General features: G+C 31.3%; 43 protein-coding genes and 1 tRNA gene (2 of these 44 cut by a window edge). 27 read left to right on the forward strand and 17 right to left on the reverse strand.

Annotated elements, in window-relative coordinates:
* Positions 1–130 carry the final stretch of a DUF3857 domain-containing protein gene (locus tag K8354_RS00490; protein ID WP_223444541.1) on the forward strand. It extends 1,910 nt beyond the left edge of the window, so 130 of the gene's 2,040 nt are visible here — the last part of the coding sequence; the start codon falls outside the window, past its left edge; the stop codon is at positions 128–130.
* A 35-nt stretch (positions 131–165) separates the two neighbouring features.
* Here the strand turns inward: K8354_RS00490 and K8354_RS00495 are convergent, their stop codons facing one another.
* Complete coding sequence (locus K8354_RS00495; protein ID WP_223444543.1) at positions 166–624, reverse strand: Lrp/AsnC family transcriptional regulator; 459 nt, start codon at positions 622–624, stop codon at positions 166–168.
* A gap of 157 nt (positions 625–781) precedes the next feature.
* Between K8354_RS00495 and K8354_RS00500 the strand changes: the two genes are divergently transcribed.
* The 3 genes from K8354_RS00500 (at position 782) to K8354_RS00510 (ending at position 4,543) form a co-directional block, all read left to right on the forward strand.
* Positions 782–1,981, forward strand: coding sequence for an aminotransferase class I/II-fold pyridoxal phosphate-dependent enzyme (locus K8354_RS00500; RefSeq protein ID WP_223444547.1), 1,200 nt, complete (start codon positions 782–784; stop codon positions 1,979–1,981).
* Between the two features lie 496 nt (positions 1,982–2,477).
* Positions 2,478–3,947, forward strand: coding sequence for a Na+/H+ antiporter NhaC (nhaC, locus tag K8354_RS00505; protein WP_223444550.1), 1,470 nt, complete (start codon positions 2,478–2,480; stop codon positions 3,945–3,947).
* 143 nt (positions 3,948–4,090) lie between these two features.
* Positions 4,091–4,543: a GNAT family N-acetyltransferase gene (locus K8354_RS00510; RefSeq protein WP_223444553.1), complete on the forward strand. Its 453-nt coding sequence runs from the start codon at positions 4,091–4,093 to the stop codon at positions 4,541–4,543.
* Positions 4,544–4,703: 160 nt separating this feature from the next.
* On the opposite strand, the gene K8354_RS00515 is transcribed toward K8354_RS00510, so the two are convergent.
* The 3 genes from K8354_RS00515 to K8354_RS00525 form a co-directional block, all read right to left on the reverse strand.
* Complete coding sequence (locus K8354_RS00515; protein ID WP_223444555.1) at positions 4,704–6,038, reverse strand: cytochrome P450; 1,335 nt, start codon at positions 6,036–6,038, stop codon at positions 4,704–4,706.
* A gap of 707 nt (positions 6,039–6,745) precedes the next feature.
* Entirely contained in the window at positions 6,746–7,000 is a 255-nt protein-coding gene (locus K8354_RS00520) for a hypothetical protein (RefSeq protein WP_223444558.1), read from the reverse strand.
* Positions 7,001–7,323: 323 nt separating this feature from the next.
* A complete protein-coding gene (locus tag K8354_RS00525) occupies positions 7,324–9,294 on the reverse strand; it encodes a putative porin (protein WP_223444560.1) in 1,971 nt (656 codons plus the stop codon).
* A gap of 195 nt (positions 9,295–9,489) precedes the next feature.
* Between K8354_RS00525 and rnhB the strand changes: the two genes are divergently transcribed.
* Both rnhB and K8354_RS00535 read left to right on the forward strand, forming a co-directional pair.
* Positions 9,490–10,089, forward strand: coding sequence for a ribonuclease HII (gene rnhB, locus K8354_RS00530; RefSeq protein WP_223444562.1), 600 nt, complete (start codon positions 9,490–9,492; stop codon positions 10,087–10,089).
* A gap of 164 nt (positions 10,090–10,253) precedes the next feature.
* Entirely contained in the window at positions 10,254–11,306 is a 1,053-nt protein-coding gene (locus K8354_RS00535) for a nucleoid-associated protein (protein ID WP_223444564.1), read from the forward strand.
* Positions 11,307–11,381: 75 nt separating this feature from the next.
* Here K8354_RS00535 and lipB read toward each other — a convergent pair whose 3' ends face one another.
* The gene (lipB, locus tag K8354_RS00540; RefSeq protein WP_223444566.1) at positions 11,382–12,086 is read right to left on the reverse strand and encodes a lipoyl(octanoyl) transferase LipB; all 705 of its coding nucleotides are present in this window, start codon (positions 12,084–12,086) and stop codon (positions 11,382–11,384) included.
* A gap of 444 nt (positions 12,087–12,530) precedes the next feature.
* On the opposite strand from lipB, the gene K8354_RS00545 reads away from it, so the two are divergent.
* Positions 12,531–15,836, forward strand: coding sequence for a reprolysin-like metallopeptidase (locus K8354_RS00545; RefSeq protein ID WP_223444568.1), 3,306 nt, complete (start codon positions 12,531–12,533; stop codon positions 15,834–15,836).
* A gap of 82 nt (positions 15,837–15,918) precedes the next feature.
* Here the strand turns inward: K8354_RS00545 and pruA are convergent, their stop codons facing one another.
* The 5 genes from pruA to K8354_RS00570 form a co-directional block, all read right to left on the reverse strand.
* Positions 15,919–17,544, reverse strand: a complete 1,626-nt coding sequence (pruA, locus tag K8354_RS00550; protein ID WP_223444570.1) for an L-glutamate gamma-semialdehyde dehydrogenase — start codon at positions 17,542–17,544, stop codon at positions 15,919–15,921.
* A gap of 521 nt (positions 17,545–18,065) precedes the next feature.
* Entirely contained in the window at positions 18,066–18,746 is a 681-nt protein-coding gene (locus tag K8354_RS00555; protein ID WP_223444571.1) for a hypothetical protein, read from the reverse strand.
* Positions 18,747–18,862: 116 nt separating this feature from the next.
* Positions 18,863–20,023 carry a DUF3667 domain-containing protein gene (locus K8354_RS18765; protein WP_367890438.1) on the reverse strand — a complete coding sequence of 387 codons (1,161 nt, stop codon included), beginning with the start codon at positions 20,021–20,023 and terminating at the stop codon, positions 18,863–18,865.
* On the reverse strand, positions 20,011–20,397 hold the full coding sequence (apaG, locus tag K8354_RS00565) for a Co2+/Mg2+ efflux facilitator ApaG/CorD (protein ID WP_223444572.1): 387 nt from the start codon (positions 20,395–20,397) through the stop codon (positions 20,011–20,013). The genes K8354_RS18765 and apaG overlap by 13 nt, the downstream gene beginning before the upstream one ends.
* A 48-nt stretch (positions 20,398–20,445) precedes the next feature.
* Complete coding sequence (locus K8354_RS00570; protein WP_223444573.1) at positions 20,446–21,663, reverse strand: type IX secretion system plug protein; 1,218 nt, start codon at positions 21,661–21,663, stop codon at positions 20,446–20,448.
* 229 nt (positions 21,664–21,892) lie between these two features.
* On the opposite strand from K8354_RS00570, the gene K8354_RS00575 reads away from it, so the two are divergent.
* From K8354_RS00575 to nqrF, 11 genes are all read left to right on the forward strand, one after another.
* On the forward strand, positions 21,893–23,644 hold the full coding sequence (locus K8354_RS00575; RefSeq protein ID WP_223444574.1) for a tetratricopeptide repeat protein: 1,752 nt from the start codon (positions 21,893–21,895) through the stop codon (positions 23,642–23,644).
* 219 nt (positions 23,645–23,863) lie between these two features.
* Positions 23,864–24,757 carry a phage tail protein gene (locus tag K8354_RS00580; protein WP_223444575.1) on the forward strand — a complete coding sequence of 298 codons (894 nt, stop codon included), beginning with the start codon at positions 23,864–23,866 and terminating at the stop codon, positions 24,755–24,757.
* 10 nt (positions 24,758–24,767) lie between these two features.
* Entirely contained in the window at positions 24,768–33,239 is an 8,472-nt protein-coding gene (locus K8354_RS00585) for a LamG-like jellyroll fold domain-containing protein (protein WP_223444576.1), read from the forward strand.
* Between the two features lie 4 nt (positions 33,240–33,243).
* On the forward strand, positions 33,244–34,533 hold the full coding sequence (locus K8354_RS00590) for an SGBP N-terminal domain-containing protein (RefSeq protein WP_223444578.1): 1,290 nt from the start codon (positions 33,244–33,246) through the stop codon (positions 34,531–34,533).
* A 3-nt stretch (positions 34,534–34,536) separates the two neighbouring features.
* Positions 34,537–37,899 (forward strand): MBG domain-containing protein, encoded by a 3,363-nt coding sequence (locus tag K8354_RS00595; RefSeq protein WP_223444583.1) that lies wholly within the window; start codon positions 34,537–34,539, stop codon positions 37,897–37,899.
* Between the two features lie 701 nt (positions 37,900–38,600).
* Positions 38,601–39,950 (forward strand): Na(+)-translocating NADH-quinone reductase subunit A, encoded by a 1,350-nt coding sequence (locus K8354_RS00600; protein WP_223444584.1) that lies wholly within the window; start codon positions 38,601–38,603, stop codon positions 39,948–39,950.
* Positions 39,951–39,954: 4 nt separating this feature from the next.
* Positions 39,955–41,157: an NADH:ubiquinone reductase (Na(+)-transporting) subunit B gene (locus tag K8354_RS00605; protein WP_223444585.1), complete on the forward strand. Its 1,203-nt coding sequence runs from the start codon at positions 39,955–39,957 to the stop codon at positions 41,155–41,157.
* Positions 41,158–41,159: 2 nt separating this feature from the next.
* Positions 41,160–41,948, forward strand: a complete 789-nt coding sequence (locus K8354_RS00610) for a Na(+)-translocating NADH-quinone reductase subunit C (RefSeq protein ID WP_223444587.1) — start codon at positions 41,160–41,162, stop codon at positions 41,946–41,948.
* A 3-nt stretch (positions 41,949–41,951) separates the two neighbouring features.
* Entirely contained in the window at positions 41,952–42,599 is a 648-nt protein-coding gene (locus K8354_RS00615; protein WP_223444589.1) for an NADH:ubiquinone reductase (Na(+)-transporting) subunit D, read from the forward strand.
* Positions 42,600–42,675: 76 nt separating this feature from the next.
* Positions 42,676–43,398 carry an NADH:ubiquinone reductase (Na(+)-transporting) subunit E gene (gene nqrE / locus K8354_RS00620; protein ID WP_223444591.1) on the forward strand — a complete coding sequence of 241 codons (723 nt, stop codon included), beginning with the start codon at positions 42,676–42,678 and terminating at the stop codon, positions 43,396–43,398.
* Between the two features lies 1 nt (position 43,399).
* Positions 43,400–44,710 (forward strand): NADH:ubiquinone reductase (Na(+)-transporting) subunit F, encoded by a 1,311-nt coding sequence (nqrF, locus tag K8354_RS00625; RefSeq protein WP_223444593.1) that lies wholly within the window; start codon positions 43,400–43,402, stop codon positions 44,708–44,710.
* 301 nt (positions 44,711–45,011) lie between these two features.
* Here the strand turns inward: nqrF and K8354_RS00630 are convergent, their stop codons facing one another.
* Positions 45,012–45,473, reverse strand: a complete 462-nt coding sequence (locus K8354_RS00630) for a Na(+)-translocating NADH-quinone reductase subunit F (RefSeq protein ID WP_223444595.1) — start codon at positions 45,471–45,473, stop codon at positions 45,012–45,014.
* Between the two features lie 155 nt (positions 45,474–45,628).
* On the opposite strand from K8354_RS00630, the gene K8354_RS00635 reads away from it, so the two are divergent.
* From K8354_RS00635 to K8354_RS00645, 3 genes are all read left to right on the forward strand, one after another.
* Positions 45,629–46,078: a retropepsin-like aspartic protease gene (locus tag K8354_RS00635; RefSeq protein ID WP_223444597.1), complete on the forward strand. Its 450-nt coding sequence runs from the start codon at positions 45,629–45,631 to the stop codon at positions 46,076–46,078.
* Positions 46,079–46,097: 19 nt separating this feature from the next.
* Entirely contained in the window at positions 46,098–46,550 is a 453-nt protein-coding gene (locus K8354_RS00640) for a GatB/YqeY domain-containing protein (protein WP_223444599.1), read from the forward strand.
* A gap of 34 nt (positions 46,551–46,584) precedes the next feature.
* A tRNA-Arg gene (locus K8354_RS00645) sits at positions 46,585–46,658 on the forward strand.
* A 420-nt stretch (positions 46,659–47,078) separates the two neighbouring features.
* Here K8354_RS00645 and K8354_RS00650 read toward each other — a convergent pair.
* The 4 genes from K8354_RS00650 to K8354_RS00665 all read right to left on the reverse strand — a co-directional run bounded on the left by K8354_RS00650 (position 47,079) and on the right by K8354_RS00665 (position 50,492).
* Positions 47,079–47,867 (reverse strand): IS4 family transposase, encoded by a 789-nt coding sequence (locus K8354_RS00650; RefSeq protein WP_223444601.1) that lies wholly within the window; start codon positions 47,865–47,867, stop codon positions 47,079–47,081.
* 8 nt (positions 47,868–47,875) lie between these two features.
* The gene (locus K8354_RS00655; protein ID WP_223447747.1) at positions 47,876–48,307 is read right to left on the reverse strand and encodes a DUF4372 domain-containing protein; all 432 of its coding nucleotides are present in this window, start codon (positions 48,305–48,307) and stop codon (positions 47,876–47,878) included.
* Between the two features lie 516 nt (positions 48,308–48,823).
* Positions 48,824–49,669 (reverse strand): hypothetical protein, encoded by an 846-nt coding sequence (locus K8354_RS00660; RefSeq protein ID WP_223444603.1) that lies wholly within the window; start codon positions 49,667–49,669, stop codon positions 48,824–48,826.
* Position 49,670: 1 nt separating this feature from the next.
* On the reverse strand, positions 49,671–50,492 hold the full coding sequence (locus K8354_RS00665; protein ID WP_223444606.1) for a HipA family kinase: 822 nt from the start codon (positions 50,490–50,492) through the stop codon (positions 49,671–49,673).
* A 414-nt stretch (positions 50,493–50,906) separates the two neighbouring features.
* Between K8354_RS00665 and K8354_RS00670 the strand changes: the two genes are divergently transcribed.
* The 5 genes from K8354_RS00670 (at position 50,907) to K8354_RS00690 (ending at position 55,349) form a co-directional block, all read left to right on the forward strand.
* Entirely contained in the window at positions 50,907–51,200 is a 294-nt protein-coding gene (locus K8354_RS00670; RefSeq protein WP_223444608.1) for a type II toxin-antitoxin system HigB family toxin, read from the forward strand.
* Between the two features lie 2 nt (positions 51,201–51,202).
* Positions 51,203–51,559 (forward strand): helix-turn-helix domain-containing protein, encoded by a 357-nt coding sequence (locus tag K8354_RS00675; RefSeq protein ID WP_223444610.1) that lies wholly within the window; start codon positions 51,203–51,205, stop codon positions 51,557–51,559.
* A gap of 1,011 nt (positions 51,560–52,570) precedes the next feature.
* Positions 52,571–53,098: a DUF3124 domain-containing protein gene (locus K8354_RS00680; protein WP_223444612.1), complete on the forward strand. Its 528-nt coding sequence runs from the start codon at positions 52,571–52,573 to the stop codon at positions 53,096–53,098.
* 281 nt (positions 53,099–53,379) lie between these two features.
* Positions 53,380–54,165 carry a helix-turn-helix transcriptional regulator gene (locus tag K8354_RS00685; RefSeq protein WP_223444614.1) on the forward strand — a complete coding sequence of 262 codons (786 nt, stop codon included), beginning with the start codon at positions 53,380–53,382 and terminating at the stop codon, positions 54,163–54,165.
* A gap of 71 nt (positions 54,166–54,236) precedes the next feature.
* The gene (locus K8354_RS00690) at positions 54,237–55,349 is read left to right on the forward strand and encodes a hypothetical protein (RefSeq protein WP_223444616.1); all 1,113 of its coding nucleotides are present in this window, start codon (positions 54,237–54,239) and stop codon (positions 55,347–55,349) included.
* A 316-nt stretch (positions 55,350–55,665) separates the two neighbouring features.
* Here the strand turns inward: K8354_RS00690 and K8354_RS00695 are convergent, their stop codons facing one another.
* Both K8354_RS00695 and K8354_RS00700 read right to left on the reverse strand, forming a co-directional pair.
* A complete protein-coding gene (locus K8354_RS00695) occupies positions 55,666–55,956 on the reverse strand; it encodes an STAS-like domain-containing protein (protein ID WP_223444619.1) in 291 nt (96 codons plus the stop codon).
* Positions 55,957–56,024: 68 nt separating this feature from the next.
* Positions 56,025–56,834 (reverse strand): ATP-binding protein, encoded by an 810-nt coding sequence (locus K8354_RS00700; RefSeq protein WP_223444621.1) that lies wholly within the window; start codon positions 56,832–56,834, stop codon positions 56,025–56,027.
* Positions 56,835–57,341: 507 nt separating this feature from the next.
* Between K8354_RS00700 and K8354_RS00705 the strand changes: the two genes are divergently transcribed.
* A protein-coding gene (locus K8354_RS00705; RefSeq protein WP_223444623.1) for a hypothetical protein crosses the window boundary here: on the forward strand, positions 57,342–57,671 show its 5' portion. 648 nt of this gene lie beyond the right edge of the window; the window shows 330 of its 978 coding nt (coding positions 1–330); its start codon is at positions 57,342–57,344; its stop codon lies off the right edge, out of view.

Below are 57,671 nucleotides of genomic sequence, written 5' to 3' on the forward strand. Positions count from 1 at the left end.
AATAAAAACAATATCTAGTTTAGAGTTTAATGCATCTATAATTCCACCTCAATATTATTCTTTTCTAAAAGATTTTTACGGTAAAATAGTTGATAAAGAAAGTGAGAAAATAGTTTTAATAAAAAGCTAATTATAAAAAAACCTCAAATTAAAAATTTGAGGTTTTTATAAATTTATAACAGTCGTATTTTTTACCTCTTCAATGGCAAAAGTGCTTTGGGTACTGCCAATATATTTTATAGCCGTTAGCTTTGTAACCATAAATTGTCTGTATTCTTCCATGTTTTTTACATATATTTTTAATATATAATCGTAATCTCCACTCACATGAAAACATTCAGAAACTTCTTCTAATTTTAAAATTTCACGCTCAAAAACCGTTACATATTCTTTAGAATGTTGTACCAATTTTACATGGCAAAAAACTAAAAAAGATTTTTCAATTTTCTTTTTGTTAGCAATCACTACGTATTTTTCAATAATCTTATTGTTTTCTAACTTTTTTATGCGCTCATAAATGGCAGTTACAGATAAATTTAGCTGTAAAGATAGTTGCTTGGTAGTCTGCTTGCTATTGTTCTGTAAGAGATTAATGAGTTTTTTATCAATTTTATCTAATATCATACGCGAAAATTATCTGAAAAGTTGCTTTCAAAAACGAATTATTAGTTTTTAAAACTATATTTTTTATTAAATATAGAAAATAAATCTATATAAAATGATTTTGATTGATTAATATTCAAAATAGTTGTCAATTTGTGAAACTAAAACGCAATATATTATGAGTTTCAATCCAGCAGATAACATTCAAGATTTACAATACTTTGGGGAGTTTGGCGGCGTAAACCCATCGATATCAGATTCATCAACCTATACCTTTTTATCAGCAAAAACAATGTTTGATACTTTTGAAGGAAATGCAGATGGCTGTTATTTATATTCACGTCATTCAACTCCAAGTAATATGCATTTAGGAGAAGCTTTGGCGGCCATGGAGGGCACAGAAACCGCTAATGTTGCTGCTTCCGGAATGGGAGCAATAACACCAGTTTTACTTCAATTGTGCAATGCTGGTGACCATATCGTATCTAGCCGAACAATTTATGGAGGAACCTATGCATTTTTAAAGAATTTTATGCCAAAATTAGGCATCGAAACGAGTTTTGTAGACATCACAAAATTAGATATCGTGGAAGCTTTGATCACTAAAAACACAAAGATTTTATATTGTGAATCAGTAAGTAACCCGTTGTTAGAAGTTGCAGATATTAAAGGTTTATCCGCGTTAGCAAAAAAATATCATTTAAAATTAGTGGTCGATAATACCTTTTCTCCGTTATCGATTTCTCCTGCAAAATTAGGAGCAGATATTGTTTGTCATAGTTTAACAAAATTCATTAACGGCTCTTCAGATACTGTTGGTGGCGTTGTTTGTGGCTCCCAAGAATTTATAAACGATTTAAGAAGCGTAAACGATGGCGCATCGATGTTGTTGGGTGCTACGATGGATAGTTTAAGAGCCTCCTCTATTTTAAAAAATATGAGAACCTTGCATCTTAGAATGAAACAGCATAGTAAAAACGCTGCTTTTTTAGCAGATAAATTTGAAGCAGACGGATTAAAAACAGTGTATCCTGGTTTAGCTTCTCATCCTTCTCATCAACTTTTTAAAAGTATGATGAATGCAGAATACGGTTTTGGCGGAATGTTAACGATTGATGTGGGTTCTTTAGAAAAAGCCAATGAGTTAATGGAACTCATGCAGCGTAAAAATATAGGGAATTTAGCAGTGAGTTTGGGCTTTTATAAAACCTTATTTTCTGCGCCAGGAAGCTCTACGTCATCAGAAATACCTGCGGATGAGCAATTAGCAATGGGACTTTCAAATGGATTAATTCGTTTTTCTATTGGGTTAGATAATACGATTGAAAGAACGTATAAAATGATGCATGCTTGTATGCAAGAAGTTGGTGTTTTGTAAATCTACATCATTGCAAAAGTTTATCGTGAAATTGATTCCGTAAGAATAACTGCAGTAGTCTATTCTTTAATCGAAAAGAATTCCTCGATGCTGTGCGTCGGGGTTTCCGTTGAAATTGTCATTCCCGTGAAAACGGGAATCTAAATAATAGAATTTTGGTTTTTGACCTTTTTAGGTCAAAATGAAACGAGCGAAACACCTCTATGGGGCTGCCTAGAGGATAGTTCGTTTCAAGAAATTCTTTATTTCAGGTGATAATTTAGGAGTAAGATAAATCGATTAGTTCGAGTGTTTTTTAAGCAGGATTAAAATTCTAATGAGAATTGAGAAGTTTTCAAATTAAGAGGTTTTAGAAATCGTTTGTAAAAAAGCAAAATTTATCCAACAGCAGTTCTAAAAATAATTTAGGCCTTAGAATTCAAGTTTGCTTCAATAACTGACCCAATTTGATTTGCATAATGTTTTGTAAAATCGTAACATTACGGAAAAATATAGAATGCAAGACAATAAAAACCTATCAGAAATAGAAAATGAAAATCAGAAAATTATTGATAATAAAGAGTTAAATCTTTTAGAGTCTTTAATTCCGGTTGTTATTTTAATGTGTTTATTGGCTTATAACATCTTTTTAGTTGAAAGTCAAGAATGGTTGGGTGCTTATACCAATCAATATATTTTATTAATGGGTGGTGCTGTTGCAGCAATAGTTGGTGTTTTTAATAAAGTTGCTTTTAAAACAATGATTACCGAAGTTTGGGAAAATTGGAAAAGTGTTTTTGTACCTATTATGATTTTATTTTTAGTAGGTGCTTTAGCAGGTACTTGGTTAGTAAGTGGTATAATACCAGCAATGGTGTATTACGGATTACAAGTATTAAGTCCAGAAATATTTTTGCCTGCATCTGTAATTATAGCGGCAATTATTTCGATAGCAACTGGTAGTTCTTGGACAACCTCAGCAACCGTTGGTATTGCATTAATTGGTATTGGAAGTGCCTTAGGAATACCAACAGGAATGATTGCTGGAGCTGTAATTTCTGGTGCATATTTTGGCGATAAAATGTCGCCACTTTCTGACACCACAAATTTGGCCCCGGCCATGGCAGGTACCGACTTATTTACGCATATTAAATATATGGCATACACAACAGTGCCAACTATTATAGTTACGTTAATTGTTTTTGCCATTTTAAGCGCTAAAGTAGATACTACTGGAGATGCCGATGTTAGTAATTTATTAGTCTCTATTGATAATACATTTAATATTACCCCTTTATTATTTATTGTTCCAGGGGTTGTAATTGCAATGATTTTAATGAAAACAAAACCTTTAATTGCCTTAGGCGTTGGAGTTCTTTTGGCTGCAATTTTTGCTATGATTTTTCAAGCTGATGTGTTAGCTAGTTTGTCTGACTCTAAAATAGGTACAATTATCAACTCAATTTTAACAGATACGCAAATACAAACCGATAATGAAAAACTAACCGAATTATTTGCTTCAGGAGGAATGAATGGTATGTTATGGACCATCTTTTTAATTGTTTGTGCAATGGTTTTTGGCGGTATTATGGATGCTATTGGTGCGTTAGCTAAAATTACCAAAAGTTTATTAGCAGTTGCTAGTTCTATTTTTGGTTTGTTTGCAAGTACAGTAGTAAGCTGTTTAGGATTAAATATTGTGGCTTCAGACCAATATTTAGCTTTGGTAATTCCTGGTAAAATGTTTAAAAAAGCTTATGAAGACAAAGGTTTAGCACCAGAAAATTTAAGTAGAACTTTAGAAGATTCAGGAACTGTAACTTCCGTGTTAATTCCTTGGAATACCTGTGGAGCTTATCAATCTGGTGTTTTAGGTGTTTCTGTTGCAGACTATTTTGTGTATGCAATCTTTAATTATTTAAGTCCGTTTACAACTTTATTATTTGCTGCTTTGAATATTAAAATTAGACAATTAGTAAAGAAGTAGGTTTCCCAAAAAAAAGAGACCAATTTTACAGATTGCACTGATTATTGCGCATAGGCTTGTATAATAAAATATTCCAAAATAGACGATATGTTTTCTGCGTAAATATGTGTATCATTATTGTTCTCGTTTTAATACTATGAATTATGATAATTAAAGCAACAATTTCAGATACAAAACAACTCACAGCAATTGCACTACAGTCTAAAGCGTTTTGGGGATATTCTGATGATTTAATTCAATCTTGGACAGACGAGTTAACCGTTACTGAACAAATGATGTCTGAGATGTTTGTTTATAAATTTTTAAAAGATGATAAAATTATGGGCTTTTATATTTTAAATCAACCTAAAAAAGAAACTATTGAACTTGAGTTTCTATTTGTGTTGCCCGAGTATATTGGACAAGGAATTGGAAATCAATTATTGCAACATTCTTTTGAAAAAGCCAAAATCCTTAAAGCCAAAACGATGCAATTATTGGCAGACCCAAATGCAGCATCATTTTATGAATCAAAAGGATTTAGTATTATTGACAAAATACAAAGTGCTGTTTTTAATCGGTTTTTGCCTTTGATGCAAAAAGATTTGGATAGCTAACTTAAAAAGTTATACTTCATTTCTAAATGAATAATCTAGTTTTAAAATTATTGTCATGTAGCTTTGTAAAAAACTCATAATTAAACAAGTTTGCACCAACTTTTTTTACTAACAATTTAGTTTCCTTTGTAGAATTGCAATTAAAAAATTAATCTTTCAATCAAATCCTATTTTTAAATTCCAAAATAGCATTGTGAGGTTTCAGCGTAATCAAAGGTTTTATTTGAATAGGGGATTTCTTTTCAATAATTTCGAATTGTTCTACCAAGGCAATAATTGCTAAAATCATTTCATACATGGCAAAATTATTGCCAATACACATTCTAGGTCCCGCACCAAAAGGAAAATAATTTTTTGAAAACTTAATATTTTCATCTAAAAAACGCTCAGGAATAAATTCATTTGGCTGTTTCCAAAAATCTGAATGACGATGAATTTCATAAATTGAAAACAATAAGTTCGAGCCTTTGGGTAAAACAATTCCGTTGTAGATATCTTCCTCAATATTTACGCGGTCCATAAAATAAGCTGGAGGGAACAAACGCATAGATTCTTCAATAACTAATTTTGTATAGCTCGCATTTTTTATCCAATGCATACAATCCGTAGATTCACTTTTTATTTTTTTGATTTCAGATGCTATTTTTGATTGTGCTGCAGGATTTCGAGCCAACAATTCGCAGGTAAAAGTAAGTGCATTTGAAGTTGTTTCATGACCCGCTGCAAACAAAATTAATATTTCATCTACCAATTGATTTTCATCCATCTTAGAGCCATCCTCATATTTTGCACTTAAAAGCATGTCCAATAAATCATGATGATCTCCGTTGCTTTGCTTTCTTTCTTCCACCAATCTTTTTAAAATTGTTCTCGAATTTTGAGTCAAGTCTAAATGCTTTTTCGTTTTTCCTGAAAGGTTAAACCACCAAACAAAAAAAGGTTGTCTTAGTTCTTGAACCAACATTTTTTGAGTGGCTTCTGTGGTATGTTGCAATGAATCAATATCCGCATCAGAAATGTTTATATTGAAAATTGATTTGATAACAGTTTGAAAAGCCAAATCGTTAAAAACAGGAAAAACATCCATTGCTTTTCCAGTTTTAATATTTTTTAATTCTTCTAAAATGGTTTTTTGAATGGTATCAACCAACAGCTTAAGTTGGCTTTTATGAAAAGCTGGCTGAATTAATTTTCGTTGTTTTTGCCAATGTTCTCCCTCAGCAGTTAACAATCCTTTTCCAACATATTTGGCTAAATCTTTGGTTTGAATATAAGATTTGGTATAATTTTTTTGATTCTTTTGAAGCGCATGTTGTAAGAGTCCTGCATCTCTGCAAAACAAAACAGATTTTCCAAAACCAATTTTTAAACGAAAAATATCTCCTAAAGTATCAAAGTTTTTTGCGTGAAAAGGCAAAGGATTTTGTAAAATAGCATTGGCATGCTTTAGAAACTTAAAAAAAGAAACTTCTGGAATTTTATTAGATACACTCATTTTTAATTTTATTTGTACTCATGAACAGCCCGTTTTGAAGAATTTATAAAAGTTGACTGGTTGTATTTGTGTTATACAAATTTAAGCATATTCGCTTTTGTAATTTGTTGTATTTTTAATTAAATAGATACTTATAACACATCATTCTAAAATTTTTAACTAAATAAGACAATCCTGTCCTAAATAAATTTTCTGTGTCTAAATTTATTTAGGACAGGATTGAATCAAAATTTATAGTTGCTAAATAAAATCTTTTTTTGATTAAATCACTATTATAATTTAGTGTTGTCCGATTAAAATTAGCTAAAGTATTTTAAAGTATTGATAGTCTTGATTTTAAATAGTTTTTAAAGTAGTACACCTTGCTATTAAAACGACTTTAGAATTTATGATGTATCGAAAAATTTAAAATCGTAATAATATTGTTTTTCAGTTAGTTACATTCAAGTCTTTGTTCTTGATTCTAACAGCGAAAGCGGTCTTTTTATCTTTTATCGGACAATAATGATTATAATACCATTTTAGACATCTAATGCCGTAATAAATCGTTTCTTTTTCGCTTACTTTTTATTAAAAAAAATGACCGTAACGAAGGCTACGCTAATTGTTTTTTAATTTCACTGAACCAAAAAATAATTCAATTTATTTACACGGCATTTAATAACTAAATTGGTATAATTTAAAGTTACCAGTTTATTTACAAATACTTATTGGGAATCTTTTTTTGTCAACAATCCAAAAACATTTAAGAAAATAGAAATCAATAACAACACCCAGGGAGTTCCATGCAAAAAGACATCAAACCAATCTTGTGGTTTCATACCGTTTTCAGCAGAAAAGGCATTTCCTCCTAAAATCCATTGAATTTTACCCCAAATATGAGGTGGATTAAAAGGTGCTAGCCCTAATGTTAAACTTGCGATTAAGAAAAGTTTCCAGTTATTTTTAAGTTGATTTATCATTTTTTCTAAGTGTATAGCTTTTGTAGATTGAAAAGATAAGGCCAAGTATCGTATGAAAAACAACACAGATTATCAGCCTAAAAAATACTCCTAAATCATATTCATCATGACCCCAAAAATAATCTTTTCCTAAAATATTTACGGAAAAATATGGTAATAAGTATAATATTAAAAAAAGCATACAAATACCGATATTTCCAACAGGATAACAAGTAAACACTATACGTCCATAAAATACATATAAAGACAAAAAACAAGGCTATTTCCATATTTTCACAAACTTGCTAAAAGTCCTACCCTTTGGGAAGGATTTAGGATGGGATTTAAATAAACCAATTCCATACCAAACCAAAACGAATGGTAAAATCTCGAAAAGGATAATTGGGTGCAGAAAAGTAGTTCTTTTCAGTAAAACCAGAAGTAACATTATCAACCTTAATGAACAAACGTGTTCTTCTTACTCTAGCATTAAAGAAAACATCAAAAGTAGGGAAGCCAATTTCTTCCTCATTTTGTAAAGTAAATTCTGCTAATAATGGATTGTAAGCATTGACATTGTATTTTGTAAAATACTTAAAAGTAACCCCGATATTCACCAACATTGGTTTTCCCTTAAACCAATTGTCAGTATAATAGAAAGTATTTCTAGTCACAAATTCTGGCACTCTAAAAACAGCACTTCCACTACTAACATTTTGATACATTACTGTATTATCCAAGGCAAATTTCCAAAGTTTAAATTCTCTATTTGCCTTTACTTTAAGGTATATTATTTGATCGGCAGATTGCTGCGGAGTATTATTTTCATCAAAATACGTGTAATTATCAATATTGGTAAAATTTAGACCTGCATTGATCCATTTAGAAGTAAAAGAAAATCCTAAATCTCTTGTATTGACATTGCTAAAATCATTTTGCCAATTGTAAGCATCATAACTACTTTGATGTAATAAAGTATTAAAATTTGGAGATTTTGAGCTGATTAATAAATTACCTTTTAAAGTAAAAACACTTTCTTTTTCGTAAACGGCCTCTCCTTTTAAAAAGTTGCCTGCCAGTCTACCCGCGCCAGGAGTTACAGAGGCATCTGCATTTAATTGAAAGTTTTTAATTTTGGCATTCCAATCGGCTCCAAAAGAAATCGCATTTCCTGCTAATTTTAATTTAGTAATCGCACTATTACTATTCAAAATAGTATCATAACCGTACGAATAATTGGTAAAATTAGCTTTTGCTCTAAACTTACCTAAAACATATTTAGAGTTGAATTCTAAATTAACTTCATTATTCATGATGATACTTTCTGCTATATTGTCTTCGGTACCCGATGCATTTGCAGCTCCAAAAATGTCAGTTCTAACAGTAGCCTGATCAAATCGATAATTTTTAGTTTCATTGGTAAATACATGTCCAATTTTTAAGTTGCTAAAATCTTTATCATTGATGGTATCTTTGCTGGCTAGCAATTTATAGCTATGCTCTATATAAGATCGATTACTATCAAATTGACTTTCCGCATCATTTAAATTTACATCTAACCTAGAACGTTGGTCAAAATTTGGATCTTCATCAATAAAGTTTTGTAGAGCCTCTGTTGTTAATCCTCCATTTTCTTGATGAAAGAAATCTTGTGAAGTTAAATGACCTCTAATTTCATATCGATTTTCTTTCGTTCTGTAGTGAAAAGTACCTCTAAAATTACCATTGCTTACCAAAGCTCTTCTATACGCACCTAAAGAGCGTAACCCTTTATAGGAAAAAGAAACATTCAATCTTTCGGAAAAATTTAGAGTAAAAAGTGCATCTAATACTTGCCCTTGCTGCAAACCTGTTCTGTATAAAATTTCTGTGGTTGTTGTAGGAACTTCGTAATATTTAATGTCTTCTATATCAAAATAACTCACTTGTTTTGCAGTAAAACCAATGTCTGGTAATTTTTTTAGATTGTTAAAACTGTACCCTAAGTTCGTGAAAGTTTGCCCTTGATTATGAAAACCTAAAAGTTCAAAATTATCCGTTCTTAAATAATTGAATTTGTACTCCTTTTGTAAGGTTAAAGTGGTATCGATATACGTTGTATCTCTGTTATGAGAGAATATTTTATAATCGGTATATTTTGTTTTTCCTGATAAAATAACCTTTTTAGCCCCCGTAGTTCTTATGGTGTCTATTTCACCATTTTCGTTGATAAATGTATTTTCTCTTTTTTCGTTTCCACTTAATTTTCTCTGACCATATAGAGTGCTCAGCGCAAGGATAAAACAACAAAAGGATAAAACAATTCTTTTTTTCATTCTAAATTTAAACAAAAGCAAATGTAAAATAATAAAACGAAATGAATTGTTAATACTTATAATGAAATCGGTTAATTTAAAAATGAGTTTTAAACTTTTTTAAAGCGATGGAAGTAGTGATCTTCTTTTGAAATTGAAGTCCAACTAGATTGGTGAATAGGAATCTAATAGAAAAAGTTTTCTTTTCTTTGTAAGATGTTAAAATCAAATTTTAGTGGCTTTTCTTTAGAAGCAGGCACAGACGAAGCCGGAAGAGGTTGTTTGTCAGGGCCGGTGGTTGCTGCAGCAGTAATTTTACCAAAAGATTTTTCGCATGTTTTTTTAAATGATTCTAAACAATTATCAGAAAAAAAGAGAGAATCCTTAAGGCCTATTATTGAAGAAAATGCGCTAGCTTTTGCAGTTTCTTTTGTTTGGCAACAAGAAGTGGATGAAATAAATGTGTTGCAAGCTTCTATAACTGGCATGCATAGAGCCGTTGAACAGCTAAAAATTACGCCAGAATTTATCATTGTTGATGGAAATAAATTTAAGAATTTTAAAGAAATTCCGCATGAAACGATTGTAAAAGGAGATGCAAAATACTTGAGTATTGCTGCGGCCTCCGTGTTGGCAAAAACCTACAGAGATGATTATATGGCAAAGATTCATCAAGAATACCCAATGTATAATTGGAAAAAAAACAAAGGTTACCCAACCAAAGAGCACAGAAATGCCATTCGTGAGTTTGGGCCAAATCTACATCATCGAAAAACATTTAGATTGCTGCCAGAACAATTAAAATTGAAAATTTAATCATTTTTTTCTTTAGTTTGTGCAAACTTCATGACTCTCAGGGTGATAGTTTTTTTACAGAAATTCAGAGGGACAAATTGTGACTTTTTCTTAAGAGAATTATCTAAATAATTCTTCAATTATAAAATAACTTCAACTATTTTTACCATCCAAAATTTCATATGATGATAAAAAAAACGCGTGTAGAAATTACGAAATGTATCCTTCATAAAGTAGCCAATAAATTTAATAGCGGACGCAATGTGTTCTCGGAAGATTTAATTCGTTTTGATCAAGAAAGTTACGACTTGATGAAGAATTTTTTACTAAAACCTTTTGGGAGTTTAACGCAGAGTTACCGTTTTTCTCATCATGCAGATGTGCGTTTAAATGAATTAAATAATTACGCTTCAGAAGTATTTAAAGAAGAAAGTTCGTTTGTAGAATACTCTAAAAATATGGTGAATCATTTGTATGAACAATCTAATTCCGCACAAATAAAAACAGGCGATGTCATCGTTGTTCTTATTGAAGGGATAGAGTATAAAGATGTGTTAACAGAAGCTATTGGCATTTTTAAAATTGAAAATAAAGTTGATTTTTTTCAGACTTATTTAGATGATAATGAGAGTTTTGATGTCGTAGTTCAAAAAGGAATATCAACCAAAAAAATAGATAAAGGTTGTTTAATTTTAAACACTTCGGATACAGAAGGAACGGTGGTGCTTTCTGTGGATAATAACAATTATGATGCACAATATTGGATTAAAAATTTCTTGAGTGTAAAACTAGCGGATGATTATAATTCGCACACACAAAACTATTTAGAATTGTGTAAGGAATTTTCAGAGGAGGTGATTAAACCAGAATTAGGCATGCACGAACAAGGGAATTTTTTAGCTAATACAGTAGATTATTTTAAGGAAAATGAATCGGTAGATTATGCTACTTTTAAAGATGAAGTTTTTCAGGAAGATGAGCACAAAGAAAAGTTTGATGAATATAAGAAACACTTCGAAACTTTAAATGATGTTTTAATTAGGAATAATTTTGATGTTTCTGGAGTTGTTTTAAAGAAAGAAAAAAGTAAACTAAAAACGGAAATTAAATTAGATACCAACATTAGTATAAAATTAGATGTAGATGCCCCAGAAGCCGCTTCAGAATATTTAGAAAGAGGATATGATGAAGAGAAAAAAATGAAATTTTATAAAGTGTATTTTAACGAAGAAAAGTAAATTCAAACGTCATTAAGAGGAATGAAGCAATCTGTTATTGGTGGACAGATTGCTTTATAAAAGCGCAATAACTTTTTAGGAGTTAATAAACAGATCGACTTTAAACAGTGTTTTAAAGTGCTTTAGTATTTTTTGTTTTACTTCTTCCGTATCTATTTTTTTACCTAACTCAGATTCCATGGATGCGACCGCTTTTCCTTTAATTCCGCAGGGTATGATGTTGTCAAAATAGCCTAAATTGGTATTTACATTTAAGGCAAAACCATGCATAGTTACCCAACGTGAAGAGCGAATTCCTAGAGCACAAATTTTACGAGCAAAAGGAGTTCCAACATCCAACCAAACTCCTGTTTCACCTTTACTTCTATCGCCTTTTAAACCATATTCTGCCATCGTTAAAATGATGGATTCCTCTAACAAACGGAGGTATTTATGAATATCGGTAAAAAAATTTTCTAAATCTAAAATTGGGTACCCAACAATTTGTCCAGGGCCATGATAGGTAATATCGCCACCTCGGTTTATTTTGTAAAAAGTAGCCTCTTTTTCAGCCAATTGCTTTTCGTTTAGTAACAAGTTATTTACATCACCACTTTTACCTAAGGTATATACATGCGGATGTTCTACAAATAAAAAGTAGTTTTTGGTTGCTATTTGTTCATCATTTCGTCGATTAGAAATTTTGACATCCACAATTTCCTGAAGCAATTCAGATTGATAATCCCAGGTTTCTTTATAATCTTGTATTCCAAGATCTTTTAATAGTATATTTTTGTTCATAAGCTCTTTTACAAAGGTAGATATTTCATTGTATTTGAGTCGTTAAATTATATCCAAAAGATACTTTTTTTGTTCATACTCGTTTTAAATATAGAGGAGAAAGGTGCACAACAATTATAGTTAAAGTAAAAAAGACGGGCATATCGTTTACAAGAAAAATAGCTATCAAAAGAAAAAATAACAACTTCTTATGATGAAATTCTATGAAAGAATAGAAGCTTTAGTAGTTACTATGTGGTACTGGGAAAATAAATTACTTTTTTGAAAAACTCTTAATAGGGTTTAAATTTTTATAAAATATAAATACTTGATTATGTTTTTTTTATGATGTTAAGATTTAGGTGAATGAAATTTTTTTATCCAACTTTATAATTGAAGATTCATTATTTCACTATCTTACATCAAATTTAAAAATTATTTTGTTTTCATAAAACCTGGTTCACTATGAAATTTAAAAGTTCCTTATTAATCACTCTTATTATTTTTCTTTCTATTTCAAATACATTGAAAGCACAAGATTTCTGGAAAAAAATAGATAAACAAAATTACAAACATCAAAAAGAAATTTATCAAAAGAAAAACTTTCCTGCAGCATTTGAAATTTTATCAATGGATATAGATGCTTTTTCTAAGAATTTGAAACGTAAGTCTGCTGAGCAAAAAGAAATTATCGAGCTCCCAAATTCAGACGGAAGTTTATCTAAATTCTCTATCAAAGAAACCTCTAATTTTGAAGCTACTTTGCAAGCTAAATTTCCAAATATTACCTCCTATTCGGCACAAGGAATAGACGATCCAACGGCAGTTGCAAAAATTAGTATGGGTACAGATGGTTTTCATGCTGTTATTTTTTCTGGTGTCAAAGAAACCGTTTTTATAGATCCATATTCTAAAGATCATAAAGATTTTATTGTTTACAAAAGAGCTAGTTTATCTAAGGGTAATGAAGATTTTAAGTGCCTAGTAGAAGCATCTGCTAAAAAAGATTTTACTGTTTCAGATTTTAATAAAAATACGAATGATGCAAATTTAAGAACCTATAGACTGGCACTGGCGGGTACTGGCGAATATTCGCAATTTCATTTATCAAGACAAAATGTATCGGATCTTGAAACAGATGCTGTTAAAAAGGCGGCAGTTTTATCTGCCATGAACACTTCAATGACAAGAGTTAATGGTATTTTTGAAAGAGATGTTGCAGTAAGATTTATAATTGTTGGTAATAATGACCAACTTATTTTTTTAGATCCTGATACAGATAACTTATCAAATAATAATACAGATGCTTTAATTAATGAAACTCAATCAATTTGTGATGACATCATTGGCACTTTAAACTATGATATTGGGCATACTTTTAGTACTGGTGCCGGAGGATTAGCGGGTTTAGGGGTGGTTTGTTTAGCAAACCAAAAAGGAAGAGGAGTTACAGGTATTGGATCCCCTGTAGGCGACCCTTATGATGTAGATTATGTATCGCATGAAATAGGGCATCAATTTGGTGCAAATCATACATTTAATAATTCTTGTAGTAACAATAGAAATAGTTCCACAGCAATCGAACCAGGAAGTGGGTCCACTATAATGGCGTATGCAGGAATTTGTCCGCCTAATGTTCAGAGCAGTGGTGACGACTATTTTCATTCGGTAAGTATCACAGAAATGCTTCATATTATTGAATCTTCTGGGGATTGTGCCGTTTTAAGCGATACGAATAATACTGCTCCAATAGCCAATGCAGGATTGGATTTTAGTATTCCTAAATCTACACCTTTTGTTTTAAAAGGAACTGCTATCGATGCAGAAGGAGTTGAAAGCTTAACCTATAATTGGGAGCAAATAGATAGTGAAAGCGGAACAATGCCTCCAGAGTCGGGGAGTGGCGAAGGTCCTATGTTTAGGTCTGTGCCTTCTCAAAATGTTCCTTATAGATATATGCCAAATTTAAGTACGGTTTTAGAGAATAGTACCGCTTCAACTTGGGAAGTTTTACCTTCAGAAGCAAGAGAACTTAATTTTTCTTTTTTGGTTAGAGATAATCATTCAAGAGGGGGAGGTACGTCAAGAGATGATATGAAAGTGGAAGTTGTAGATGCACCACCTTTTATAGTAACCTCACAAAACACAGAAGAAACTTTTAATGCTGGGCAAACAATTTCTGTTACTTGGAGCAAAGGAATTACAGATATTGCGCCAATAGATTGTAAAAATGTTCATATAAAATTATCTGTTGATGGCGGACTTACGTTTCCAATATTTTTAAAAGCGAACACACCTAATGATGAATCAGAAGAGGTGTTAATACCTAATAATGCCACAGCAGATGCAAGAATTATGGTTGAAGCTGCAGATAATATTTTTTATAATGTGAATACTTCGAAGTTTAGTATTGTTTCATCGACACCAACTTTTTTAATGGTAGATAAAACGGGTGAACAAGCGGTTTGTAATGACGAAAGTCAAAGTAGTAGTTACACCATAAATTTCGATTTTATAAATGGTTTTGAAGAAGTGGTCACTTTAAGTGCCACAGCAAATCCAGAAGGTTCGACTGTAACATTTAATCCTGCAACAATTTCGGCAAATGGCGATGTAATCGTAACAGTTTCTAATTTAGATGGCAAAGAAGCCAAAAACTACGATATTAATATTATTGGCACTGCAGCAACTGTTACTCAAAATGTGGATGTAACTTTAAATTTAAAAAGTGCCACGTTTAACCCCGTAAATTTATTATTCCCAGCAAATGGAGCAACAAATGTTTCTTTGGATGAAATTTTAAGATGGGATGAGGATGAAAACCCATCATCATATGAGGTAGAAATAGCATCTGATACTAGTTTTAACACCATTTTTTCTAGTGGAAATGTGGAAAGGAACTCTTATAGTTTGACAAATTTAGTTCCAGACACCCAATATTTTTGGAGGGTGAAACCTATAAATGATTGTGGAGAGGGCGCTTATTCGGACATCTTCAGTTTTACTACAGAATCTTGTACTGCTTGTGTGTCGTTTGGAAACACTGATTTCGAAACAAGTACTACTTTAGTGCAATTTAACACCATCAATAATATTTCAGCTAAACCAGACGAATTCGGCGAACGAAGTGGATATAGCGATTATACAGCCATAAATACCACTGTAAAATTAAACGAAAGCCATGCTTTAACCGTCAACTTAAATACAGATGGGGATTGGAGAGTGCAAGTGAAAGTTTGGATAGACTGGAATCAGAACTGTAGTTTTGATGATGCTGGTGAAGAGTATGATCTCGGATTTGCACAAAATACTGAAAATGGTGCGACTGATTTAAGTGGTCTGGTTATTACTGTTCCAGCAGGGGCTATTTTGGGTAATACGATTATGAGGGTTTCTAGTCGATATACGGGAGATTATTTTATTACCTATCCAACTTCCTGTGAGCAGGATTTTGATGGAGAAGTAGAAGAGTATACTATCATTGTAGAAGATGCAACAGCCTCTATTGATGATGTTGCTTTTGATGGGTTTAATGTATTTCCCAATCCGACGAAAGGAGATTTTACCTTAACCTTGCAAGTAGTGGATACGGATAAAGTTTCAGTACAATTATATGATGTTAGAGGGCGTTTAATTGACGAAAAAAAATATTATAATACTTTTGTAAATTTCTCTGAAAATATCTTTTTTGAGAAAGCCTCTAAAGGATTGTATTTGTTAAAAGTTACGAATGGAACGAAACAAACAACAAGAAAACTGATGATAAAATAAAAGTTTATAGAACTTAAAAAGCCTCATTTAATACTGATATGAACTCAGATTTAGATGAGGCTTTTTTTTGATGTTTATTTTCTTATCCTAAAAAAGGATATTTGTAATCGGTTGGTGTTACAAACGTTTCTTTAATCAATCTAACAGACGTCCAACGCAATAAGTTTTGAGCAGAACCTGCTTTGTCATTTGTGCCAGAAGCTCTTGCTCCTCCAAATGGTTGCTGTCCAACAACGGCCCCTGTTGGTTTGTCATTGATATAAAAGTTTCCTGCAGCATTTTCTAATGCTTTCGATGCTTTTTCAACAATGTATCTATCCTTAGAAAAAATGGCTCCCGTTAAAGCATATTCCGTAGATTCATCAACTAACTTTAAGGAAGCTTCCCAAGCTTCATCTTCATATACAAAAATGGTCATTACAGGGCCAAATAACTCTGTTGTCATCGTTGCGTATGTTGGAGATTTTGCTAAAATCACAGTAGGTTCAATAAAGTAACCTACAGATTTATCGTGGTTTCCACCAACTATAATTTCTGCATCTGCATCCACTTTTGCAGCATCAATAAAGCTAGCAATTTTATCAAAAGAGCCTTCATGAATTACAGCGTTTACAAAATTATTAGGGTCTTCTGGAGACCCCATTTTAATTTCGTTGGTTTGTTGAATTACGTGCTCTTTTACCTCTTCCCATAAAGATGCAGGAATATAAGCTCTTGAAGCAGCAGAACATTTTTGACCTTGATATTCAAAAGAACCTCTTACAATTGCGGTTGCAACTTGCAAAGGATTCGAAGAATTATGTACCCAGATAAAATCTTTTCCACCTGTTTCTCCAACAATTCTTGGGTAGGTTTTATAGGTATGAATGTTGTTTCCTATTTGTTTCCAAAGATTTTTAAAAACATGTGTAGAGCCTGTAAAATGCAATCCTGAAAAATCTGGAGAAGCCAAAATAGTGTCAGAAATCATGACAGGGTCTCCGTAAACTACATTGATAACGCCATCTGGTAACCCCGCTTCTTTAAATAAATCTACAATTACTTGTGCAGAATATGCTTGATGATCAGAAGGTTTCCAAACAACAACATTACCCATTAAAGCTGCTGCGGCAGGTAAGTTTGCGGCAATAGATGTAAAGTTAAAAGGAGAAATTGCATATACAAATCCTTCTAAAGGTCTGTACTCAACTCTGTTCCATATTCCTGGAGCAGATGCTGGCTGATCTTTAAAAATATCTGTCATGTATTGTACATTAAACTTAAAGAAATCGATCATTTCGCAGGCAGCATCAATTTCTGCTTGATGTACATTTTTAGACTGCGCAATCATCGTAGCCGCATTCATTTTGGCTCTGTATGGACCTGCTAATAATTCAGCTGCCTTTAAGAAAATGGTAGCTCTCTCTGTCCAAGAAACGCTAGACCAAGCTTCTCTAGCAGCCAAAGCTGTAGAAATTGCTTCATCAACATGGGTCTTATCAGCAATGTGATATTGACCAACAATATGTTTATGGTCATGAGGAGGGGTAATATTTTTTGTGTTTCCTGTTCTAACTTCAACACCATTAATATGCATAGGCACATCAATATTGCTATGAAACATCGATTTATAGGTTGCTAACAACTCTTCTCGTTCGGGAGAACCAGGAGCATATCCTTTTACGGGTTCGTTTACTGCTGTTGGAACATTAAAAAATCCTCTTGCCATATTTGTGTGTTTTAAAATTTGATTCTACTTATTTTGAAAGGCAAAGTTACAAATTTTATCAATCGATTTCGGAACTTTAGAGGCTAAATTTATAGATGTTTACGGACACTAAATTGCAATACAATTTAAAAAAATTAAAATTTTTGTTTTCTGAAATAGGAAATAATTTTTTTAGAAAAAAGTAGGGTAGAGGTTTCATTTCTTTTAACCTCTAGAATTTTTTTCGATCATATAGAACTTATATAACGAGCACTTTTGGTTTTTTAAATTGCAAGTTACAGCTACATTTAAAAAAGTATAGAAGAAACGATACATAGAAATGAGACTCCAATTCTAGATACAACCAGTTTAAATTAAGTCACAATAATCTACAATTGTTTCAAAGCGTCCTTGCTGATAAACTTTTTTTTTAGGGTACTAATTAATACAAATAGTTCGCTATAGTATTCTGTAGATTTTTTTTGCAACAAAATATTCTTGGTCATTAGCAAAAACACTTTTTTTTAAATTTTTAGTGTAGACTATTTTCCGTCCTCAGGTAAAGGTGAAATCATAATGTGCGCTTTATGGGTTCCAGGATTCATAATCCAAGGGTGATTTGAAGCCAATGGAGACGCTGGCAAACCCGTAGATTCTGTTGTTGCCCAAGGCATATAGACAACATAACGAAGTTGAGCACCTCTAACTTTTGAAGTTTTAGGGTCGTACAAGGTTTTTGCTCCATAATATACGTGCAAGGTGGCTCCGGGCGTTATTTTAAGTTTGCCTGATTTCATTTCTAATTCGCGGGTTTCAAAAATTTCTTGTCTCGTTTTACCTGCTGCTTTTAAGGCTCTTCCTCTTGCCATAAAAGGTTCTAAGTCTTTGTGATAACATGCGGCATTAAATCCCTCTTGATTTGGGTTGTCTGCAATAACAATAAATTCATTATCCCCCTCTTTCAAGGTAACAAATTCACCCGCCATATTGTAACCAATAACTTTACACCCTGATCTGCTTTCTTCTGGAGCCGCCATTAATGCTGTTGCGATTAAAGCAGTATCTGTATCAATTGGCTTTAATTGGCTGGTACTTTCATTGGATGTGCTTTCTGATAAACTTTTGCTTACAGAAGATTCTTGAATGGGTGTTTTTGATTTTTTTGAAGAATTGCAAGAAATCAGCATTCCCGCAAAAACAAGCACTATAGTAATATATTTCATATTTGATTATTTTTTTTCATGCACCCGCTAAAATCAACATTGCATATAAAGGCAATTTACTTGAAATTTTGCTGAATAGCAAACGAGATACTATTGTATCGCATAGAAAATCCAATCTAAAAAAGTATAAAAGAAATGATGAATAAAAATGTAACGCCTATTCCTGCTACAATTGTGTAACTTAAATTTAGTAACAAAAATTTTAGAATTGTTTTAAAGTATCCTTGCTGATAAAACTTTTTCATGGCAATAATTAGATACAATAAAAATAGGACGATAAAAACCCAGATTTCAGGTTTTAATGAGCATAATCTCAATATTAAAAAGATCGTGAACAGCATAAAGAAAACTGTTTGCACATGAAAAACAAAAATTAAATGATCTACATAGGTGTATTTTCTTCGGATGTAAAAAAACCTCAAAAATAACGTAAAAAAAGGTAAAAAGATAAACAAAGCTATGGAGCCATAAGACAATACTTGACTAAAAAATTGCTCTCTGCTCTCCTCACTTTTTGATATTGAGTATAAACTTTTTGCCTTCGTAAATAAAAAACGATTCGTAAAATTTTTTTCATAACCTAAGGAGTCTAAAGCAATATCTATTTTAGAATCTGGATATTTTTTAGCATAATTTGCAAAATCATCTAATCTAGTATCTCCGCCAAAATTAAAATTTATATTGTTGTTATTCCCTTTTAGTTTTGCGGTATCTTTTGCTTCTTTTTTTACTTCCTCTAAAATTTTTTTTCTTGCTACTTCAGGGAGGAAAGATTGTTGTAAATCTTCATCGAGATTTTTTACAATAGAATCTATTTTTTCTTGTGTAAGTTCTATGTCTTTTTTAGAATTATCTTTGTTAGCAATTGAATCTTTGCGAATAACATCATTGATATCTTCTTTTTTTTCATTCGCTAAATTTTCATATTTTTCTTTTGTTTTGGTAAGACCAATAATTAAAAAAAAGACGATAGAAACTGTTAAATAAAAACGAAAGGGATTTGAGTATCGTTCTCTTTTTCCATCAATATAGTCTTTAGAAACTTTACCAGGACTTATTAAAAGAGGAATAATTGTATTCCAAAATTTGGCTTCGAAATTAAAAAGACCATTAAAAACCTCATGAATGAAACTCCAAAAAGTAATTTTGTTACCTTTATTTTTCTGTCCGCAATCAGGACAAAATTTTTCATGTCCTTGAAAAGGATACCCGCAATTTAAACATGCTGGGTCTTTAATTTTAACGACTTTATTTTTAGTTTTTTTTAGTTTGATAATAAAGGAGTTACGAGTTGAAAGGTAGGTATTTGTACTTTAAATGTTTCCTGGGTTTCTATGTTTTCCATGGCATAAAAACCATTCATAGCACCAATATTAGATTCTAAAAAACAGCCTGAACTGTAAGAATAATGGTCGTTAGGCTTTAAAACGGGTGTTTGCCCAACAACACCTTCTCCTGCTACGGTTTCAGTTTTATTGAGAGAATCCATAATTTTCCAATAACGATCGGTCAACTTCACAGTTTGTGAAGATTTATTTTCGATGGTTACAAAATAGGCAAAAACGTAATACAATCTATTATTTCTATAGCTTGTACCGTTATATTTTGTTTTTACAGAAATTTTAATTCCTTTTGTAATTTGCTCTACCATTAAGGTAAATGTAGTTTTTTTGAATATAAAATACAAATTAAACCTTATTTATCTATCCTGATTAAAAAAGCCCTTTCCAATTCCGATGACGCTATCATACAGTCCTCCAAAAGGTTTAAAGTAGATAATAGCGGTATATTCATTTTCAGTTTCAAAAAAAGTACCATTTACTTCATTTGTATTTACTTGGTTGTATTTATCTACCGTGGCAAAAGTATAATTGTAAAAACCTTGTTTGAATAATAGGTTTGCTTTGTAGCTATTGTCTTCAAAATCATATTCCATTTTGGCATCGTCCTCAATTTCAAAATTATTGAAAGCTCCGTACACATACACCTCTTTTTCATCAAAAGGTTTAGCTGCATATAAGGTAAAATGCATCATGGCATAATCTGCTTCGGTATTGGCATCATTACCTTCTAAAGTTCGGATGACAAACTGCCCATTAATATCAGGATTGTATCGATAAGTTCTATTTTCATCAAACGTAAAAGGATATAAGTAATGATGAAAAATATCTTGCATTTCTATTTTTACTATATTAATACTTTTGTTTCTAATGAGTTTGCTATCAAAGTTTAAATATTCATTTCCTCCCCAGAAATTTGTTTTATTGGCATAGGTATATTTGAGCTGGTTTGCCATAAAGAATGTAGGTTGTAAATCGGTAATTGTTTCATTCCAGTTTTCATTTTTTAGCAAAACCACATGCACTTCTTGCGCAGGATTGTTAATTCTGATGTTTGGATGGTTTATAGAAAGCTCCACGGTTTGCTGAGAACTTAAGGTTTTTGCATTTCTACTTCGAGATACGGCAACACCAATTGTAGCCATGTTTTCGAATAAAACAAATCTTCTTGTAAAAACAACTTCATCGGTATCATAATTTACAACGGAAAGCAAATAGTTACCGCTTTTAGTAATCACGGTATTTATATTCGGAATCCTTACAGCATAATGCGTATAGCTTTGAAAGGTATTAAAAGAATTGGTGACATTAATAATGCTGTTTTCATCAAAACCATCAATATATTGACTAGAAAGCATTCTGCTCTTTTGCCAATCATGCGTCATGTGCTCTATTTTATATTGATACTCTTTACCATCATTCTCTAAATCATCAAAAGACAATTCTAAAACAGTACCTAATGGAACGATTGCAGAATAGTTATTTTCTTGGAGCGGTCTTAATTGAATGGATTGGATGTTCTGGCCAATAATACCAGTGGTAAAAAGTATAAAAATGAAAATTATTCTTATTTGCATAACCTTATTTTGTGTTTTGTAAAAGTACTAATTTTTGGGTTTTATATGAGTAATTCAATAACTGTTCCTTTCTTATGCCTTTTTTTAAAAAATCATGGTAACAACATAATATTCAAAACACATGTAAAAATTTAGCTTTTAACATTACCTTAGCATTATTTGACTAAAAATATTTTTTTTGTGTCCAGAAAATCAGTTCAAAAGATTTTAAGAGGCCTATATATTATTTATGAATCATCTATTTAAAAGATATACACTAATTCTACTCATTGCTGTTTCATTTCAGGCAACAGCGCAAAACACGCTTTCAGATGCTAAAGTAGATTCTTTACTACAAGTTTTGCGCTTACCTGCTTTAGATTCAATTATTCTTATTACTGAACCAACTGCATTAAGCTCTCTTTATTTTACTGGCATAAAAAAATATAGGGGAGAAATAAAAAGTGCTACACTGCATAAACTGTTTCAAAAAATTGAGAAGTTAGGTGCAGATCATAAGAACCCTGGTCTTGAAATGTATGCTGGCATTTGGCAGTACTATACGAGACCAAACATTGATGATTCAAATTATGAGTATACTAAAGTGTTACAAAAAATAGCTGAAAAAGCAACCAATTCAGGGGTTTTATGGGTTGAAATTGCAGCGAAATTTCAGTATGCACTTTTGCTTATAAATACAAAAGAGGACTTTAAAAAGATAGAAAAAGGAATTTGGCTTTTAAGAGAAAGTATAGAAAAAATCCATAAAAAAAATGATGCAAATATTTCTCCTGGTTCTCTTTTAGAACATTATAGAGTGCTTACTGGTTGCTATTATGAAATGGATGATATACCAAATGCAATTTTGTATTCTGTAAAAGCATTAAATATGGACTATCCTAGAGGTCAAAAATTAATCTCAACTAAAGATAAAATCTTCAGACAAACTAATAACAATCTTGGTGTGTATTATCGTGAAAATCAGCAATTAGATTCCTCAAATTTTTATTTTAAGAGAGTTTTTAACTTGCCATTAACGAATACTAGTTCACGAGGAGATAGTTTAATACATGCCGTTTCTGGTGGTAATTTAGGCGAAAATTTTTATTTACAAGACAATTATAAAGAGGCTTTGCCTTTGTTACAAAAAGATGCAGATTTTACTACCAAAGTAAAAATTTGGGGAAATGCTAGTAATGCACTTATTTTAATAGCTGACATCTACTTAAAAAAAGGGGAGTTTAAGAAAGCAAAAGAGGTTTTAGAGAAGGCAACTTTTGCAGCTCATCATTCTGGAAAAAAAATAAAAAGACTTAGCAAATTATACCCTGTTTTATCTAACTATTATAAAATCATTGGTCAACCTAATATTGCTCTTACTTATGCAGATTCTACCATTGTTGCACTAGATAGTTTAAAAAGAAAAAACAATCAATTTAGAAGTGCTAACGTAGAACAAGCCTATAATAAGTACAAAATAAAAACAGCTGCAGAAAAAGAACTAGCCTCTAAAAATGATAACATTACACTAAGAAATATTAGTTTACTCGTATTATTGGTGTTACTTATTGTTGGGTATTTTATTTTTAGAAAATCTAAACTAAAAGCAAAGCAACAAGAGAAAACACTTTTAAGTGAAGTTGATAAAGTTACCCAAGAATTAAATGTTTCTAAAAAGCAATTGGATGTGTTTATACAAGAAGCACAGCAAAAAGCACTTTCTAAAAAAGTGATACTTACAGACGCAGATTGGCGAGAATTTCTTCAATATTATAATAAAGTGTACCCTAGTTTTGTAATGAGTTTAAAAACAAAGTATCCAAAACTTACTGAGGCCGAAGTTCGTTTTTGCTGTCTTACCTATCTTTCTTTATCAGACAAAGAAATGGCAGCAATGTTAGGAGTTGGACGCCCAAGTATTCGAGTTACAAGACAGCGATCTAGAGCTAAACTGCAAATCACGAAAGAGGAATCTTTTGAAACACTTTTTCAAAGTCTTTAGGAACCTAATTTATATAAATTACAGCACTTTGGTTTTGCTAAAAATCAATGAAAATGCTTTTTTACTTCTTTTAAATTCAAAAAATCAGTATAATTTTAATTTTTAACAATCTATAAGTCAGCACTTTGTATCTTGTTACTTTATGTTACAGCTAAAATTCTTTTAGTGTATAGGTTATGGTTATTTTTATTTCATTAAAAAATATCTAAACCTAACATCATGAAAAAAGTCTACAGCACATTTCTATTTTTATTTTTAACTTCAATCTGTTTTGCACAAGGTATTTCTGTGCAAGGTATTGCTAGAGATGCGGCAAATTCTGCAATTAAGAATTCAAATTTAACTTTTACTTTCAGTATCACTAAAGCTGATAATACTGTGCTTTTTGAAGAAACACAATCCATAAGAACAGATAATTTTGGTGTTTTTTCTCATATAGTGGGCACAGGAAATCCTCAAGTAGCCACTTTTAATAGTATAGATTTCGCACTAAAAGAATTAAGATTAAAAATTTCTGTAGCTCCAAATGGTAATAAGATAGAGATTTACAACCAACCTTTTCAATATTCACCTTATGCCCATTACGCAAAAAGAGCTGCAAAAGCAGATAATGGTGCTCCTACAGGTTCTATTATGCCATTCGTTGGCACTACTGCTCCAGAAGGATGGGCTTTGTGCGATGGTTCTAGTATAGCGTCTGTTACCGATGGTGCAGCTTTAAGAGCGTTAATAGGCGATTTTACACCAGATCTTAGAGGTGTGTTTTTAAGAGGGACTGGTGCAAATGCTAAAACAGGATATACCAATTATGAAGGACCTAATTTAAAAGAGTTTCAGAAAGACGAAAACAAAGAACATTTACACAACGTAGATATAAATACAAGTATGGAAGGTGAACATTCACATGAAGAAACAAATACTACAGTAATATCAAGCCCTATTGGATATCTTACAGGTCCAACAGTAAGAAGTTTTCTTTCCGCTGCTCAAGTCTCTACACCGCAAACGGATGTTCAAGAAAACCACAACCATAACGTAAAAGGTGAAACTGAAAATTCTGGTACAGAATCAAGACCAGTCAACTTTGGTGTTAACTATATTATAAAATTATAATCATTTTATAATGAAAAAAACACTACATATTTTATGTCTGTGTTTGGTAACCTATATTGCCAAAGCACAAGATCAAAGTGAACCCCAACTTTTTGTTGGTAATGCAGCTGTAGATTATAAATCTGTTGAAAATAATTTACAAGTGCAAATGCAAGTAGGAAATCCTATTTTTTCTATGAATAGTACTTCTACACAAAACCTTACTAATATTGGTTTTCCTTATGGTGTCTTTTATGTTGCTTCAACTTTTTTACCAAATGAAGGTTTAGAAATATCTAAAGGATATTATACAGATAGAGTAAATATCAAGTGGACTTTAAATTCGAATCAAAATGTTATAGAGAAAATTAATATTTACAGAAAAGAATTAGGAAGTGCAACACCAACACAGTTAATAGGTACTGTAAGTAAAGATGTTTTTGAGTTTGATGATATCGAAACACAAGGAGGTATTTTGTACGAATATAAAATAGAAGCCGTTGGTGTTTCTACAATTGAAGAAGAATATGTTACGTATATAACTGATGTTGGTTTTAGAAATCCAACAGCTACAGTTTCTGGATCTATAAGTTTTGATGGCGGTAGCCCAGTGCAAGATGCTGTTGTTTTTGCAGAAGCAAATGGAGTAGCAAACAATGCTGGCTCTAGTTTACAATTTACTAATGGTTTTGTTGAGATAAATGATATTGAATATGAAATACCTACCAATGCATTAACCTTGCAAACTTGGGTTACTAAAAGTAACTATATTATGTCACTTCGAAGCACCAATGATGAAACTGAAATACAATTAAATGCAGGTAAGTTTTTTTCTCAATCTATTGGGCATGGTATAAATATAGCAGTGATACTTAATGGTCAATTTTATACGCTTCATCTATTAAATTCTTATCCTACAGGAGAATTAGATAATGAAGGGAATGATGTTTTTAAAAATATTTCTTCTTTAACAGATACTTCTTTTATTCATATTTCTTTGGTTTTAGCACAAGGAAGTCCACCAAAATATTATCTTAATGGAAGAGAATTAACACAAGCATACATAGATGGTATTTCTGGTTCTGATGGCATACCCGCTACAGATACTGAAGCAGCAATTGCTGGCGTTTTAAAACCTAGATTGAGTCTTCCTGTATTTACAGATTATAATATTCAATCTACCATAGATAAAGTAACTTTAGGACAAGGTTATAGAGGAGCAGGTTACACTGGGTATTTAGATGAGGTTAGGGTTTGGAAAAGAGCACTTTCTGCTAAAGAAATAAGAAGAGATTACAGAAGGTATTTAAGTGGAGGAGAAAGCGATCTAAGTATCTATTTAAGAATGGATGAAAAAGAAGGCAGTAATGTATATGATTTTTCTAAAAAAGGATTTCGATATAATAAAAACGATGGTTTTTTAGGAAGTGGCGTTACTTTTAGCTCAGTAACACCTACAAAAAAACAGTTAGGTGTCTTTGGAGTTACAGATGCAAACGGCAGTTACTCTATTGCTAGTATTGGATATTCTGGAACTGGAGAGTCTTTTGTGGTTACACCTTCTTTAGGTGTACATGAATTTGAACCCGCAAGCCAAACCGTATTTTTAGGAGCGGAATCAAGTGTGGTAAATCAGTTAAATTTTAAAGATATTTCTTCTTTTAAGTTTAATGGTAGAGCTGTATATAATGTTCAGGGTGTATTTAATTCAATAGCATTAGATGCTGATGAAGCAGCTTATACAGATATCGAAGATTTTGGATATAATCAATATAAAGTGACCAGCAATGGCGCTAGAATTATTATTAATAAAGGGCAGTATTATTATGAAGGTGGTACCATAAACAAAGACAATAATTTTCATGAAGGTGGAACGTTAAAAAAATATCCTGTAATTGGTTTAGAAAAAGCTTCCGTATATATAGATGGTAACATTGTAATAAATGCTGATAACCAGCCTGTAGAAACCGATGCTGACGGTAACTTTAGTATTACTGTTCCTATTGGTAAGCATAAAATTGAAGTTAGAAAAGATGGACATACCTTTGCACATACAGGCTTTTTTCCAGCATCAAATACCTTTGAGTTTTTTGAAAGTCAAATTAGTCCAAGATGGTTTATAGACACCACAAGGATATCTTTAATTGGTAGAGTTGTTGGGGGCAAATTAGAGTCAGAAAAACCATTAGGTTTTGGTTTGGAAGGTGAATACAATTATTTAAATAACAAAGATGAAGAAAACGAAGAAACCGAAATTATTTCATCAACAAATAATATTGGTGTAGCAACAATAATTCTAAAAGGAAATATTAATACCAATACTTTTGATGTTCCTGTTTCAACCAATCCAATTACAGGTGAATATGTAGTTTCTTTAATTCCTCACATCTATTATATTAAAACTACGGATTTAAAAATCCCTTCAAACACAGCTTTGAATGGTGAAATTTTAACCAGTAATGAAACTTTAAATTTATTAGCAACTCCTGTTTTAGATTCTATTAGTTATACAACAAAGGACGGTACAGAACTTTTTTCTGAACCATTTCATCATAAAAAAAGTTTTAGATATAACGCTCCTGTTACCTTAACATTATTGGATCAAGATTATGACAAAGAAATTGTTATTGGTGCTAATACCTATGATATTAGTACTTTAAACACACCTTTGTATACACAAAAAAAACAATATGATATCACTTTTGAAGTGTCACAAAATTATGTAAACAAAGATGCATCAGAAGATAAAATTACTAAAGAATATTTTACAGAAGGTACTTTTAATATTACCAACAATTTGGAGATTGCCAATAAAAGCACAATGACACTTGGTAAAAATGGCAAAGAATATAAATATTCCTTTTTTGCTGGAGAGCCAAATATTGCAATAGCAGATGGTTTTAAAAAATCAATTTCGGTTCAGTATAATATTCCTGGTAGCAATGCTTTAGGAATTTCTAATGCAGATGATTTCAAATCAGAAGGAATTATAGATGGAGGTGCACCTACAGGTGGGGTAGATTTTGCTTCTGTTGCACCAGATGTGCCTGATATTATTTTAAGAGATCCTCCTGGTTCTAATAGTTTTGCATCCATAGAAAAAGGAACAACAATTACATATACTCAAGAAATTTTAGGAGCAAATACAGAGGCAGAAGGAGGAGGATATTATGTTTCCATAGGGTCTACTATTACTGTTTCAACTGGAATACCTGCAGCTTTGGTTGATACAGATGTTAATATTGTAATAGATACAGAAGGTTCATTTTCCAAATCTATAGAAAACACTTCAGAAAATGTAACCACAAATACCTATACATTTAATAAAACTATTTCTACAAGCGATGATCCTAATTTTGTAGGCGCATCTGGAGATCTATATATTGGGAATGCCAAAAATGTGTATTATGGTATTTTTAATAACATGTTTGTCACAGATACTCCATTACTCCTTGCAAACGGAACTCCAGTACCTAATATTGAAATAATTGCAAAAAATGCAAGCGGTGAAGATGTGACAATGTATGTTAGTACAAGGCAAGATTATGTAATTGGAGAACAACCTACAAAAACATTCTATACGTATTCACAAAAATATATTATAGAAACTTTAATACCAAATTTAGAAAAATTAGCAGCAAATTTTGTTGAACCTCCAATTGACCCCAATGCAGATCCATTAGTTCCTGTTTATACACAAGCAACATATCAAAAACAAGCAGATTTATGGAGGAAAATTATTCAACAAAATGAAAAAAGTAAATATGATGCAAAAAACAATAGAGATGATTATAAGCAAAGTGTTTTAGAAAGTGTTAAAGGTTTTGGAGAATTTGAAAGTGAAATAACTGATTTGGTAAACGCAAATTTTTTCTCGAATCAATCTTTTGATGCGGGTGTTGGCGAGTTTACAAGCGAAATAAGTTCTACTCAAATTGTAGATAGTTCTATAGGAGTATCTGTAGAAACCTCGGAAGAGTTTAAATCACAGTTGGGGCTTTTAATCTTAAACATAGGTGCAGTTGGTAATTATACATATGCAAAATCTAAAATTACTACTTCTAACCAAACTTCTGGAGCAGAACGTACAAGTACGATATCGTACACTTTAAAAGACAATGATGACAATAATTCATTAAGTGTAGATGTGGTAAATATGTTTGATGGTAATGGCCCTATTTTTATAACACGTGGTGGCGCTACCTCTTGCCCTTATGAGCCAGAGACCACCTCACTTTTTTATAAAGTAGCAGGTTTTGATGAAGCTATTATTGGTAATGGAGGAGAAATTTTATCTGACCCTACCAATCGCGTGTATTTACCAAGTTTATTATCAGACAAAACAGTGTTAACCAATGTACCAGAAAGTGAAGGTGCCTTGTTTACATTATTTCTAAAAAATAATAGTGAAACACAATCTGATTTAGAATACATTTTAGATGTAGATGCATTAACCTTAAATGGCGCCACTACAAATATTGCTGTAAACGGTGTAAATGTCTACATTCCTTATAATGAAACTGTAGAATTTCCTTTTGAAGTGTATAAATCATCTGCATCAAGTATTTTTAAATATGATGATATTAGGGTCTATTTAAAAAATCCTTGTGATGAAATTACTGCTTCTGAAGCTTTTGTAGATGTTTCTGTAGAGTTTAAAAAATCGTGTTCTAAAGTAACGGTTTCTGCACCAGAAGATAATTTTATTTTTAACAGAGCAGAAGCCTATGCTACAGATACAAATACTGGAATTACAACCACAAATACATTACCAATAACATTTACAGACTTTAATACCGATTTTGCTGGTTTTAACAAAATAGAATTACAATACAGAAATGCAAGCTCGGCAAATTGGATTAAGCTTAAAACCTATTATGGTTCACAAGCTTTAAAAGATACTGCTAGTGATGATGATGGAGAAGTTATAGACCCAACAAATTCTGAGTATACTTTTAATTGGAATGTTATTGCAAATAAAATACCTGATGGTACTTATGAGTTTAGAGCTATTTCTTATTGTACAGACGAGGTTAGTTATAACTCTCCAATAGTTTCTGGTACAATAAATTTAAATGCACCAGTTCAGTTTGGTACACCACAACCTACAGATGGTATTTTAGATGTAGGTGAAGATATTTCTTTACGATTTAATGAGGCTATTTTTAAAGGTGATTTAACCAATATTAAAGTTACTGGCTTAAGCAATCAACAAGAAATAGATCATAGTGTTTCTGTGTATTTAGATGGTGGTGCGAATCAAATTGAGTTGCCAAATCAAATTTTACCAAACGGTTCTTTTACCATGCAATTTTGGTTTAAAAATGCAACATCTGGATCAGGAAATTTAATCAGTCAAGAAAACGGAATTAATGCTAGTTTAAATGGTGATCAACTTACATTTAGTTTGGGAGGAGAATCTGTAATAGCAACGATAGATCCTTCTCAATATAATTTCTATTCTTTAGTCTATCAAAGTGGAAAGGATCCTCAATTATTGATATTTCAAAATGGAAACGAGTTAGAAAATAAAGTGTTAACAGGCAATTTAGATATCAACTCTAATAGTTCAATTTTTATTGGTGGTAGCAACGTTATTGGTAATATACACGATCTTCGTTTTTGGTCTAAAACCTTTACACCAGCACAAGCAACAGTAGCGAAAGATAAAACATTAACGGGTAGGGAATTAAATCTTTTAGGGTATTGGACTTTAGATGAAGGAAATGGGAAAACTGGTTTTGATAAAGCAAAAAGCAGAAATGCTATTGTAAATTTAGGTTGGGATATTAAACCTAAAGGAACAGCATATACTTTTGCCAACAATGCTTATTTATCATTAGAAAATGTAGGGTTTGTGCAACCAAGTGTTGCGGAAGATATTACACTTTCATTTTGGATTAAAACAGCAACAGCAACTGCTGGAACTATTTTTTCTAACGGAAAAGGAAATGATGAGGACCTGCCACAGAGTGATGGATCTAGAAATAAATGGTCTGTAAATATGAAATCTGATGGAAATTTAGAATTGATGTCAGAAAATATTTCTTATAATTTAACTACAGTGTCTGTTGCAGATGGCAATTGGCATCATATTGCAATGATTGTAAAAAGAGGAGGTTCAATAAATACCTATGTAGATGCTTTAGAAACAGCTTCTGTTTCTTCGATAAAAATTGGTGGAATTTCTGGAAGCAAAATATTAATCGGTGCAAGATTGTTTGATGATGGTTTTTCTAATCTAACAATGGATAATCATTTTACAGGAAGTTTAGATGAAATCCGTTTATGGAATACTGCAAGAAGTTTCGAACAAATTAAAAGAGATCGTTATTTTGAAATTGAGCCCAATTCAGAAGGCTTAATGCTGTATGTAGATTTTAATCAAGAAGATGGAAATACTACTAAAGGTCCTAAATACAATCATGTAGCGATCAATAATACTGTAACAAGTACTTTTTCAAGACTAAATGCAGGATCAACACAAAATTACACACAAGATTCCCCAGCATTAAAACCAAAGTTACAGTTTACAAATATTCCGTTTTCAACAGTAGTAAATGGAGATCAAATGATTATTCAACCAACTTTAACAGATGAAGAATGGTCTTTATATGAAGGTCAAATTTTAGATTTTTCTGTTTCTAGAATGAATGATACCCATTTTAATGAGCAATTATCGCCAATAAGTTGGTCTGCTTTAGTAAGTAAACAAGAAATAGAATGGTTTACACAAAACCAAACCAAAGAAATTGTAGCTGAGAAAAATGTAAACGAAGCCTATTCATTTACCATGGATATTGTGAATAAAGGCGGAAGTAATCAAACGTATTCAATTAGTGGTTTACCAACCTGGATAACTGCTGATAGTAGTGAAGGATCTGTTGCTCCAAATGCAATAAAACAACTTGTTTTTAAGGTTGATAATGAGTTGGCAATGGGCATTTATAATGCAGATATTTACCTAGAGACAGCATCTGGATTTAATGATAGATTAACATTGTCTTTAAGAGTGATAACGCCAGCACCTGATTGGTCTGTAAACGCTCCTGATTATTCAAATAGTTTAAATATTATTGGAAAAATAAAAATTAATGAAATCTTCTCAAGAGATCAATTCACTAAAGTGGGTGCTTTTGTAAATAATACACCAAGAGGTGAGGCTTATTTACAATATGATGATGCTTTTGATAGCTATTTTGTGTATTTAACGGCATACAGTAATGTTACAAGTGGTGAAGAAATAACTTTTAAAATTTGGGATGCTTTAAACGGAAAAGTATTAGTTGCTTCTATTGATGGCGCAGTAAATACACTCTTTTTACAAAATGAAGTTTTAGGTTCTAAATCAATACCTGTTGTATTTTCTGGAGCTCAATTTTCTGAGCAAACTACGTTACTAAATAAAGGTTGGACTTGGGCTTCTTTTTTTGTGGAACATGATAATTTTATCAATATCAAAGAAACTTTTGATGGGCTAATGTTGGAAGATAATGACCAGATTAAATCTCAAAATGAATTTACACGTTATGAAAATAACGATTGGTTTGGTTCTTTAACTACTTTAGAAAACACAAAAATGTATAAAGTAAAATTAGCAAATACAAATTCATTACAATTAATTGGAAATGATGTTGATGAAGCTAACGTTCATATTGCTATTAATGAAGGCTGGAACTGGTTGGCATACCCAATTCACAGAAATATAAGTCTTGCAGAAGCACTTGCTAATTATAATCCTACAGATGGCGATGTTATAAAGGATCAATACAATTTTGCAATTTACGATTCAAATTCTGGTTGGAGCGGAACACTTAATTACATGCAATCTAATAGAGGTTATATGATGAAATCTGGAGTTGCTCAAACATTAAATTATCCAAATGCTAATTATCAACAGAAATCAAATGTTACGGGTCAAGAACATTCCGCAGAAACCATTGCACAGTTTGCTAAATACAATGCAAATATGAGTGTGATATCAGAAATTGTAGCAGATGATGAATTTGAGAAAGTATTCGTGTATGATGCTGAAGGAGTACTAAGAGGAGCATCTCCAATTATCACTTTAAACAGCAGAAAAATTAGTTTTATTACTGTTTTTAGCAATACAAATGATGCTTTAAAGTTTGTGCTTTCTGATGGAAATACAGAAGTTGATGTAACGTCTAGTGTTGTTTTTGAAAACAATAAAGTACTAGGAGATCTTAAAAATCCTGTTGTTTTAAGTTTAAAGAGTTTATCAACAGAAAATGAATTTTTAAGTAATGTTGTTTTGTATCCAAATCCGTTTTCAAATACCATCACAATAAACTCATCTTTGCAAAAAGATAAGGTTACTAAAATAGAAATATTTAATACAATTGGTGCGCTTGTAAATACAATTTCGACCCATAAAGAGGTTGCAACAATAGATACTTCTAATTTGGCAAAAGGTGTTTATTTAATGAAGTTAAGTGCTTCTAATGGGAAAAGTATTATTAAGAAAATGATTAAAAAATAAGATGATGAAAAGCGCTATTATTTTTCTATTCTTAGTTATAAATACATTAAATATAAAAGCTCAAGATCCTAATTGGTCTGTAAACACTGCTGGTTATCAATATAGTATGACGTTTACATCCTTTTTAAATAGCAATGGCACAACACTTTCATCTACAGATGACCGTGTTGCTGCTTTTGTAAATGACGAGATAAGGGGTGTTGCTAATGTGGTCTATGTAGCAAGTGTACATAAGTATGTTGCGTATTTATCTGTCTATGCAAATACGGATAATGAAACAATTTCATTTAAAATGTATGATAGTGTAAATGATGTTGTAATTGATGTCGATAAAACGCAAAATTTTGTTATTGATGGCAATGTTGGTGGCGTTTTTCAATCCTATAGTATTGCAAAGCCTGCATTAAATAATGAAGCTGTTTTAAATTCGTTTGGTTTTGTTGGAGTATCAAATGAATCGCAAACAATTGTAAATAATAAAATTAATGTTGTATTACCTATTGATACAGCGATTACAAATTTAGTTGCTGAGTTCTCATTAAGTGATGGTGCCCGTTTTTTTGTAGAAAATGTAAAACAAATCTCTGGAGTTACAGAACAGGATTTTACGAATCCAATTCTTTACAAAATAGTATCAGAAGATGAATCTAAACTTTTAGAATATGAAGTACATGTAACTTTAGGGAATGTAAACACAGAGATACCAGAACTTGTTTTATTAACTGATGAAACCTCTTTTGTAAAACAAGTTCCTTTAATTGTTAATTTAAAAACAAATGTTGCCATTTATGGTTTAAAAAAAGAAAGTATTTCACTTTCAAACGCAGTAGTTTTGTCAATTAATAAACTTGATGAATTTAATTATTCATTGCAAATTGTACCCATTCAACAAGGATTATTTTCAATAGAAATTTTTGCGAATTCAGTATTTAATAATGAAAATGCAGGAAATTTAATTTCTAATAAACTCTTCTATACGTATGATTTGATAAGTCCTTATGTTTTATCAATCAAAAGAGAAAAACCAACAAATGAGATCACAAATAGTCATACGTTAGAATTCACAGTCATTTTTAATGAAGCCGTAGAAAATGTTACGGCATCAGTTTTTGAGACAATTTCTAACACGACAATTAATGTAACAAAAGAAACGGATGCTAAATATAAAGTTACAATAGCTGCTGTAAATAATTATCTAGGCGTAGTTTCATTAAATATCAAATCTGTTAATGACATAAAAGATAGGGCTGGTAATGTTTTAATTAATTCAACAATTAAAATAACCCAAAATTAAGTTATGAAATCAGTTATCTATAAAGTTTCTTTGATTTTTTTTATCAGTTTTTGGTTTCAAAACACCCAAGCTCAAGACCCTAATTGGTTTGTAAATTCATCTAATTATCAGTACAGCATGACCTTTACTACGTTTTTAAACGTAGATGGCTCTAATTTAACTTCTGAGAATGATAAAGTAGCAGCTTTTGTAAACGGAGAAGTAAGAGGAGTTGCCAATATTATTTATGAAGCAAGTGTTCAAAAGTATGTAGCCTATTTATCTGTGTATGCAAATACAAATAACGAAACCATTAGTTTTAAAATTTATAATAGCACTGCAGATTTAGTTGTAAATATTGATAGAACAGAAACATTTAGTATTGATGGAAATATGGGAGGAATTTTTCAATCGTATAGTATTGCAAGTCCAGAATTGAATGAAAATGCGATTTTTAGTTCTTTTAATTTTTTAGGAATCACTGCTGTAGCGGAAGAAATTACTTCGGATAAAATAAATATTGTTTTACCAGAAAATACAGATGTAAGGGCATTGTCAGCTGTTTTTGTGTCAAGTGAAAATTCAGCAGTTTATGTTGATGGTGTTATGCAAATATCTGGCGTGTCAAAACACAGTTTTACAAATCCAGTTATTTACAAGGTACTATCAGAAAATCAAGCTGTTTTAAAAGAATATGAAGTTTCTGTTTCTTTGGCATTAAATAGTGATCCTGTCACTGTGGCTATTTCAACTACAAATAATTTAAAAACAAATAGTATTCCTGTTACCCTAAATATTTCTTTTTCTAAAGTAGTGTCAGGTTTTGATATCTCAGATTTTTTATTAGAAAATGCTATAATTTCAGAATTCAGTACGGAAGATTCAAAAGTATTTAAGATAAACCTTATTCCAATGTCGCAAGGCGATTTTTCTATACAAGTTGCAGCAAATAGTGCTTTAGATGAAAATAATAACCAGAATGAGATATCAAATAAAATTATTTTCACCTATGATATTACAAAACCAATTATAACGAATATAGCTGTAGATAATGATGCAAACGCGTGGTGGTTTTTAGTAACGTTTAATGAAGAAGTTTTAAATATTGATGTTTCTGATTTTGAGATTAAAGGAATTGCATCAAATGGTATGACAATTTCATCTATAAATTTAGTTGAAAATAACCAATATAAAATTTCTGTTTCTAATACAAATTTAGAGGAAGGAACCATTTCGTTACAAGTTAAAAGTGCAAGTGATATTAAAGACTTTAGTTCAAATTCTATAGTTTTCTCAGAATATGAGGCTTATTTTATACCCAAAAAACCAATTACAATTACGGCAGATGTAAAATCCAAAATTTATGGAGAAACTGACCCTGAATTGACGTATACAATCACAACGGGAAGTCTAGAAAACGGAGATGTATTCACAGGAAATTTAACGAGAGAAGCGGGAGAAGATGTGGGAGATTATATAATTTCATCAACACTTTCTAATCACAATTATGACATCACTTTTGTAAGTAATAATTTAAGTATTGTACAGAAAGAGATTACAATTACAGCAGATGTAAAATCTAAAATTTATGGAGCAACTGACCCAGAATTGACGTACACAATAACAACTGGTAGTTTAGAAAATGGAGATGTGTTCACAGGAAATTTAACGAGAGTTATAGGAGAAGAAATAGGAGATTATGCAATTTCATCAACGCTTTCGAATAATAATTATGACATCACTTTTGTAAGTAATAATTTTAGTATTGTACAGAAAGAGATTACAATTACAGCAGATGTAAAATCTAAAATTTATGGAGCAGCGGACCCAGAATTAACCTATACAATAACAACGGGAAGTCTAGAAAACGGAGATGTATTCACAGGAAATTTAACGAGAGTTGCAGGAGAAGATGTGGGAGATTATATAATTTCATCAACACTTTCTAATAACAATTATGACATCACTTTTGTAAGTAATAATTTAAGTATTGTACAGAAAGAGATTACAATTACAGCAGATGTAAAATCTAAAATTTATGGAGCAACTGACCCAGAATTGACGTATACAATTACAACCGGAAGTATAGAAAACGGAGATGTATTCACAGGAAATTTAACGAGAGAAGCGGGAGAAGATGTAGGAGAGCATGCCATTTCATCAACACTTTCTAATAACAATTATGATATTACTTTTGTAAGTAATAATTTAAGTATTGTACAAAAAGAAATTACAATTACAGCAGATGTAAAATCCAAAATTTATGGAGAAACTGACCCTGAATTAACCTATACAGTAACAACCGGAAGTATAGAAAACGGAGATGTATTCACAGGAAATTTAACGAGAGAAGCGGGAGAAGATGTAGGAGAGTATGCCATTTCATCAACACTTTCTAATGATAATTATGATATTACTTTTGTAAGTAATAATTTAAGTATTGTACAAAGAGAAATTACAATTACTGCGGATGCAAAATCCAAAATTTATGGAGAAACTGACCCAGAATTGACGTATACAATCACAACGGGAAGTTTAGAAAACGGAGATGTATTCACAGGAAATTTAACGAGAGAAGCGGGAGAAGATGTAGGAGAGTATGCCATTTCATCCACACTTTCTAACAACAATTATGATATTACTTTTGTAAGTAATAATTTAAGTATTGTACAAAAAGAAATTACAATTACAGCAGATGTAAAATCCAAAGTTTATGGAGAAACTGACCCAGAATTGACGTATACAATCACAACGGGAAGTCTAGAAAACGGAGATGTATTCACAGGAAATTTAACGAGAGAAGCAGGAGAAGATGTAGGAGAGTATGCCATTTCATCCACGCTTTCTAGTAACAATTATGATATTACTTTTGAAAGTAATAATTTAAGTATTGTACAAAGAGAAATTACGGTTACAGCAGATATTAAAACGAAAAATTTTGGAGACTCTGACCCTGTTTTAACCTATCAAATTACAGAAGGTAGTTTAATTAATAATGATAATTTTACAGGAGTTTTAATTAGAGAAGTAGGAGAGTACGTTGGTGTTTATTTAATAGAAATTGGGACATTAAGTCTTAGTAATAATTATAATATAACTTTTATTGGAGCAAATTTTGAAATTTCCACAACAGCTAGTTTAGATGATATTTCATTAACGAATCGTATAAAAATTTTTCCAAATCCAGTTAACTTTTTTTTAAATGTAGAAACGAGTAATCAACTAGAGATTAAAAAAGTTATCGTACTAAGCTTATTAGGGAAAGTTTTAATTAATGAAAAAAATGTAAGTAAAGGTATTCAATTACAAAGTTTAAGTGCAGGTACGTACATAATTAAAATTATAACAAACCAAGGAATTGTTACAAAAAGGATCTTGAAAAAATAGCAACGAAAGCGAACAAAATTTTTTAAACATTTTAAGGAAATAGACATGCGTGTAAATTGATATATTTTAATCATTGTTGTCCGATAAAAGATAAAAAGACCGCTTTCGCTGTTAGAATCAAGAACAAAGACTTGAATGTAACTAACTGAAAAACAATATTATGACGATTTTAAATTTTTTGATACATTATAAATTCTAAAGCGGTTTTAATAGCAAGGTGTACTACTTTAAAAACTCTTGAAAATCAAGACTATCAATACTTTAAAACACTTTAGTTAATTTTAATCGGACAACACTATATTTTAATGAAAGTATGGAGGTTTTCTTTTCGTTAAATAAATTTATTGAATCCTTTTTTATTTTTTAGCTGTTTGTTGTGGTTAGCTCTAAGTAATATAGATGCTGTTTTCGAGCCTTTATTTGTTTTTATTTCTTGATTGTAATAAAATTTAAGCAAACAAATAAAGTACCAGAAAAGTAGAATCTGTTAAAAAATCTATTCGAAAAATACGATTAATATATTAATGTCAGCAATATCTACGTCATAATTTAAAGTTGTTACTTTTTTACAAAATACTATTATTTAGATTCATTATAAATAATTCGTTTTAACGAATATATAAGGTTTTTTGTATTCAGAATACCTGTCAAAATCCTTAAATTTGCTTGATTTTTTTAGATAACTAAAATTCCAATTTCCTATGTCAAAAGACATTCGTATTAAAAAAGGCTTAGATATTAAGCTTGTTGGGGAGGCTGAAAAAAACACTACAACGAGTTCTTTAAGTAGTGTTTATGCAGTGAAACCAGAAGATTTTCATGGAATTACACCAAAACTTGTTGCCAAAGAAGGAGCTAAAGTAAAAGCCGGAGACACACTTTTTTATTCAAAAAGTGATGAACGTATTTTATTTTTGAGTCCTGTTTCTGGTAAAGTTACGGAAGTAGTTCGTGGAGCAAGAAGAAAAGTATTAGCTGTAAAAATTGCTGCAGATACCAAACAAGTTCATAAAGATTTTGGGACTAAAAATGTAGATAAATTATCTGCAGAAGAGGTTAAAAATCATTTATTTGCTTCAGGTTGTTGGCCATTTATAAAGCAACGTCCTTATGACATTATTGCAAATCCAAATCAAGCGCCAAAAGCAATTTTTATTTCTGCGTATGCAAGTGCACCTTTAGCTGCTGATTTAGAATATACGCTGGCAGGTAAAGAAGCAGAATTGCAAGCTGCTGTTACGGCAATTGCAAAACTAACAGAAGGCAAAGTGCATCTTTCCGTTGGTCAGAATGCATCTTCTTTGTTTACAAGTTTAAAAGGAGTAGCGCTTCACAAGGTTTCAGGACCGCATCCTTCTGGGAATGTAGGAACGCAAATTGCAAAAATAGATCCTATTAATAAAGGTGAAGTTGTTTGGATTTTAACCCCGCAAGATTTAGTAGTTATTGGTGAGTTGTTTTTAACAGGTAAGTTAAATATGACAAGAACAGTGGCGCTAACAGGTTCTCAATTTAGCACGCCACAATATACAACAGCGATTGCAGGGGCATGTATTGCAGATGTTACGGCAAAAAATTTACAAAATAACAATACAAGAGTTATCAGCGGAAACGTACTTTCTGGAAAGGAAGTAAAAGAAGATGGTTTCTTAGGGTATTATGATAATCAAATTACAGCAATTCCTGAAGGAGATGATTATGAGTTTTTTGGTTGGAATAAGCCAATCTTTAATAAAATATCGACTTCAAGAGCTTTTACTTTTTCTTGGTTAACTCCAAATAAAAAGTACGATTTAAATACCAATACCAATGGTGAGCACAGAGCTTTTGTAGTAACAGGTGCTTACGAGGAGGTTTTTCCTTTGGATATTTATCCAATGCAATTGTTAAAGGCATTTATGTATAAAGATTTAGATGAGATGGAAGCTTTAGGAGGCTATGAAGTGGCTCCAGAAGATTTCGCATTAACAGAGTTTATTTGTGTATCTAAACAACCTCACCAAAAGATAATTCGTGAAGGTTTAGATTTAATGAGAGAAGAATTAGGATAAGATTATGAGCTTAAAACAAAACTTACACAATTTAAAAGAAAAATATAGAGGAACTAAAATGGCGCCTGCGTTCAACGCAATCCATACCTTTTTATATTTACCGAACGAAGTAACTCATACAGGAGGAACTCACATTAAAGCAGCAGACGACTTAAAGAGAACAATGAATATTGTCATTATCTCTTTAATACCTTGTTTGTTGTTTGGAATGTTTAACGCAGGTTATCAACATTATGCAGCAATCGATCCTTCTTTAAGAGGAGATGTATTCGCAAACTTTTTTACGATGGATAATCTTTGGATTGGAATCATAAAAGTATTGCCATTAGTCATCGTTTCTTATGGAGTTGGTCTTTTAGTAGAATTTATTTTTGCAGTGATAAAAGGACACGAAGTAGAAGAAGGCTACCTTGTAACAGGAATGTTAGTGCCCTTAATTGTGCCAATAGATACACCACTTTGGATGTTAGCTGTAGCAGTTGTATTTGGTGTTGTTATAGGTAAAGAAGTATTTGGAGGTACAGGAATGAATATCTTAAATCCTGCTTTAACCATCAGAGCTTTCTTGTTTTTTGCATATCCAACTTGGATGTCAGGAGATAAAGTTTGGGTATATGACGCAGTGAATAGAACAGGAACTGCAGATGCAATTTCTGGAGAAACTATTTTAGGAAGTTACGCACAAAATCAAGAAGTAATTTATTCAACTTGGGATAAATTTATGGGTTTCATACCTGGTTCTGTCGGAGAAACATCTACCTTCTTAATCTTAATAGGAGCCGCTATTTTGGTTTTTACTAAAATAGGAAGTTGGAGAATTATTGTTTCAACATTTGCGGGTGCAGCCGTTATGGGATTAATTTTTAATCTGGTTACTTCAAGTGGAATCATTACAGAATCTAGTAAATTTTATGGATTAATGAACACTGTTTGGTGGGAACATTTAATGATTGGTGGTTTGGCATTCGGAGCCGTTTTTATGGCAACAGATCCAGTAACTGGTTCTCAAACGAATAAAGGGAAATGGATTTATGGTTTCTTAATTGGTTTCTTCTCCATTATGATTCGTGTATTTAATCCGGCCTACCCAGAAGGAGTATTCCTAGCAATATTATTAATGAATGTATTTGCGCCAACAATAGATCATTATGTGGTTCAAGGAAACGTAAATAAAAGATTAAAACGAGCTAAAGTTAAAACTGCCTAATTATGAGTAAGAGAACAGATAGTAATGGATATACAATGATTTTCGCTGTGATAATGGTGTTAGTTGTTGGTTCTTTGTTAGCCTTTTTAGCATCGTCTTTAAAGCCTACCATTCAAGAAAATGAACGTATCGAAAAGCAGCAAAATATTTTGTACGCCATGGGTGTTAATGAAAACGACGGTTCGAATGCAAACTTTGTTTCTACAAAAGTTGCGGGTGCAGAATTTACAAAATATGTAAAAGAACAGTTGGTTTTGGTTGTTGAAGGCGATAAAGTGGTACAACAGCAAAACAGAGCTGAATATATGGCTGCCAATAATAATAGGGAACCTTATTTAATTGATGTAAAGAAACAACAAACCAATGCCAAAGAAGGTAAGGTTAGAAAGTTACCTTTATTTATTGGTGAAAAAGATGGTAAAATGTTTTATGTAGCACCAATTAGAGGAAAAGGTTTATGGGACGCTATTTGGGGTTATATTTCTTTGGATGAAAACATGGTAGTTCAAGGAGCTTACTTTGATCATAAAGGAGAAACTCCTGGTTTAGGAGCCAATATAAAACAACGTTATTTTATGGATGATTTTATTGGCGAACATTTAATTTCTGAATCAGGAAAATTCAAAGGTGTTACGGTGGCTAAAGGAAATAACGATCCGAAGAACGAAGACAAAACAGATTATGAAGTAGATGCTATTGCAGGTGCAACCATTACAGGTGATGGGGTTTCTGCAATGATCAAGAAAGATTTAGCATTATACATGCCTTATTTTAAAAATTTAAAAAAATAATTTATGGGACTTTTATCAAAAAAAGATTCAATTTTACTTACAGACCCATTAGCTGACAACAATCCAATTACAATACAAGTACTCGGTATTTGTTCTGCATTGGCAATTACGGCTGAATTAAAGGCATCGATAGTAATGTCAATTTCTGTACTTTTCGTTTTAGGTTTAGGAAATGTAGTGATCTCTTTAATGAGGAATATTATACCCTCAAAAATTAGAATTATTGTGCAACTTATCGTGGTAGCTACTTTGGTAATTATTGTGGATTTGGTATTAAAGGCATTCGCCTATGAGTTGAGTAAAACACTCTCTGTTTTTGTCGGCTTAATCATTACAAATTGTATCATTATGGGGCGTTTTGAAGCTTTTGCTTTAGCAAACGGACCTTGGAGATCGTTTTTAGATGGCATCGGAAACGCAGTAGGGTATGGTGTAATTTTAATAGCAGTTGGTTTTTTTAGAGAATTATTGGGTTCTGGTACTTTGTTAGGATTTAAAGTTTTAGGAGATCCAATAGAGAAAACAGGGTTGTACGCTTTAGGGTATGAAAACAACGGTTTTATGTTATTGTCACCAATGGCATTAATTGTAGTGGGCATAATCATTTGGATTCAGCGTAGTAGAAACACAGCATTAATAGAGGAAAATTAAATAGTTTATAGTTGCTAATTTTTGTTTGTTCGTTATGAACTAACAATCAAAAACTAGTAACCAAATACAAAAAAATATGGAACATATAGAATTATTTTTCAAATCAATCTTTATAGATAACATGGTCTTCGCAACCTTTTTAGGGATGTGTTCTTACCTTGCAGTCTCTAAAAAAGTAGCAACCGCCGTAGGTTTAGGAGCTGCAGTTATTTTTGTATTGGCGGTAACCGTTCCTTTAAACTGGTTGTTAGATCAATATTTATTACAACCAGGAGCTTTGTCTTGGCTTGGAGCAGAATACGCATCATTTGATTTAAGTTTCTTATCTTTTATCATGTTTATTGCAACTATTGCAACCATGGTACAATTGGTAGAAATTATTGTGGAGAAATTTTCTCCATCATTATACAATTCTTTAGGTATTTTCTTACCATTAATCGCTGTAAACTGTGCAATTTTGGGAGGTAGTTTATTCATGCAATCTCGTGAAATTCCAACTTTAGGATTGGCACTTACCTATGGCGTAGGGTCCGGAATTGGTTGGTTTTTAGCAATTTTAGCTATTGCAGCCATTCGAGAAAAAATTAGATATTCAAGTGTTCCTCCTGCTTTAAGAGGTTTGGGAATTACGTTTATCATTACGGGTCTTATGGCAATTGGTTTTATGAGTTTTGGTGGAATGTTAACAGGGGGTGATGAAGAAGAAAAGCCTGCAGTAGAAACAGAAGCTACGATAGAGAAAGTAGATAAAGAGAAAGTAAAAGAGGAATTAGCTAGTAACACTAAAACTATAGAGTAATATGATTTTGGCAGCAGGTACAACAGGAACGGTTATAGCAACAGTTGCAGCATTTTTACTAATAACATTAATATTAGTATCCTTGTTATTGTTTGTAAAACAGAAATTATCGCCATCAGGTCCCGTAAAGATCATGATTAATGGCGAAAGAGAAATAGAAGTGGCTTCAGGAGATTCTTTACTTTCTACCTTAGGAAATAACAAAATATTTTTACCATCGGCTTGTGGTGGTGGTGGAACTTGTATACAATGTGAGTGTCATGTTACTGAAGGTGGCGGAGAGGCTTTGCCAACAGAAGTGCCTCACTTTTCAAGAAAAGAATTGAAACAAGGAGCAAGGTTAGCATGTCAAGTAAAGGTAAAGCAAGACATGAATATTTCTATTCCGGAGGAAGTATTCGGAATTAAGAAATGGGATGCAGTTGTGGTAAGAAATTACAATGTAGCCTCTTTTATTAAGGAATTTGTAGTAGAAATTCCAGAAGATATGGGCTACAAAGCAGGTGGATATATTCAGATAGAAATTCCTCCTTGTGAAGTGAAGTTTGCTGACATGGATATTACGGCACACCCAGAAGAACATGATTCTCCAGATAAATTCGAAGCTGAATGGAATAAATTTAAATTGAGACCTTTAGTGATGAAGAACAATGAGACTGTAGAAAGAGCTTATTCTATGGCTTCTTTTCCAGCAGAAGGTAGAGAAATTATGTTAAATGTTCGGATTGCTACACCACCCTTTGATAGAGCCAAAGGTGGCTGGATGGATGTAAATCCAGGAGTTGCATCTTCTTATATTTTTAATTTAAAGAAAGGGGATAAATGTGTTATTTCTGGACCTTATGGTGAATTCTTTATCAACGAATCAGATTCAGAAATGTTGTATGTTGGTGGTGGTGCAGGGATGGCGCCAATGCGTTCGCACTTATATCATTTATTCAGAACCTTAAAGACAGGTAGAACTGTAACTTATTGGTATGGAGGACGTTCTAAAGCAGAATTATTTTACATTGAACACTTTAGAGCTTTAGAAAAAGATTTCCCTAATTTTAAGTTCTTTATCGCTCTTTCAGATCCTTTAGAATCTGATAATTGGAAAGTAAAGAAAGATATTAACGATAAAGAAGGAGATGGTTTTGTAGGTTTTATTCACAATTGTGTGATTGATAATTATTTAAGTCTACATGAATCACCAGAAGATTTAGAATTATATTTCTGTGGACCGCCGTTAATGAACAAAGCAGTTCAAAAAATGGGTGAAGATTTTGGTATGCCAGATGAAAGCATTCGTTTTGATGACTTTGGAGGATAAACAAAAGTTTTATATAGAAACGCTTGTTAATATAGCGAGACAAGTTTTAATTTCACTTAAAAATAAACATCAAAAAACCGATTCATTTCTGAATCGGTTTTTTGATGTCTTATAAAATCTACGGATTTATATAAAAGCCATAAGATGCCAATGAACTTTCAGATGATAGATTATGAATTTGAAATATTTTCTATGGATGATAAAGAAAATATGAGCATATCAATTGATATTTGTATTCAGTCTTGAAAGATAAAAGAAATAGAAGCTATTTTTACTCGATAATTTCAATAAAGAATTGGTATTACTTTAAAAAAGTTGCTAAATGATATACAGGTTCACCGTCTTCTTGTTCAAATAATTTTGAGTAGTCTAATACATAAGGTATGTTATCTAATTCACATAACAATTGAACGACACTGCAAAGACCATCAAATAAAACTTCTTGAGAAGTTGGGTTTTGAGGTTTCGGATTGTAGTGACACAAAGGTGTCTTGAATCCGCAAGCTTCTAAAAAAACTTTTTCAATTTGTAAGAGTTCTTGAGGTGTATAACCGTTAAATTTTCTTCCTAAATTTTGATGCACCTTCCCAAGATAACTTAATTTTAAAGAACCATGTTCATCTGATAGATGTTTCCAACTATCAAAATTATCTAAAATATTACCCACTGCACAAGCAGTGCAATCTTCAGGATTTAAGCGATTATTATGGTATGCGTTGTATAATTTTATTAAGGCCTGTTCTAATCTTTTTGTTGTTTTCATCTACTATACATTTTCTGGTGTAAATTAAGAAATTATTCCAAAAAAGTCAAATGAAATTTATCTATGATTATATTTAGAATAATCCTAAATTATAAGATGCGTAGTTTTTTTCTGAAATGATTAAATCGTACTTTTGATGGTCATAAATTTTGAACATGAAACGTATCGAAAAGATATTAAAAAAACAAAAATACATCAAAATAAAGTTAAAGAAAACGACGACTAATCATTTAGAATTAAAGGCAAAGATTAATGGCGTTAAAGGACGATTTATTTTAGACACAGGTGCCTCTAATTCTTGTGTTGGCTTAGATTTGGTAGATTATTTTAAGTTAGATGCGCAAGAAAGCGATACCAAAGCGGCCGGAGCAGGGGCAACAGATATGGAAACACAGCAATCGGAAAATAATGCTCTTAAAATCCATATTTGGAAAACCCGTAAATGTCATTTAGTTTTGTTTGATTTATCGCACGTAAACACAGCATTAACGCAACACAATGCCAAAGAAGTTCATGGTATTATAGGGGCAGATATTTTACAAAAAGGAAAAGCTTTTATAGATTATCATAAGAAAGTATTGTATTTAAGAAAAGCAAAAAAATAAATAGATAAAAATTGAAAATATGAGTTTGCAGAAACAGGTAATGGACAAGATGAAAGTAGCTATGAAAGCAAAAGATACCGTTGCTTTACAAGCTTTAAGAGCAGTGAAATCGGCTTTTTTATTGGCTAAAACAGCTAGTGGCGTTCAAGAAGAAATTACGGAAGAACAAGAGCTACAAATTATACAGAAGCAAGTAAAACAAAGAAAAGATAGTGCTGCTATTTTTATAAAACAAGGCAGGCAAGATTTAGCAGATCCTGAATTAGCAGAAATTGCTGTTTTAGAGCAGTTTTTACCAGAAGCCTTATCCGAAGAAAAAATTGAAGAAGTAGTGCTTGCTACAATTCAGAAATTAGGAGCATCCGGAATGCAAGATATGGGCAAAGTGATGGGTATGGTTTCTAAAGAACTTTCTGGTCAGGCAGACGGAAAAACAATTTCTATTTTGGTGAAAAAGAATTTGTTGAATTAACTATTAGATTCCTACATTTGTAGTAATCATCATTGGCTGCGTAGTTCAACTGGATAGAATATCAGATTTCGGCTCTGAGGGTTGGGGGTTCGAATCCCTTCGCAGTCACATTCATAAACCTTAAATATCTATAAATTGGGTATTTAAGGTTTTTTATTTGTTGGAAATGCGATAAAATGATACGATTTAGTTTATTAAAAACGCTTTCTTCTTTTTTCATTTTATAATTAGTGTTGTCCGATTAAAATTAGCTAAAGTGGTTTAAAGTATTGATAATATTGATTTTCAAGAGCTTTTAAAGTAGTATACCTTGCTTTTAAAACTGCTTTAGAATTCATAATGTATCGAAAAATTTAAAATCATAATAATGTTGTTTTTCAGTTAGTTACAGCCAAGTCTTTGTTCTTGATTCTAACAGCGAAAGCGGTTTTTTATCTTTTATCGGACAACAATGATTTCAATTCGGAACTCAATAAAATCGGGATATATTTTTAAAAAAGCAAAAGTAAGCCCCCCTTAATTTTTTACCTAACTCCAATCAAATTTTTGTTGAAAATCATCGGGATTCCCTTTGTTTTTGACAAATTCTTTTGCAAAGAAATCCACATTATTAAAAAAGTCGGTAAATTTTGCATAGGTAAACAAATGCTTCTGCATTAAGCTTATTAGGTTTGAAAAACTCCAAGATTTTGTTAATTTTTTCTTTATAATTGTTATTAGAAGTAAGGCAATCAATGTACACCAAATCTGTATTTGTATAGCATTTTTATTATCTCCATAGAAGTATTGTAATGGAAAGTTTTGCTTTATCTTCTTGAATAACAATTCAATCTCCCAACGTTTTTTATAGAGCATAGCTATTTGTTCTGCTGGCAAATCAAAAAGGTTTGTCAAAAAGTAATATGTTTTGTTCTTTTCTTGGTGATAAAATGATACCAATCTTAGTTTTACTTGCTTTTCTTGCCCCTGGTCATCTTTGTGTTTTAGTGCTATTTTTGCATCTCTCAAAATATTGTCTGGTGTTGCTTGATCAAGTTCAAATTCTTCTAGCAATATTTCTTTGGCATTGTTTTTCAAGCGAGTGACAAAGAAAATTCCCTCATTATTCCATTGGTCAAAAGGAGCGTAATTGTTGTAAGCTTTATCAAATAAAGCAACTTCTCTCTTTTTCATAACTCCTTCTTTTTGAATAAATAAAGAGTCGTGTTCACGAGCATTGCTATGATATACTTTTACAGGTATTCCAGCTTGCATATCTAATTTTTGATGGCTTTTGATACCTCCTTTTCGTTTTCCGTTGGCAGGATTCCTTCCCACACATTCAACTATGGGTTGAAAAAGGGCGATTGTAGTGTGGAGTCTATGGCATAGACTTTTTTGTCAATTACAAGCTGCTTGTGGCTGTCCGATAAATCAGGCAAATATTCTTTGACCAGATCATCATAGAGGTCTTCAAAAACGCTGTAATCTCTTCGTTTGTTAGCATCTGATATAGTGCTTCTTTTTGGGGAGTAATCAAACTTACAATGAGCAATTTTATCACCATAACTTACTATACCTCCGCAGAGTTCACGCAAAGAGTTACATCCTGAAGTAACTCCATAAACCATGGTAATAAGATGCTGAAAGGTTGAAAAACGTTTGCAATAATGGTCTGACTTATGCTCTTTAGAGCGTTCCTCTATTTTACTTTTAGTAAGCAATCCTATCATTTGACTGAAAATCGGCTGTCCGAAAAAATTAGCACTTTTGCCTATAGTTGAGTTTTTAGTGAGAAATTAATTCAACAATACGAAAAAAGCCTCAATAATTGAGGCTTTTTTTATCCGACACTAATGACTTTTAATAATAAACTGATTCCAAATATTTACCTGCTTACTATTTGGAACTATTAAACGATACGTATTCATATTAGAATCTTTTTTTGCTAAAATACAAAAATGCCAGTGCCCAAAACCAAATAAAAAAAATTGCTAAATTTAGTACTTAATCAAAGTTAGTTGCATTTTATTACCAAACCCATCGCTAGGAATAAGCAGAAAACAACCGTCCAGGTATAATCCACAATCTCACAAATTAGTTCTGCTTTGAGTATTCTCTACTTTTAGGGATTTTTAAACTCAGCGGAAAAATCAAATTGATTTAACTATATTTACAAAGATCTACAAAGATTGAAAAAAAAATGTGACAGTTATAACTATATGCCATTTAACAGCAGTGAGGATATATGATTGTTGTGGGTAATTTAAAAAAACTGAATATTAGGAATGTATTTAGTCAAAGAATGGCCTCACATTGTTGCTCTCAATATATTCTTCAATAATTCCAACTTCATCCACATCAACAAACTCAAGGAATTCTGTATCCCTAATTTGTTCCCATAAAAAGTGATTTTTATTTGCTTTCTTTTGAGGCTCTCTTCCTAAAACAAAATACTTTCCTCGTATATCACCTTCTAATTCAATAGCTTTAGTTAAAGAAACGAATCGCGTAACATCATTTTCCAGATAATAGTGTGTTTTTTCAAAATCTATAGTTTGACCAGCAACTGGAATTCCATTTACACCAATAAAATCAATATCTATAGGGGCAAACAAGTTGTCAAAATCATTCGATGTTAATGTCTTTTCAAGATTTACTCTTTTTTCAATTTTCGGGAATAATTGTTTTTTAACGACCGAATGAACATTAAATATTGGAGTAACCTTTATTTCTTCTGAATATTTAAAAATATATTTTTCAAAAATTCTTTTAAAATTATTACTATTTAATTCAACATCAATTGATTTAGGTAAAGAAAACTGCACTATATTGTTTGAGTACTTTGAAAGATATGTTAAATAACTTTCATTAACCCAATTATGTCTAAACTCTTTTTTTTCAAATAATTGACTTGAATTATTCTCATTGAAATGACCTATTTCCTTTTCTATGGATTTTAAATAATTTTTAATCAACCCATGCCTTTCATTATTTAAAAGACCTTTCAAAGCCAATAGTTTATCTGCAGAAAATTTAAAATAATTTTTTATACCATTGGTCACAACTAAACCAATACTAACTCTTTCATTTAGAGTGGTATTTAAGTTTACGTATAAAATTGAATAAATTGTTTTCATTCTAATTAGCTACAAAAGATTGAATAAACTCTCTAAAACTGGTCTCACATTGCGCTTTCCAATCCTCAGAGAATAAATTATTTGTAATTCTCTCCCTTATTAAATCCTTGTCAATATTCCACGAGTCAGGAACTAAACTCAATTTTTCTTCTAATTTATTTTCACATTTCTTGGTGCAAATGTAAAACATTTCAATTAAGTTATTCACAATCTCTGTTAATTTCCTGTCTTTCCCAAATAAAATTTTTGCGATATCCGTTTTAATTATTGACTCATCTTCCGTTAATTCAGCGATTCCGTAATCAAGAAAACTCGAATTAAATATATTCACGTGGTCTATTGCATAGAAGAAATTTGTTTTTTTTGGAGAAACATATAAAAGTAAATTAAAATTATTATGATTTCTATCTTCATTTGCCATCCATATATCGAATAAGGCAATTTTTAAAAAATCTGATTTATCAGTTATTTTATCTCTGAAAGATTTTTCTTGAAACATAGAAAGCATTGTGTGATCTAATTCTTTAGAAGTTTCAAGGTATAATGAACCAAAGCATTCTTTTTCAAACCAACCTAATTGTAATTGTGGAAACTTTTCACTTGGAATATGTTTACTTTTCACTTTTATTAAGGATGTTTCTGGAGTTTTGATTCCCCATAATTTAGCAAATTCTGAAGCGATAAGTTCGTTAAATAAATATTTAGGAAACCTATCATACTTACATACCCAATCTCTGAAGTCATCACACGTAACAAGCAAAGGACTACTTCCTTGAGTATCAAAAATTTCATGAACATCTTCAATAGTATGAAGTAATTTCATTTAAATACTTTTAACTTAAAATTAAAGCAAATATATCAAATAAAAACTAGTGCCAATAACCAAGCATATCACGCACCCATAAGCCAACGCAACATGCCTTATTTCCAAATCCAATCCTAAGAATACACTGAAAACAACTGTTCTAGTGCCAATCCTAACAATCCACAATCTCACAAATTAGTTCTGCTTTGAGTATTCTCTACTTTTAGGGATTTTTAAACGCAGCGGAAAAATCAAATTGATTTAACTATATTTACAAAGCTGTACGAAGATTGGAAAAGAAAATGTGACAGTTATAACTATATGCCATTTAACAGCAGTGAGGATATATGATTGTTAGCCCCAAGCTAAAAAAATCGAAATAATTACCATATTGGTAACTTTTTTATTATATTTGCGACAAACAATTATAATGTGAGAGTAATCGCAAAACGAACTTTACGAGATTTTTGGGAAAAACACGCTGACTGTGAAGAGCAATTAAAGTCATGGTATAGAGAAACCGAAAAATCCGAATGGAAAAACATTAACGATTTAAAGAATGAATATCCAAGTGCGAGTATTTTAAAAGACAATCGAATTGTATACAACATCAAAGGCAATACTTATCGCTTGATTGTAAAATTCAATTTTGAATACGGAATATGCTGGATAAGGTTTATTGGAACTCACGCAGAATATGACAAAATTGACGCAAATAACATCTGATTATGAAAATATCACCGATTAGAAACGAAAAAGACTATCAAAAAGCGCTCGACAGAATTGAGGACATTTTTGATTCAAAAAAAGGAACGGAAGAAGGAGACGAACTAGAAATCCTTTCAATCTTAATTGACCAATACGAAAATGAGAATTTCCCAATAGGAATGCCCGACCCAATAGAGGCAATTAAGTTCCGAATGGAACAAATGGGAATGAATCAAAAAGATTTAGCAGAAGTTGTTGGCTTTAAAAGTAGAGTAAGTGAAATACTGAATAAAAAAAGAAAACTGACTTTGGATATGATAAGAAAACTTAACACCAATCTACATATTCCAACTGAAGTTTTAGTTCAAGATTATTAAAATAAAGCCAGTGGCTAACACCGTGTAAAAATAATTGCTTGGTTCTCGCCTACTTGGAAAATCCTACGGATTTCCCTCTGGTTCGTTCCATTTTTAGTAAGTTATTTGCTTAAATGCGCAACTATCCTTACACATCAACGTCAGTCACGGCAATAAACTGACTGAATGCTGCAAATAAGATGATGGTAGGGCCATCAGAGTCGTTGTATAGGCGATGGCTCTAAACCACCTAAAGGTACTGTAATTAACAGTTATGGTGCTGAGCGTTTAGGAGAATCCAGCCCAAGAGGTTGGCAGGTATGAATAAAAGAGTTGAATGAAAATGAACCGCTGATGAGGTGTCAAGAAGTAGCTACACCCAGTCAAAAGCTACGGAGTATGGTACGGAGTGAAAAGTAATGATAGCAATATCATTAATTACAGTGATAACCTATTTATTTACTGTAAGGCTGGCGTCATTCAGGCGGCAAGAACTTTATTTGGGCTTATTTACGGAACTTGGGAAACTGCTTATAAATGTCAGACTTCTTTAAGGCTACCGCACCGCTAGAGGATTCGCTTCAAGTTAAAAGGGAATTACACAATTGGAACAACCAAGAGGTAGCATACCGAAGTTATAACCAGAGGCAGACTAAGCCGCAGTAGTGATGAAGTTTCTGTAATGGAAATGGAGCAAAGGGCTTAGCTTATACGCAGTTATTTATTTATCAACTCAATTAATTTGAGGATGAATTTATAAATAACGTAAAAATCGCTTAGATTTGTATAAGAAGAGCCGTGTGAGGGGAGACTTTCAAGCACGGTTCTGTGAGAGGTTTAGGGTGAAACTCCCTTTACCTACTCGATCAAAACAACGTTACCTGCAAGGCAGAAAAAAGAAGCAAGCAAAGGAAATAAAAAAAATAGTTAGTCATCAAGAAAAATGGACGATAAATAAAAGGGAATACTGTTCATAAAAGGATATTCAGAAATTGAAGTTATTGCAATCTTAAATAAATAAAATTACGAAACATGAATAAATTTTCAGCTATATCATTGTTATGCATTTTCCTTTTGTCTTGTGTAAGTCCAGACCCTAATTTGGATAAAAAAGGAAAAAATGAGTTAAAAGCCCTTGAAATTGAGCGCACAATTAGCAAAGAGGAGCAGAATTTTCACGACACTATTTATATTCCAATATATTCCGATATATATTTTGACCAACAAAATCAAAAAGTCCTTTTAGCTGCCACTCTGAGTATAAGAAATACAAGTTATAATGACTCTTTGTTTATCTCCAAAATCGACTATTTCAATACGGAAGGTAAATTGGTGAGAAGTTATGTCCAAAACTTAATCAATCTACCTCCAATGGCAACTGTTAATTATGTAATTGAAAAAGATGATGATACAGGTGGCCCAGGTGCAAATTTTATAGTTGAAATAAATTCAAAGAACAAAAATGTAAAGCCAGTAGTTCAAGCCGTTATGATTGGTGAAGCTGGTAATAAAGGGTTTTCTTTTGCCACCGATGGATACTCACTAAAGAAAAAGAAATAAAAAGATTTTTCTTGCCATCGCTGAAACATTATTACCAAACCCGTCAATAAGAATAAGGAGCAAAACAATCATCCGGGTACAATCCATAATCTTACAAATTCCTTCTGCTTTGAGTATTCTGTAATTTATTTGGGATTTTTAAACGCAGCAGAAAAATCAAATTGATTTTACTACATTTACAAAGATCTACAAAGATTGAAAAAGAAAAAATAAGAACAATTATTACTATATGCGATATAACAGCAATGAGGATATATGATTGTTGACCACAATTAACACCAATGAATCTAGAACCTAATAAATATTTTGGAATTACAACAAAATCGCTAAAAACCGAAAGCTTTAATATTTCATTGACTAATCATTTAGCTAACTCAAAAATCTCATTACACTCTCACGAAAAACCATATTTGTGTTTACTCGCTTCTGGAACATATATAGAAGAAAGTAATATTACAGATATTATCATACAAGGAGAAGTTCTCTACAGAACAGCTAACTATGAGCATTCAAATAGTTTTTCAGACAAAGGAGGCTTATGTTTAAATATTGAAATTAATAATCATCAAAAATTCACAACACTAAATGAACTTCATCTACCTCTTAAGGTTTCAAAACAAAAAGGAATTTTAGAAATGTATAAATTACTGTATGGTATAAAACGATGTTTATCAAATGACATTATAAATATATATTGTTACGAATCAATGATTGCAGTAATGAATGTTTTTAATGGAAAAGGTGATATTAATTGGGTAAAAAAAATTAAAGAACTAATAAACGATAATCCATTAGAAACGATTTCACTTGATAAATTGAGTATTGAATTTTCACTTCACCCCAATTATATTGTTCGTAAATTCAAAGAAATTACTGGCTTTAAACTTTCTGAATACTTAACTAAAATAAGACTGGAACACTCAGTTAAACAACTACTTATAAGTAACGAAAACATTACATCTATAGCTTTAGAAAATGGGTTTTACGATCAAAGTCATTTTAATAGGAACTTCAAAAAACATATAGATACAACACCTAATAATTTCAGAAAAGTCATTACAGGTTAGTCTCATACAATTTTAACAGGATTATAGCATTTATATTTGTGGCTTAAACTAAACTAAAAACGGCTATTGTAATGAAGAAAAAAACAAGAAATATTATATTTATTGCTATTGGTGTTTTGACATGTCTATTTTTCTATGGAAAAAATAATTTTGAGAATGATAAACAAACTTTATTAGAATTAAAAATAAAAGCTGGAAATGGAGAAATTAAATATGCTTTTGACAAAATGGAAAACATAGAAAGTTTTTCAAATCCACTTATAAATTTTGCTTACCAAAAATGGAAGAAAAAAATGTACTCTCGATTTATTACAAATGAAGAGATTATTGCAAATACATCTGAAAACAAAATCATTAATGATATTTCAAATATTTATCGTGATTATTGGAGAGTTGAACTATTAAAGGAAACTCAAAAAAAGCGAACTGATACTATACTTTATAATAAACTTGCTAATTATTTATTGCTGAATAATTTGACAAATATTTCATCGGACAGTTTAATAAAAACAATTAGAGATGATACTCAGCTCAAAAGAATAATAGACAAAGAAGGTTTCAAATCAAAGTTTATGTATCGTAATGGATTTCAGGATTTGTTAATATGGAACAAAGAATCGAATAAAAAATATAAAGTTATTTTACCCAAAAGCACAATAAATACAAATGTTGTATTCATAGAAAATTATAATTTAAACGGATATGATAATTATGCTACATTTGGTTCTTCCCAAGTTGGAGGATGGGCTGAAAAGGAATCTGCTACTTTGTATTGTAACAAAGGGGAATATGATTTAAATTCCGAAAAATTTAATATATCTTACTTAAAACACGAAAGTTTACATTTTACTGACCTCAATGAGTATCCGAATTTAAGTGCAGCCGATTTAGAATACAGAGCAAAAATAATTGAACTGATGTACTGTACTGAAAAAACTATTTATGACAGAATTGCACAATTTCTAAACGGAGCAAGTTCAGAGAATAGAAAACATTCACACTCTTATGCGAATTACAGTTTAATTAAAAATTTATCTCAAATTATATTTGAGTCAGATTATGAAAGTGATTATAATAAATGGAAAGAACTATCTGTAAAACACATTAATAATTCGGCAAGTTTATTATATAAGAATAGCGAAGAAACCTTGCAGAATGATAACGACTTGAATGAAATAATATAATAACTGTGCCTAATAACTAAGCATATGGCGTGCCGATAGGCCAAAACCAAACACCTTATCACCAAACCCATCACTAAGAATAAGCAGAAAACAACCCTTTGAGTGTAACTACAAACTATCCATAATCTTACAAATTCCTTCTGCTTTCAGCATTCTATACTTTTATGTATTTTTAAACTCAGCGGAAAAATCAAATTGATTTTACTATTTTTACAAATATCTACAAAGATTGGAAAAAAAATTGTGCCAATTATAACTATATGCGATTTAACAGCAATAAGAATCTATGATTGTTAAGCAACAATCAAATAAAAAATTATGCTAGGTATAGTTCTTTATAATTAGAAATATAGTTATTCAGTCTTTCAAATTGACTTTTTGATCCTTTAAATTTGAACGTCTCTTTAAATTTAGAGAAACCGTAATTATCTAAAAAAGAACCAATAGACGTGTTTAAAAAAGATGAAGACATTGCCAAATTGGAATCTACATCTAAAAGTATCTGTTCATTTTTTAAATAGGCATCTCGAAGTAAATCAAAAAGAATAAGACCTTCTTCATTAGAACTTGAATTTCTAACGATATTTTTTAACACAATTGTTTTCATAAGAAAAGTTATTTTAGTTAAACGTATAAATTCTATGCAAATGTATATATAAATATATAATTATTTTCTTAAAACTCATATATATCTTCCGTATCATCTTTTTCTTCAAAAGTATTTAAGTCAACTTCTACTTTAATTAAGGTACCTGGAAAATTAAAATTAAAATCGCCAGCTCTATACATTTCACCTGACCTTTTTTCTACTATACCAGTATTTGAAAGGATTTGCAACTTACCATTAGAGGATTCCGTTAATTCAAGAATATTATTCAATCCAAACCCCCTATTTCTAGGAGTTGATTTTATCGAATATCCTCGTTCTAAAGATTTAATAATTGCTTTCCAATCCTCAATAGGTTTCTCCTGTTTCTTTACTAAATCATTATTAATTGAACAAGCTATCCCAACACCAAAGTCACAAACTGAGAATATAATTTTATTATTCTTAGGATAATATTGAGTAATAATATAACCGGAAACAGGTGACTTTGAGTGGTCAAAAATATTATTAAATACTTCATCAATATTAGAGGCTAACGGAATCAAATCTTTATTATCCGTAAATCTTTCAAAATATTCTTTTGCATAATTAGTATAAGTATAAATCATTTGCTGAGATATTTTCCATAAACAAAGAGTAGTATGATTCTTAGAAAGAGTAAAATTCTCTCTATTAAATCCTTCTTTCCAGTATTCTTTAAACTTTATATTAAATAAATGATTATTCAGACTAGTTGACCCACCCTCGAAAGCTACTTGACTTCCTTGAGCATAAAAACTCTCAATTAAACACGCTAGCACCACGAAATCATCTGTCTCTAAAAACCTTATATTGTTAAAGTCAACAGTTAAAAGGTTTACATCTTCTATTTCGGACATACTTTTAATAATAAACTGATTCCAAATATTTACCTGCTTACTATTTGGAACTATTAAACGATACGTATTCATATTAGAATCTTTTTTTGCTAAAATACAAAAATGCCAGTGCCCAAAACCAAATAAAAAAAATTGCTAAATTTAGTACTTAATCAAAGTTAGTTGCATTTTATTACCAAACTCATCGCTAAGAATAAGCAGAAAAACAACCGTCCAGGTATAATTCACAATCTTACAAATTCCTTCTGCTTTGGGTATTCTATACTTTTCGGGATTTTTAAACTCAGCGGAAAAATCAAATTGATTTTACTATTTTTACAAAGATTTACAAAGATTGAAAAAGAAAAAATAAGAACAATTATAACTATATGCGATATGACAGCAATGAGGATATATAATTGTTAGCAACTATTAATCACTCAAAATCTGAAATAAATATAATATTATTATATTGTTAAAATATAAATTAATACATTTAATTTTTGTATTTTAACTTAAATAAAATTAATGTCAAATTTTTTTTCAGACTTAAAAAAGGATACTTTAAATTTAGTTAAAAGTTATTCTTGGATTCCATTTCTTTTATTAGGAGGAACTTTAGTAACTATTTCTTTTTTACCTTATTTTAAAGATATTATGTATCTTTCAAAAGGGTTTTATTCAATTGGAACAACAATAATTACAGCCGTAATATTTTTGACTATTGTAAAATCTAAACAATTTTCAGAGATATTTCAAAAACAATTACGTTCTATAATTTATTGTACTGAACATTTAGAGAAAAGAAAAGACATAAGAGAACTTTGGATGAATACTTCAAAAGCAATGTATGAAAAA

The organism is Polaribacter litorisediminis (genome assembly GCF_019968605.1).
Classification (GTDB): Bacteria; Bacteroidota; Bacteroidia; order Flavobacteriales; family Flavobacteriaceae; genus Polaribacter; species Polaribacter litorisediminis.

Coding starts and splice junctions, on each gene's coding strand:
- K8354_RS00495 (WP_223444543.1), bottom strand. CDS start 624: ATGATATTAGATAAAATTGATAAAAAACTCATTAATCTCTTACAGAAC.
- K8354_RS00500 (WP_223444547.1), top strand. CDS start 782: ATGAGTTTCAATCCAGCAGATAACATTCAAGATTTACAATACTTTGGG.
- nhaC (WP_223444550.1), top strand. CDS start 2,478: ATGCAAGACAATAAAAACCTATCAGAAATAGAAAATGAAAATCAGAAA.
- K8354_RS00510 (WP_223444553.1), top strand. CDS start 4,091: ATGATAATTAAAGCAACAATTTCAGATACAAAACAACTCACAGCAATT.
- K8354_RS00515 (WP_223444555.1), bottom strand. CDS start 6,038: ATGAGTGTATCTAATAAAATTCCAGAAGTTTCTTTTTTTAAGTTTCTA.
- K8354_RS00520 (WP_223444558.1), bottom strand. CDS start 7,000: ATGATAAATCAACTTAAAAATAACTGGAAACTTTTCTTAATCGCAAGT.
- K8354_RS00525 (WP_223444560.1), bottom strand. CDS start 9,294: ATGAAAAAAAGAATTGTTTTATCCTTTTGTTGTTTTATCCTTGCGCTG.
- rnhB (WP_223444562.1), top strand. CDS start 9,490: ATGTTAAAATCAAATTTTAGTGGCTTTTCTTTAGAAGCAGGCACAGAC.
- K8354_RS00535 (WP_223444564.1), top strand. CDS start 10,254: ATGATAAAAAAAACGCGTGTAGAAATTACGAAATGTATCCTTCATAAA.
- lipB (WP_223444566.1), bottom strand. CDS start 12,086: ATGAACAAAAATATACTATTAAAAGATCTTGGAATACAAGATTATAAA.
- K8354_RS00545 (WP_223444568.1), top strand. CDS start 12,531: ATGAAATTTAAAAGTTCCTTATTAATCACTCTTATTATTTTTCTTTCT.
- pruA (WP_223444570.1), bottom strand. CDS start 17,544: ATGGCAAGAGGATTTTTTAATGTTCCAACAGCAGTAAACGAACCCGTA.
- K8354_RS00555 (WP_223444571.1), bottom strand. CDS start 18,746: ATGAAATATATTACTATAGTGCTTGTTTTTGCGGGAATGCTGATTTCT.
- apaG (WP_223444572.1), bottom strand. CDS start 20,397: ATGGTAGAGCAAATTACAAAAGGAATTAAAATTTCTGTAAAAACAAAA.
- K8354_RS00570 (WP_223444573.1), bottom strand. CDS start 21,663: ATGCAAATAAGAATAATTTTCATTTTTATACTTTTTACCACTGGTATT.
- K8354_RS00575 (WP_223444574.1), top strand. CDS start 21,893: ATGAATCATCTATTTAAAAGATATACACTAATTCTACTCATTGCTGTT.
- K8354_RS00580 (WP_223444575.1), top strand. CDS start 23,864: ATGAAAAAAGTCTACAGCACATTTCTATTTTTATTTTTAACTTCAATC.
- K8354_RS00585 (WP_223444576.1), top strand. CDS start 24,768: ATGAAAAAAACACTACATATTTTATGTCTGTGTTTGGTAACCTATATT.
- K8354_RS00590 (WP_223444578.1), top strand. CDS start 33,244: ATGAAAAGCGCTATTATTTTTCTATTCTTAGTTATAAATACATTAAAT.
- K8354_RS00595 (WP_223444583.1), top strand. CDS start 34,537: ATGAAATCAGTTATCTATAAAGTTTCTTTGATTTTTTTTATCAGTTTT.
- K8354_RS00600 (WP_223444584.1), top strand. CDS start 38,601: ATGTCAAAAGACATTCGTATTAAAAAAGGCTTAGATATTAAGCTTGTT.
- K8354_RS00605 (WP_223444585.1), top strand. CDS start 39,955: ATGAGCTTAAAACAAAACTTACACAATTTAAAAGAAAAATATAGAGGA.
- K8354_RS00610 (WP_223444587.1), top strand. CDS start 41,160: ATGAGTAAGAGAACAGATAGTAATGGATATACAATGATTTTCGCTGTG.
- K8354_RS00615 (WP_223444589.1), top strand. CDS start 41,952: ATGGGACTTTTATCAAAAAAAGATTCAATTTTACTTACAGACCCATTA.
- nqrE (WP_223444591.1), top strand. CDS start 42,676: ATGGAACATATAGAATTATTTTTCAAATCAATCTTTATAGATAACATG.
- nqrF (WP_223444593.1), top strand. CDS start 43,400: ATGATTTTGGCAGCAGGTACAACAGGAACGGTTATAGCAACAGTTGCA.
- K8354_RS00630 (WP_223444595.1), bottom strand. CDS start 45,473: ATGAAAACAACAAAAAGATTAGAACAGGCCTTAATAAAATTATACAAC.
- K8354_RS00635 (WP_223444597.1), top strand. CDS start 45,629: ATGAAACGTATCGAAAAGATATTAAAAAAACAAAAATACATCAAAATA.
- K8354_RS00640 (WP_223444599.1), top strand. CDS start 46,098: ATGAGTTTGCAGAAACAGGTAATGGACAAGATGAAAGTAGCTATGAAA.
- K8354_RS00660 (WP_223444603.1), bottom strand. CDS start 49,669: ATGAAAACAATTTATTCAATTTTATACGTAAACTTAAATACCACTCTA.
- K8354_RS00665 (WP_223444606.1), bottom strand. CDS start 50,492: ATGAAATTACTTCATACTATTGAAGATGTTCATGAAATTTTTGATACT.
- K8354_RS00675 (WP_223444610.1), top strand. CDS start 51,203: ATGAAAATATCACCGATTAGAAACGAAAAAGACTATCAAAAAGCGCTC.
- K8354_RS00680 (WP_223444612.1), top strand. CDS start 52,571: ATGAATAAATTTTCAGCTATATCATTGTTATGCATTTTCCTTTTGTCT.
- K8354_RS00685 (WP_223444614.1), top strand. CDS start 53,380: ATGAATCTAGAACCTAATAAATATTTTGGAATTACAACAAAATCGCTA.
- K8354_RS00690 (WP_223444616.1), top strand. CDS start 54,237: ATGAAGAAAAAAACAAGAAATATTATATTTATTGCTATTGGTGTTTTG.
- K8354_RS00695 (WP_223444619.1), bottom strand. CDS start 55,956: ATGAAAACAATTGTGTTAAAAAATATCGTTAGAAATTCAAGTTCTAAT.
- K8354_RS00700 (WP_223444621.1), bottom strand. CDS start 56,834: ATGTCCGAAATAGAAGATGTAAACCTTTTAACTGTTGACTTTAACAAT.